General features: G+C 72.2%; 46 protein-coding genes and 4 pseudogenes. 34 read left to right on the plus strand and 16 right to left on the minus strand.

Annotation, left to right across the window (positions count from 1 at the left end):
- Both FF36_RS38670 and FF36_RS41010 read left to right on the plus strand, forming a co-directional pair.
- The coding region (locus FF36_RS38670; RefSeq protein WP_242422725.1) for a transposase at positions 1-192 on the plus strand (192 nt) is incomplete at both ends.
- Positions 193-320: 128 nt separating this feature from the next.
- Positions 321-518: a winged helix-turn-helix domain-containing protein gene (locus FF36_RS41010; RefSeq protein ID WP_082122120.1), complete on the plus strand. Its 198-nt coding sequence runs from the start codon at positions 321-323 to the stop codon at positions 516-518.
- A 171-nt stretch (positions 519-689) separates the two neighbouring features.
- On the opposite strand, the gene FF36_RS21650 is transcribed toward FF36_RS41010, so the two are convergent.
- Complete coding sequence (locus FF36_RS21650; protein ID WP_044886969.1) at positions 690-1,337, minus strand: response regulator; 648 nt, start codon at positions 1,335-1,337, stop codon at positions 690-692.
- A gap of 190 nt (positions 1,338-1,527) precedes the next feature.
- On the opposite strand from FF36_RS21650, the gene FF36_RS41015 reads away from it, so the two are divergent.
- From FF36_RS41015 to FF36_RS21680, 9 genes and pseudogenes are all read left to right on the plus strand, one after another.
- On the plus strand, positions 1,528-1,623 hold a 96-nt coding region (locus FF36_RS41015), incomplete at its 3' end, for a hypothetical protein (protein WP_422615106.1).
- Position 1,624: 1 nt separating this feature from the next.
- A pseudogene (locus FF36_RS41020) lies at positions 1,625-3,013 on the plus strand (class III lanthionine synthetase LanKC N-terminal domain-containing protein); the annotation flags it as partial.
- Between the two features lies 1 nt (position 3,014).
- Positions 3,015-4,098 (plus strand): annotated as a pseudogene (locus FF36_RS41025) (hypothetical protein); the annotation flags it as partial.
- Positions 4,099-4,105: 7 nt separating this feature from the next.
- Complete coding sequence (locus FF36_RS36095; RefSeq protein WP_199865459.1) at positions 4,106-4,195, plus strand: class III lanthipeptide; 90 nt, start codon at positions 4,106-4,108, stop codon at positions 4,193-4,195.
- A gap of 147 nt (positions 4,196-4,342) precedes the next feature.
- On the plus strand, positions 4,343-6,253 hold the full coding sequence (locus FF36_RS21660; RefSeq protein WP_044886970.1) for an FtsX-like permease family protein: 1,911 nt from the start codon (positions 4,343-4,345) through the stop codon (positions 6,251-6,253).
- Entirely contained in the window at positions 6,250-7,488 is a 1,239-nt protein-coding gene (locus FF36_RS21665) for an MFS transporter (protein ID WP_044886971.1), read from the plus strand. The genes FF36_RS21660 and FF36_RS21665 overlap by 4 nt, the downstream gene beginning before the upstream one ends.
- The gene (locus tag FF36_RS21670) at positions 7,481-9,532 is read left to right on the plus strand and encodes a prolyl oligopeptidase family serine peptidase (protein WP_110431494.1); all 2,052 of its coding nucleotides are present in this window, start codon (positions 7,481-7,483) and stop codon (positions 9,530-9,532) included. Before FF36_RS21665 ends, FF36_RS21670 begins: the two co-directional genes overlap by 8 nt.
- Positions 9,533-9,597: 65 nt before the next feature.
- Positions 9,598-10,335, plus strand: coding sequence for an ABC transporter ATP-binding protein (locus FF36_RS21675; RefSeq protein ID WP_242422711.1), 738 nt, complete (start codon positions 9,598-9,600; stop codon positions 10,333-10,335).
- A 213-nt stretch (positions 10,336-10,548) separates the two neighbouring features.
- Positions 10,549-11,175: a malonic semialdehyde reductase gene (locus FF36_RS21680; protein ID WP_044886974.1), complete on the plus strand. Its 627-nt coding sequence runs from the start codon at positions 10,549-10,551 to the stop codon at positions 11,173-11,175.
- Positions 11,176-11,230: 55 nt separating this feature from the next.
- Here FF36_RS21680 and FF36_RS21685 read toward each other — a convergent pair whose 3' ends face one another.
- Positions 11,231-12,088 carry a metal-dependent hydrolase gene (locus tag FF36_RS21685; protein ID WP_242422713.1) on the minus strand — a complete coding sequence of 286 codons (858 nt, stop codon included), beginning with the start codon at positions 12,086-12,088 and terminating at the stop codon, positions 11,231-11,233.
- Positions 12,089-12,483: 395 nt separating this feature from the next.
- On the opposite strand from FF36_RS21685, the gene FF36_RS21690 reads away from it, so the two are divergent.
- Positions 12,484-13,392 (plus strand): LLM class flavin-dependent oxidoreductase, encoded by a 909-nt coding sequence (locus FF36_RS21690; RefSeq protein WP_044886976.1) that lies wholly within the window; start codon positions 12,484-12,486, stop codon positions 13,390-13,392.
- Between the two features lie 152 nt (positions 13,393-13,544).
- On the opposite strand, the gene FF36_RS21695 is transcribed toward FF36_RS21690, so the two are convergent.
- The gene (locus FF36_RS21695) at positions 13,545-13,940 is read right to left on the minus strand and encodes a (R)-mandelonitrile lyase (protein WP_044886977.1); all 396 of its coding nucleotides are present in this window, start codon (positions 13,938-13,940) and stop codon (positions 13,545-13,547) included.
- Between the two features lie 217 nt (positions 13,941-14,157).
- Here FF36_RS21695 and FF36_RS21700 point away from each other — a divergent pair, with 217 nt between their 5' ends.
- Positions 14,158-14,898, plus strand: coding sequence for a hypothetical protein (locus FF36_RS21700; RefSeq protein ID WP_044886978.1), 741 nt, complete (start codon positions 14,158-14,160; stop codon positions 14,896-14,898).
- 38 nt (positions 14,899-14,936) lie between these two features.
- Here the strand turns inward: FF36_RS21700 and FF36_RS21705 are convergent, their stop codons facing one another.
- A complete protein-coding gene (locus FF36_RS21705) occupies positions 14,937-15,704 on the minus strand; it encodes a helix-turn-helix domain-containing protein (RefSeq protein ID WP_044886979.1) in 768 nt (255 codons plus the stop codon).
- Between the two features lie 105 nt (positions 15,705-15,809).
- Here FF36_RS21705 and FF36_RS21710 point away from each other — a divergent pair, with 105 nt between their 5' ends.
- Complete coding sequence (locus FF36_RS21710; protein WP_110431495.1) at positions 15,810-16,841, plus strand: LLM class flavin-dependent oxidoreductase; 1,032 nt, start codon at positions 15,810-15,812, stop codon at positions 16,839-16,841.
- Here FF36_RS21710 and FF36_RS21715 read toward each other — a convergent pair.
- Entirely contained in the window at positions 16,803-17,579 is a 777-nt protein-coding gene (locus FF36_RS21715) for an IclR family transcriptional regulator (RefSeq protein WP_242419397.1), read from the minus strand. The two genes, FF36_RS21710 and FF36_RS21715, sit on opposite strands and share 39 nt — an antisense overlap.
- A 306-nt stretch (positions 17,580-17,885) precedes the next feature.
- On the opposite strand from FF36_RS21715, the gene FF36_RS21720 reads away from it, so the two are divergent.
- The 4 genes from FF36_RS21720 (at position 17,886) to FF36_RS21735 (ending at position 23,706) form a co-directional block, all read left to right on the plus strand.
- Positions 17,886-19,271, plus strand: coding sequence for an FAD-binding oxidoreductase (locus FF36_RS21720; protein WP_044886981.1), 1,386 nt, complete (start codon positions 17,886-17,888; stop codon positions 19,269-19,271).
- Positions 19,272-19,394: 123 nt separating this feature from the next.
- Positions 19,395-21,572, plus strand: a complete 2,178-nt coding sequence (locus FF36_RS21725; RefSeq protein ID WP_044886982.1) for a malate synthase G — start codon at positions 19,395-19,397, stop codon at positions 21,570-21,572.
- A gap of 64 nt (positions 21,573-21,636) precedes the next feature.
- The gene (locus FF36_RS21730) at positions 21,637-22,785 is read left to right on the plus strand and encodes a thiolase family protein (protein WP_044886983.1); all 1,149 of its coding nucleotides are present in this window, start codon (positions 21,637-21,639) and stop codon (positions 22,783-22,785) included.
- Positions 22,786-22,917: 132 nt separating this feature from the next.
- Entirely contained in the window at positions 22,918-23,706 is a 789-nt protein-coding gene (locus FF36_RS21735) for an enoyl-CoA hydratase/isomerase family protein (RefSeq protein WP_044886984.1), read from the plus strand.
- A gap of 113 nt (positions 23,707-23,819) precedes the next feature.
- Here FF36_RS21735 and FF36_RS21740 read toward each other — a convergent pair whose 3' ends face one another.
- The gene (locus tag FF36_RS21740) at positions 23,820-24,392 is read right to left on the minus strand and encodes a TetR/AcrR family transcriptional regulator (RefSeq protein ID WP_044886985.1); all 573 of its coding nucleotides are present in this window, start codon (positions 24,390-24,392) and stop codon (positions 23,820-23,822) included.
- A gap of 119 nt (positions 24,393-24,511) precedes the next feature.
- On the opposite strand from FF36_RS21740, the gene FF36_RS21745 reads away from it, so the two are divergent.
- The 6 genes and pseudogenes from FF36_RS21745 (at position 24,512) to FF36_RS21765 (ending at position 30,045) form a co-directional block, all read left to right on the plus strand.
- Positions 24,512-25,768, plus strand: a complete 1,257-nt coding sequence (locus tag FF36_RS21745) for a cytochrome P450 (RefSeq protein WP_044886986.1) — start codon at positions 24,512-24,514, stop codon at positions 25,766-25,768.
- 184 nt (positions 25,769-25,952) lie between these two features.
- Positions 25,953-26,396 carry a nuclear transport factor 2 family protein gene (locus FF36_RS21750; protein ID WP_044887006.1) on the plus strand — a complete coding sequence of 148 codons (444 nt, stop codon included), beginning with the start codon at positions 25,953-25,955 and terminating at the stop codon, positions 26,394-26,396.
- Positions 26,393-27,466, plus strand: a complete 1,074-nt coding sequence (locus tag FF36_RS21755; protein WP_044886987.1) for a ResA-like WAxxUGC motif-containing protein — start codon at positions 26,393-26,395, stop codon at positions 27,464-27,466. The genes FF36_RS21750 and FF36_RS21755 overlap by 4 nt, the downstream gene beginning before the upstream one ends.
- Positions 27,463-28,152 (plus strand): phosphotransferase family protein (locus tag FF36_RS38675; RefSeq protein ID WP_242422716.1); only part of this gene is annotated, 690 nt, incomplete at its 3' end. The genes FF36_RS21755 and FF36_RS38675, both read left to right, overlap by 4 nt.
- A 1-nt stretch (position 28,153) precedes the next feature.
- Positions 28,154-28,806: pseudogene (locus FF36_RS40085) on the plus strand (phosphotransferase family protein); the annotation flags it as partial.
- Positions 28,807-28,905: 99 nt separating this feature from the next.
- Positions 28,906-30,045, plus strand: coding sequence for a ResA-like WAxxUGC motif-containing protein (locus FF36_RS21765; protein WP_044886988.1), 1,140 nt, complete (start codon positions 28,906-28,908; stop codon positions 30,043-30,045).
- A 39-nt stretch (positions 30,046-30,084) separates the two neighbouring features.
- Here FF36_RS21765 and FF36_RS31670 read toward each other — a convergent pair whose 3' ends face one another.
- The 5 genes from FF36_RS31670 to FF36_RS21790 all read right to left on the minus strand — a co-directional run bounded on the left by FF36_RS31670 (position 30,085) and on the right by FF36_RS21790 (position 38,131).
- Entirely contained in the window at positions 30,085-32,730 is a 2,646-nt protein-coding gene (locus tag FF36_RS31670) for an MFS transporter (protein WP_052681291.1), read from the minus strand.
- Positions 32,731-32,765: 35 nt separating this feature from the next.
- Positions 32,766-34,268 carry a N,N-dimethylformamidase beta subunit family domain-containing protein gene (locus FF36_RS21775; RefSeq protein ID WP_242422718.1) on the minus strand — a complete coding sequence of 501 codons (1,503 nt, stop codon included), beginning with the start codon at positions 34,266-34,268 and terminating at the stop codon, positions 32,766-32,768.
- Positions 34,269-34,499: 231 nt separating this feature from the next.
- Entirely contained in the window at positions 34,500-34,742 is a 243-nt protein-coding gene (locus tag FF36_RS21780; protein WP_044886990.1) for a hypothetical protein, read from the minus strand.
- Between the two features lie 448 nt (positions 34,743-35,190).
- On the minus strand, positions 35,191-35,754 hold the full coding sequence (locus FF36_RS21785) for a flavoprotein (protein WP_044887009.1): 564 nt from the start codon (positions 35,752-35,754) through the stop codon (positions 35,191-35,193).
- Positions 35,755-35,770: 16 nt separating this feature from the next.
- Positions 35,771-38,131: a serine/threonine-protein kinase gene (locus FF36_RS21790; RefSeq protein ID WP_044886991.1), complete on the minus strand. Its 2,361-nt coding sequence runs from the start codon at positions 38,129-38,131 to the stop codon at positions 35,771-35,773.
- A gap of 714 nt (positions 38,132-38,845) precedes the next feature.
- Here FF36_RS21790 and FF36_RS21795 point away from each other — a divergent pair.
- From FF36_RS21795 to FF36_RS21840, 10 genes are all read left to right on the plus strand, one after another.
- Entirely contained in the window at positions 38,846-40,882 is a 2,037-nt protein-coding gene (locus tag FF36_RS21795; protein WP_044886992.1) for a TIR domain-containing protein, read from the plus strand.
- A 4-nt stretch (positions 40,883-40,886) separates the two neighbouring features.
- Entirely contained in the window at positions 40,887-41,855 is a 969-nt protein-coding gene (locus FF36_RS21800; protein ID WP_044886993.1) for a hypothetical protein, read from the plus strand.
- Complete coding sequence (locus FF36_RS21805; protein WP_044886994.1) at positions 41,852-45,190, plus strand: helicase HerA domain-containing protein; 3,339 nt, start codon at positions 41,852-41,854, stop codon at positions 45,188-45,190. Before FF36_RS21800 ends, FF36_RS21805 begins: the two co-directional genes overlap by 4 nt.
- 199 nt (positions 45,191-45,389) lie before the next feature.
- Positions 45,390-46,319, plus strand: coding sequence for a ParA family protein (locus FF36_RS21810; protein WP_044886995.1), 930 nt, complete (start codon positions 45,390-45,392; stop codon positions 46,317-46,319).
- Complete coding sequence (locus FF36_RS21815; RefSeq protein WP_044886996.1) at positions 46,312-46,842, plus strand: hypothetical protein; 531 nt, start codon at positions 46,312-46,314, stop codon at positions 46,840-46,842. The genes FF36_RS21810 and FF36_RS21815 overlap by 8 nt, the downstream gene beginning before the upstream one ends.
- Before the next feature lie 20 nt (positions 46,843-46,862).
- Positions 46,863-48,200 (plus strand): PIN-like domain-containing protein, encoded by a 1,338-nt coding sequence (locus tag FF36_RS21820; protein WP_044886997.1) that lies wholly within the window; start codon positions 46,863-46,865, stop codon positions 48,198-48,200.
- 22 nt (positions 48,201-48,222) lie between these two features.
- Positions 48,223-48,657, plus strand: a complete 435-nt coding sequence (locus FF36_RS21825) for an NUDIX hydrolase (protein ID WP_044886998.1) — start codon at positions 48,223-48,225, stop codon at positions 48,655-48,657.
- A 99-nt stretch (positions 48,658-48,756) separates the two neighbouring features.
- Positions 48,757-49,983 (plus strand): esterase-like activity of phytase family protein, encoded by a 1,227-nt coding sequence (locus FF36_RS21830; RefSeq protein ID WP_044886999.1) that lies wholly within the window; start codon positions 48,757-48,759, stop codon positions 49,981-49,983.
- 491 nt (positions 49,984-50,474) lie between these two features.
- Positions 50,475-51,818, plus strand: a complete 1,344-nt coding sequence (locus tag FF36_RS21835) for an ATP-binding protein (RefSeq protein WP_044887000.1) — start codon at positions 50,475-50,477, stop codon at positions 51,816-51,818.
- A 222-nt stretch (positions 51,819-52,040) separates the two neighbouring features.
- Entirely contained in the window at positions 52,041-52,595 is a 555-nt protein-coding gene (locus tag FF36_RS21840; RefSeq protein WP_044887010.1) for a flavoprotein, read from the plus strand.
- A gap of 74 nt (positions 52,596-52,669) precedes the next feature.
- Here the strand turns inward: FF36_RS21840 and FF36_RS21845 are convergent, their stop codons facing one another.
- The 5 genes and pseudogenes from FF36_RS21845 to FF36_RS21860 all read right to left on the minus strand — a co-directional run bounded on the left by FF36_RS21845 (position 52,670) and on the right by FF36_RS21860 (position 57,637).
- Positions 52,670-53,815 carry an ABC transporter permease gene (locus FF36_RS21845; protein ID WP_128423357.1) on the minus strand — a complete coding sequence of 382 codons (1,146 nt, stop codon included), beginning with the start codon at positions 53,813-53,815 and terminating at the stop codon, positions 52,670-52,672.
- Positions 53,816-53,920: 105 nt separating this feature from the next.
- Positions 53,921-54,757 (minus strand): sensor histidine kinase (locus FF36_RS38680; protein ID WP_242422719.1); only part of this gene is annotated, 837 nt, incomplete at its 5' end.
- Between the two features lies 1 nt (position 54,758).
- A pseudogene (locus tag FF36_RS38685) lies at positions 54,759-55,162 on the minus strand (sensor domain-containing protein); the annotation flags it as partial.
- Positions 55,163-55,520: 358 nt separating this feature from the next.
- Complete coding sequence (locus FF36_RS21855) at positions 55,521-56,477, minus strand: HpcH/HpaI aldolase/citrate lyase family protein (protein WP_242419388.1); 957 nt, start codon at positions 56,475-56,477, stop codon at positions 55,521-55,523.
- Positions 56,478-56,812: 335 nt separating this feature from the next.
- Positions 56,813-57,637, minus strand: a complete 825-nt coding sequence (locus FF36_RS21860) for a glucose 1-dehydrogenase (protein ID WP_242419387.1) — start codon at positions 57,635-57,637, stop codon at positions 56,813-56,815.
- Positions 57,638-57,671 lie beyond the last annotated feature (34 nt).

A 57,671-nucleotide genomic window follows, 5' to 3' on the forward strand; every position in this document is an offset into this window, starting at 1 on the left:
CGATCTGGACGTGCTGCTGGCGTTCTACGACTACCCCGCCGAGCACTGGGTGCACCTGCGGACCACGAACCCGATCGAGTCCACGTTCGCGACCGTGCGCCACCGCACCCGCGTCACCAAGGGACCGGGATCACGAGCCGCCGGGCTGGCGATGGCGTTCAAGCTCATCGAGGCCGCCCAGGCCCGCTGGCGNGCGGTCAACGCACCCCACCTCGTCGCCCTCGTCCGCGCCGGCGCCGTCTTCGAAGCCGGCCAGCTCGTCGAACGACCCACCACCACACCCGTCAACCAAGCCGCTTAACGATCACCATCCACAGGTCTTGACAATTCCTCACGGAACCTCGACCAGTCAGCTTGCTGACCTGCTGGGTGTCTCGTCCGCCGCCGTGAGCCAACACACGGCAGTACTGCGTGCGGCGGGCCTCATTGCGACCCGCCGAAACCGCAATCTGGTGCTGCACACCATCACCCCTCTGGGCAGACTCCTGCTCCGCGGCGCAACCGAAGTCGATGCATAGGGTGTCATGGCAGTGACCCGCCGAGGATCGAGCTCCGCCCGCCGATCCACGGCGGGGCCGGGACCGTCCACCGCGTCGCCGGAATGGTTCCTTGTCGGCCGTCGCATGCCCTCCATGATGACGCGGGCTCGTCGGCAGGGCTATCCGCCGTTCGGCAGATCCACCCCCATGTCACCGCCGTCCGCTGAGACCCGCGTCCCAGGCCCAGGATGCGATCCCCACCCGGTTGCGAACCTTCAGCTTTCGCTGAAGGTTCGCAAGATGCGTCTTGACGGTTCCCAGCGAGATGAAGAGTTCCGCACCGATGTCGGAGTTGGTCATTCCCTGAGCCACCAGACCGGCTATCTCCTCCTCACGGGCGGTCAGCGGTTCAGCCGGGCCGCCTCCCCCCCTTCTGACCGGGGCGAGCCGCCGCAGCAGCCGGGTAGTGACCTGTGGGCTTATCAGCGAGTCCCCCGCCACCGCTGCCTTGACCGCCTCCACGAGCAGTGCCGGACCGGAACGTTTGAGCAGAAATCCGGACGCACCCTCACACAGTGCGGTGTCCACATATTCGTCGAGGTCGAACGTGGTCACCACGACGACTCGGACGGATGGAGCGACGTCAACCAGTCTACGGGTCAGTTCGAGACCGTCCAGTAGGGGCATGCGTATGTCGGCAAGCAACACATCGGGCCGGAGTTTCTGTGCCAGGTCCAAGGCGCTCAACCCATCGGCGGCCTCGGCTACGACCGCCATGTCCCCCTGCGCCTCCAGTATGTGGCGGAACCCCTCGCGGACACTGGCCTGGTCATCCGCTATCACGATTCGCGTCGTCATGCGAGCATGATGACACGACGCGCGATCCGCATGTCCGACCATCTCGCTGACCTGCGTTTTTCAGGTCCCGCTTAATGAGGTTGTCACATCGTGTGGCACCGGGCATGATGGCCGAGAAGGGCCGATGTCACGTCACTGAAATACTTGCTGCATTAAATACTCCGGGCTCGATGGCAGAAGGGCGGCGGGCATGGATCCTCGGTATGAGGCATATACGATCGCCGACCCGACCTGGTACGAACCGTTGGAGCTCAGCGACGACAGCGACTCCCGGTTCGCGGAGCACNAAACGCCGGACGGCTGGCGGCGGACGGACCAGGGCGTGTGGACATTACTGGCCCCGACAGAACCGTCGGAGATGCTAGAGCAGGGCTGGAAGATCCACATCAGCGGCACGCCGGATACGGCCGAAGAAACGATAAAAATCGCCGGAGAGATCCTCTGCAGGCTCCGCATACCCTGGAAATTTCTGCGTAGTCGTCTCATCGTCACCATGACGAACTCCAAGTATGCCAGCAGGTCTGGTAGCGGCAAGGTCATCACTGTCTACCCGCGCACCGGGGCCGAGCTGCACACGGCTCTGGTGGAGCTCGACGGCGCGCTGCGAGGACATCCTGGACCGTACGTGCTCTCGGACCTCCGCTGGAATGACGGCCCGCTCTCCATACGGTTCGGCGCCTTCACGTTGAGGTGGTGCGAACTACCGGATGGCACCCGGGTTCCGGCCATGCGCGATCCAGCCGGCCGGCTCGTGCCGGACACCAGACGGCCGGTCTTCACGGTGCCGAAGTGGGCGTATACCCCGGACTTCATCGCCAGCCGACTGGCCACCACACCCTCCGGCGGGGACGCGACGCTGGGCCGCTTCCAGGTCACCGCGGCACTGCACTTCTCCAACGCAGGCGGCGTCTACCTTGCTCACGATCCGATGGAGCGACAGGTCGTGCTGAAGGAGGCCCGGCCGCACGCCGGCCTGGACAGGAACGGTCAGGACGCCGTAGCCCGCCTGAGTGCCGAACGGGAGGTACTGGAGAGGCTCGACGACCTCTCCTTCACCCCCGATGTCATCGACTACTTCACCGAATGGGAACACCATTACCTGGCGATGGAACACATCCCGGGCGAGACACTCAACGCCTGGATGGGCCGGGAGTACCCGCTGACCCAGTACCGGCCGAGCGACCTGATGAGATCGGAGTTCGCCCGGCTCGCGGTGGACCGGTTGGAACAGGTCGAGAGGTGCGTCGAAGAGCTACACGGCGCGGGCATCGCCTTCGGCGACCTCCATCCCCGTAACATCATCGTCCGGCCGGACGGCACGGTGGCGCTGGTGGACTTCGAACTTGCCACGGCGATGGCGGCAGACCGGCGGGCCGCGCTCGGCGCCCCCGGCTTCATGGATCCGTCGATCACCTCGGCGCGTGACGCGGACCTGTTCGCCCTCGGCTGTTGCCAGCTCGCCGTGTTCGTGCCGTGGACCGTACTCACCATCCGAAATCCGGCTGCCGTGGGCCGGCTGGTTCAGTTGGCCGAATCCGCGTTCCCCATGGTTCCGCAAGAGCTGTTCGGCCGGATGAAGGACCGGTTGGCTCTGTCCGCCGCACTCCGCCCGCATCTACTCGCGTCCGGTGGCGGGAAAACCTCGGCTCCGCCTCAGCCACAGCGCGGGCAGCTTGNCCGCGGCATGCTGGCTGCCGCGACTCCTCATCGCCTCGACCGCCTCTATCCGGGAGATATCGCCCTGCACCGTCCTGGCGGGTCCCTCGGACTCGCCTTCGGCGCGCCCGGGGTGCTGTTGGCCCAAGATGTGGCCGGCGCGAAGCTGGACCCGGACCACGTCGACTGGGTGGTGCGAGCGGCGCGACGGGCTCCGGACGGGATACCCACCGGGCTGTACGACGGGCTGGCCGGCGCGGCCTGGCTACTACACCGTCTGCACCACCCGGAGGCGGCCAACCTGGTCGACCGTATCATCGCGGCGCCAATGCCACGCTCACCCGGGCTATTCGGCGGACTGACCGGAATCGCCCAGATGCTGCTGGACGTGGGGGCGCAGGACGAGGCTCTGCGGCTCGCCCATGAGACAGCCGCGAGGATTGGCGAGCCGGGCGTACTGGACCGCCCAGGCCTGATGCACGGATGGTCGGGACCCGCGATCCTGTTCGCCCGTTGCCATCAGGTGACCGGGCACGATGAATGGGCAGAGGCTGCTGAGAAGGCGATTCGCTGCGATCTTCGCCGGGCTCGCCTGGTCGGCGAGATGCTGCAGATGGAGAGTTCCCACCGCCTTCTGCCTTATCTGGCCGAGGGATCGGCCGGCGTAGCATTCGCCGCGATGGCCCTCCCTGCCGCGCAGGCCGCTACCCTCGACGTCGATCGCATCGTCTCCGGCGCAGCCCGAGCCTGCGCGGTCCAGATCGTCATCCAGGGTGGCCTGTTCAATGGCCGTGCCGGCCTGGTCTACTTTCTTGCCCACGCCGCAAACCGTCAGCCACAATGGCGGGCAGCCGCGCACGAGCAGTCGCAACTGCTCGCCCTGCACGTTGTTGCCCGTGACGATGGCCACGTTCTGCACGGGGATCAGCTCGTACGGCTGTCGGTCGATCTGGCGACGGGCTCCGCCGGAGCTCTGCTCGCGGTGGAAGCCACCACAAGCTCCGGGCAGCGTCTACTCCCAGGCGTACACCTCGATGTACGGGTGAACGCCGCCAGGAATGAAGCGCCCGGTATCCGGGATGACCCCACGCCTGACGGGAGGTGATTTGCCCATGATGTACGTGCTGGCGCTCCAGGAGCTCGACGAGGAGATCGTCGTCGACGCCCCGTTCAGCTCGATCAGCTACTTCGCCTGCCACTGATCCAGGATCGGGCGAGAAATGGTCGAGAAGTAAGTTCGGGGAGGCCACGGTCTGGGTGGCCTCCCCGAACGCATCCAGCGTACTGGACACCTGTCGAGAGGAAACTGTGATCGCGGCACTCGACCATGGGACCACCGGGGCCGGCCGATGAGCTCGCATCGACTATTCGCCGCCGAGATCCGTGCCTACCCCGGGCGGGTGGCCGGCGCCGCGGCGGCCTGCGCGGTGACCGCGGCGGGGGTGGGCGCGTGCCTCCTGCTCATCTTGGCCGTGAACAGCCCCGGCTACCCGGCGGACTCCCCTGCGGCCGCGTCGGCGAAGGACGCGGAGAACCTGCTGTCGCTGCTGCTGTCGCTGCTGCTGATGGGAGCGGTGCTGGTCATCGGCTCCACGGTGTCGCTATGGACCGGGCAGCGGCTGGAGCAGTTCGCGGTGCTCCGCGCCCTCGGTGTCACGGCCGAGCGATTGCGGTGGCTGGTGGGCGGCGACGTTGCACGTCTCGCCCTGCCCGCAGCCGCCCTCGGGGCCGCAGTGGGGACACTGCCGGCGGCGTACCTGGGTCGGCGGCTGCTCATCGGGCGTGAGTTGTTCCCCTCCTCGGCACATCTGCCGTCGGCGGCTCTGTGCCTGGCCGTGATGGGCGGGGTCTGCGTGGGAAGCGCCGCGGTCGCAGTACTTGCCGCTCTGGGCAGCGTCTTCGCCGCCGGCCGGGTGACGGCGATCGGCCTGCTGCGCGATGCCGGGCTGGCGATGGCACCGAGCCGCAATCCGGTCCGCCTGGTGGCGGGGCTGGTGATGGCGGCGATGCTGTGCCTGCCGATCCTGGTGCTGCTGACCTTCCTGAGCCTGCCGGGCGTGTACAAGGCGGCCCTGGCCTCAGGACTGGCCTTGATGATCATCCCCAGCCTGGCCGTGCTGGCCCCCTGGATCATGCCCACCCTGACCCGACCCGTGTGCGCAGCCCTGCGCATCCTCGACCGCCGGGTGGGGCCGATTGCGGCGGCGGGACTGCGGGCGGCGCCGCTGCGGACCGCAGCAATCGCCGTACCGGTGCTCCTGTCGGTCGGCACCGCGGTCTGCCTGCTTGGTTCCGGTGCGACCATGGGCGCCGCCATCCAGCGGCAGACAGAGCAGGGCCTGCTCGCCGACGGTGTCGTGGCTGCGCAACCCGGCGCGCGGCTGCCCATCACCCCGGGCGCGATCCGGGGAGCCACCGCGACCGCGCTGGTGGCCACGGAGCTGACTCCACCGGCGACAACCCTGGACGACCAGCCCGAGGCCGCCAGGACGTGGGGGGTGGAAGGCGGGTCCCTGGGGCAGTTCCTGGACCTGGGAGTGAAGCACGGCCAGCTCGCAGACCTGCGGGAGGGCACCTTCGCGGCGGGAGCCGCCCAGACCGAACAGCACCACTGGCGACTGGGCCAGCCGGTCGCCCTGCGGCTGTCCGACGGGCGCGTGCAGTCGCTGCGGCTGGTCGCCGTCTACCGCCGCGACCTCGCCTTCCCCGAGTTCCTGCTGCCCCGTTCCAGTGCCCTCGCCCACACCGCACACCCGCACGCCGAGCAGATCCTGCTGTCGGGAGACATCCGTGGCTGGCCCCGGCTCCCCGGGCAGGAACTGTCGTCCCGCGCGGAGTATCTCGACCGGCTGACCCCGCGCAGCCCGCAGGACAACCTCGCTGGCCACCTCGTTGTCGCCGTCGTTTCCGGCTACGCGCTGCTCGCGGCGGCCAACATCTGCGCGCTCGCCCAGCGGGACCGCCGGGCGCAGCGCGCGCACCTGCGGGCGCTCGGCCTCAGCCGCCTGCAACTGGCCCGCTGCGCGCTCTACGAGGTGCTCGGCGCAGCCCTGGTGGGCGTCGGGCTGTCGGCTGGCACCGCACTGGTATGCCTGTCCCCGTTCGCCCTGGCGCTGGGGTTGGGGCCGCTTCCCATCCTCGATGTTCCCTGGAGCCTGGGGGTGCTCGCCGCCGCGTTCGCTGCGGTCACCGTCCCCACCCTGCTGGCGACCCACCCGATGCGCGGAATCGACCGGCAGTTCGCCACCGGCGCGCCATGACCCGCGGCCTGGGTAGACGCTTCTGGTTGCTGTACACGGGGGAATCCACCTCCGCGATGGGCACGGCGGCCACCGCCGTGGCCCTGCCGGTGGTCGCGTTGCGGTCGACGGGCGACGTCCGGCAGGCGGGCATGGCCGGCGCCGCACTGTCGGTAGGAATCGTGCTCGCACGATTACCCGCAGGTGTGGTCGCCGATCGATACGATCGTCGGCTGCTGTCCCTCGCCGGCAACACGCTCGGCGTGCTGGTGCTCGCGAGTCTGGCCCTGCTCACAGCGGTGGACCGAGCGTCGCTGCCCGTGCTGCTGGCGGCGGCATTCCTGGTGGGAACGATCGGCAGCGCCCTGGCACCGGTGGAGAACGTCACCCTGCGAACCATCGTTCAGCCCGATCTCCTGCCCAGTGCGCTGGCCTTGATCCAGACCCGGGCGGCCACCGCGATGGTCGCGGGCCCGCTGGCCGGCATGGCCCTCCTCGGCGTGAATGCGCAGGAACTCTTCGCCGTCGATGCCTGCACCTACCTGGTCTCCGTCGTCTGCATGGCCCTGCTGCCCGCCATGCCAGCCGCACCCGCCGGGCCGGGGAGGGCCGGACGGCATCCGCTGCGGTCCGCCACGGAAGGTATCCGCTTCATCGTGTTAACCCCGTTTCTGCGCTATGCCGCAGTGAACGCAGCCGTGATCAATGTCGTCTTCAACGGCCTGATCATCGTCATCATCGCCTCGACAAGCGCAGGAACCGGCGCCGGCATCGGAGTGGGCATACAGACCGCCGCGCTGGGTGCGGGCGCCTTCGGGGGGTCCCTGATCGCGGCATCGGTGGCGCGACGCCTACCGCCCGCCTGGGGCATCGCGCTCGGCACCGCTGTGGTGGCGCTGGCGCTGTCGGGGTTCACACTGGTTCGCGCGACATGGGCGGCCGCGATCCCACTCGCGGTCGCCGCGGCGGCGGGACCGGTGATCACGGTGGTGATCTCCACGGTCCAGATCGGCATCACTCCGAACGAGATGCAGGGCCGGGTACACAGCGGCATCGGATTCCTCGCCCAGGCCGTCTCGCCGCTGGGATCAGTCCTCGCCGGCCTGGGTGTGCGCGCCTTCGGACTCACCGCGACCGTGAGCGGCGCCGCGCTCGCCGTCGTCCTCCTCGCGCTCGCCGGCGGCCTGGTCGCCGCTCGACAGGCTGACCCGACCACCGCCGATGCGCGCATCCCGGTGGTGACCGGACGTGGATAGCCCCGCCGACGGGCCGCATGAGCCGGCGGATCCATACCGGTGGTTGGAGGACGCCGTCGGCCCTCGGACGAGGGCCTGGCTCACTCGCCAGGCTCTGGCGTTACGGGACGTGAGGCGTCAGACCGATGATCCTGGCTGGGCTGCGCTGTTGGCCCGGATCGACCGCGCGGCGCACGGGCGGCTGCTCAGCCCGCCGGCCGAGGCCGGCGGGCTCCTGTTCCGCCACGAGCACCAAACCGACGCGGAGGTGCTCATCGTCCAGGCCCCAGACGGCGTCCGGCATACCCTGGTCGACTCCGCCACGTCGGGCCGGATCGCAGCCTGGCAGCCCTCCCCCACCGGTGATCTGGTCGCCGTACAGCGTCACCATGACGGTTACGAGAACGGCGGACTGCGGCTGATCCCATCCCACCCCGGCGCACCGGGCGAGAGTCTCGCCGACGCCGCGCCCTTCCCCGCAGTCGCCTTCGTCGGCGACTGGCTGCTGTACACCGCCGGCACCAGGACGCAGCACCGGTTGGCCGCCCGCCGACTCGACTCCGGCGCTGCCCACCAGGTGGCTGTTCCGGTTGATGGACCGGTCCGGCTGTCCCTCCATGCCGGCTGGGGCGAATATCTCGTGCTGCGTATCCGCCCGGCGGCTCCCGCCACCCCCGACGGCCTGACCTGGTGGGTGACCCGATGGACCGGCCAGACCGTCCCGGACTGGCAGCCGTTGGACGTCGGCCACCTCCCCGTCACGGCGCTCGCTCTGGGCTGGAGCAGGTGCTATCTCGCTGCGGGACGGGTGTTCGACATCGATCTGGCGCGACTTGCCCGTGGTCAGGACGCCCCGCTGCTCCCGGTGGGCTCGCCGGACACCGAGGCGGCGTCGACGGTGTCCGCCCTGCGAGTGATGGGGCCGGAGGCCTCGCCGCGTCTGGTGGTGCTGCGGCGGACCGGCGTCACGCGCCGTCTCGACGTGCATGCTCCCGAGGGCGCCCCCGCCCCCGGGAGCGGCTTCACCTGGCAGGCCAGGCTCAGGCTCGGGCCGGTGACCACACCCAGCGCGGGCAGCGGCGGTGACGCGCTGTGGATTCTCGCCGACGATCCGCGTCAGGGCACCTGGAGCCGCCGCCTCGCGTCCCATGTCGACCTCAGGGGCTTCTCGGCACCCGGCCAAGGAACATCACTACGCACCTTGACGATCGCCAGCCGGGACGGAACCGCGGTGCCTGTGACCGTATGTGATCCCAACCCCCACGCCCGGCATCGTCCCGCTCCCACAGTGGTCACCGTGTACGGCGGCTTCGGCATCGCCCTGGAACCCACCTGGGATCCCCTGATCGCCGCCTGGCTGCACGCGGGCGGAAGAGTGGCCTGGGTCCACACCCGTGGCGGCGGCGAGTTCGGGCCCGCCTGGGCAGCGGCCGGGCGGGGAACGGGCAAGAACGCCGTCGTCGACGACCTGTGCGCGGCGGCCGCCACCCTGACGGAGCGCGGTGAGGCCGAGCCGGGTCAGCTGGCGGTCCTCGCTGCCAGCAACGGCGGTCTGATCGCCGCCGCCGCACTGACCCGGACACCGAGCCTGTTTGCCGCCGTGGTCTGCGCGGCTCCGCTCGCTGACATGACGCGTTACACCGTCGGAGGTCTCGGCGACCTCTGGCGGGAAGAATACGGGAACCCCACCGACCCTGCGGACCTGCGTGGGCTCCTGGCCTATTCCCCCTATCACCAGGTCAAAGAGGGTACACCTTACCCCGCGATCCTGCTGGTCACCGGAGGCAATGACGAACGCGTGCCAGCCTGGCATGCCTGGAAACTGTGCGCCGCCCTGCAAGGGGCCACAACCGGATCCGCACCCATTCTCCTGGACCATCACGACAGCAGCGGTCACTATGGTCGCTCCGGTAACGCTGCTCGCCGCCTCGGCGCCGGTACACTCGGTTTCATGGGTGCTGCGACCGGGCTTCGGCCTCGCATTGTCGGCGCCGCCGGTCATGAACCACCCGGCGAGCTGCGGCGGGGTGAACCACCGGACACTCCGACGGAGATCGCCTTGTGACTCGGCCCCGCGTCTGGCCTGGCATGCCACCGCCAGCACCCCCGGCCACGACAGTCGCCGCCGCCATGGGGCTCACCAAGGTCTACGGGTACGGTGATGGCCGGGTGCTGGCACTGGACCGCGTGTCCGTCGCCTTCGGCCGCAGCGAGTTCGCTGCCATCATGGGCCCGTCGGGTTCCGGAAAATCCACCCTCATGCACTGCCTGGCCGGCCTCGACCGACCAACGTCCGGCTCCGTCCGGATCGGTCCGGTGGAGCTGTCGAGGATGACGGACCGGCAGCTCACCCGCCTTCGCCGAGACCGAATCGGGTTCATCTTCCAGAATTTTCACCTGATTCCCACTCTGACTGCGGCCGAGAACATCACGGTGCCGCTGACCATCGCGGGGCGCAGGCCGGACAACGGCTGGTTCGACGCCGTGATTCGCGCCGTCGGTCTGGCGGACCGGCTGAACCATCTGCCCTCCCAGCTTTCCGGTGGTCAGCAGCAGCGAGTCGCCTGTGCCCGAGCCCTGATGGGACGGCCGGACATCGTCTTCGCGGACGAACCGACCGGCAACCTTGATTCCCGCGCCGGCGCTGGAATCCTCTCGTTCCTTCAGTTATGCGCACGCCAGTTCGGTCAGACCATTGTGATGGTGACGCATGACCCGGTCGCCGCTGCGCAGGCCGACCGTGTGGTCTTCCTCTCGGACGGCAGGATCGTCGACGAACTGACGCGACCCTCACCGGACAGCGTGCTCGACCGGATCAGAGCGCTCGACGCCACCACCGGCATGGGCTACCCGCCGCGACCGGTGTGACCTCTCCGCGGGGACGACCCGCCAAAGCCCGGACAGGGCGTCCACTGAGCACGCGGTGGACGCGAAGGTCGGTCGACCGCCACCGCGCGTGAGATCGGGGATGCCCGGGGGGAGCGGATGTGGCGCAGCGGACACCGGGCGGGGAACACTGAAGCGCCTGGCTAGAGTTACGCCTGCAGTACGAGGCGCTACACATACTCAGGGAGCTCACGCATGACCTCTGCCGTCGAGAGCATCGAGGCGCCGGACGTTCCCGTCCTCGACGAGGCGGGGCGCGCCCTGCTGTTCACCGAGGCACGGACGGGGAACGCCTTCGCGGACACCCCGGTCAGCGACGAGCAGCTCGCCGCCATCTGGGAGCTCACCCGGTGGGCGCCGACCAGCGCCAACCTGCAGCCGCTGCGGGTGACCTTCGTGCGCACGCCCGAGGGCAAGGAGCGGCTGCTGCCGCTGATGAGCGAGGGCAACCGGGTCAAGACCGCCTCGGCGCCCGTCACCGCCATCCTCGCCGTCGACTCGCGCTTCCACGAGCACGCCCCCACGCTGCTGCCGATCCGGCCACAGATGCGCGACGCCCTCGAGGCGGACGAGGCCACCCGCAGCGCCATGGCCCAGGTCAACGGGCCGCTGCAGGCGGGCTACTTCATCCTCGCCATCCGCGCCCAGGGCCTGGTGGCCGGGCCGATGGCCGGCTTCGACGCCGCGGCGATCGACGCCGAGTTCTTCCCGGACGGCCGTTGGAAGTCCCTGCTCGTCATCAACATCGGCCACCCCGGGGAGAACCCCTGGTTCGACCGGCTCCCCCGGCTCGACCCCGCCGACGTCATCCGCTGGGCCTGACCGCCAGCCCGGTTCTGGACCCGGCCGCCGGACCCCGAGCGCGCGAGCCTCGGGGTCACGTGCTTGTGGACCGTCCTCGTCCTGCGGCGGCCGCGGGGTAGCGGGCCAGGATGGCCTGCTGGCCCGCCGGCGGGGGCGTCGTCGCCGGGTCGTAGAACGGCGAGAACGCCCGGGCGAGCCGGCGGAGGTTCGCCGTGCCGAGTTTCCTGGCCGTGGCCGCCTCCCGCTCCTCGGACTGTCGGCGCTGCTCGTCGGTCATCCCGCGCCGGTCCACGTCCAGCAGATATCTCCGCAGCGGTGAGGTGCGCCGGTTCAGGTGCCGGGAGGCGGTGACGATGCCTCGGGCCCGGTATAACCACGCGACCAGCCGGGGGCGGCCATAGAGGCGATGGTAGACGCGGTTCACGACCGTGCGGTGTTCGTACTCCTCGGCCAGATGCCATTTCCACAGGTCGGCCGCCGGTGACGGCGGGGCGCCGAGTTCGGTTTCCATCAGGCCGTCGACCCACAGCTCCGCGCCGGTCGAGCCGATGGTCTCGAAGCCCTCGCAGTAGGCGAGCAGCCAGCGCAGCGACCTGGTCCGCAGGAAGTGCTCGTAGTCCCGTTCGAAGACGGCCTCGTAGTCGGTCATGTCCGGGTAGCCGCCGTCGCGGACCATCGCGTTGAACGCCCGGTGCAGCCGGTAGTGCTGGCCCTCCTGCCGGTTGAACAGGTCGATGTCGTGCAGCAGCTCGGCGTCGACCAGCGGATCCAGCTCCTCCGCCGCGCGGCGCATCACCTTGATGAGGAACGGCTCGATGTAGGCCGGGATGATGCCCTGCGCGTTGACGAGATGGACGGCCTCCAGGTTCGCGCCCCAGCGCGGCGAGACGTCGGTGAAGTCGAATTCCGGCGAACGGACACGCATACCCATACCAGACCCTTCCGAGCACGGACGGTACGACCGAGGAGCGACCGTGATCCCGCCGCCCGCTCCGCCACCCATGATCCGACACTCGAAGGTCACGGGGACGGATCTCGGTGCGGTACCCCGGTAAGTGCCCGCGACCGTCGTTGCCCCGTGCCTCGTGCCCTGAACCCGAGCCCCGCAAGCGTGGCTCTGCCGCTACCAGCCCGGGCCCTACCAGCCCCGACCCCTACCAGCCCCGGCCCCTACCAGCCCCGATCCCTACCAGCCCCGGCCCGGTCTTCCCGCGCTCCGCGCCGGGACGGAGGGTGCGGGAGGGGACCTCGACGGTCCTCGCCGGGCCCGGCGGGACCTCACCTGACCGCCGTGCCGAGGCCCGAAGTGGAGAGGAATGATCGCCGGTGACCCACGAGAAGGTTCTGTTCGGATTCGGCCTCGAGACCGGCGTCGGCGAGGTGGACGCCCTGCTCGCGCACGCGACGCAGGCGGATCGCGACGGGCTTGACCTGGTCACGCTGTCGGATCATCCGTACTTCGCCGACCGGCTGGACGCCTACGCGGTCCTGGGTGTCGTCCTGGGCCGGACGGCGCGGGTCACCGGGGCGGTGAACGTGACCAACGTGCCGAGCCGACCCGCACCGATGCTGGCCCGCACGGTCACCGCGCTGTCCGCGCTGACTGGCGGGCGCGTCGCGCTCGGGATCGGGGCGGGCGGGCTGTGGGACGACATGGCCCGGCTCGGCATCCTTCGACGTTCTCCAGCGCAGGCCGTCCGGGCGATGGAGGAGGCGATCCTCGTCGTGAAGTCGCTCTGCGGCGGCGGGGACCCGGTGACCTTCGACGGGGAGTTCTACCAGGTCGCGGGCCTCGTTCCGGCGTCCGTCGCGGCCCCGCCGATCTGGACGGGTTCAGGCGGCCCGGCGTCGCTGGCGGTCACGGGCAGGCTCGCCGACGGCTGGATTCCCGGCTACGCCGCCGACTGGCGCAGTGTGCGGGTGGCCCAGTCGCGCCCCCTCATCGACGCGGCGGCCGCGGCGGCCGGCCGGAACCCGGCGGAGATCGCGACCATCTACAACCTCCCCGGCCGCTTCACCTCGACGCCGCTGACCGCCACCCGCGACGATGCCGGCCGTTGGATCGGCGGTTCGGTCGCCCAGTGGGTCGACGAACTCACCGCGGCCGTGCTGACGTTCGGCGCCGCCGGCTTCGTCTACTTCCCGGTCCAGGACGGCACGTCGACCGACCTCGCCCTCGGCACCTGGGCGGGCGAGGTCGTGCCGGCCGTCCGCGAGGCGGTCGCCCGGGCCTAGTTTCACCGGCTCGCCGCCCGAGGCGCGGCCCGTTGCGGTGCGCTCTGCGCGGTCTGACGCCTGCGGATCGTGCGCGTCGCACCGCAGTCCTCCCCGCGCGCCGTTCGCCCGCGGTGCGGTGCGGGTCGCGCGCCGCGGCGGCGTCGGACTCGCTACCTGCGGTAGTACTCGGCGTCGGTGACGTGGGTGCCCCACGTGACCTCCGGACCGTCGGCGGGGGCCTCCCAGATGGCGATGTGTGTCATGAAGTGGTCGGGCGCGGCGCCGTGCCAGTGCTCCTCGCCGGGCGGCGTGTAGATCACGTCGCCGGGACGCATCACCACGACCTCGCCGCCGCGGGCCTGCACGTAGCCGACACCCTCGGTGACGTAGAGGGTCTGGCCCACGGCGTGGGAGTGCCAGGCCGTACGGGCGCAGGGCGCGAAGCGCACCGTGTTGACGCGAACCCGGGAGGGTTCCTCTCCCCTGGCGACGACGTCGAACCACACGTCCCCGGTGAACACCTCCGCCGGCCCCTTGGTCGTGGGCTGCTTGGTCAGAACCTGCATGTGCCGCTCCTGGTGACGTGGCGGGTGGTGACGTGGCGGGTGGAGGTCAGGACCGTCTGGAGGACCGTACCGGCTCCAGGGCCTGCCGGGCTGGAGTCGTCCGGGCTGCCTCGATCCCGTCCTCTCTCGCCGGCCTACCCCGAAGTCAATCCCCGCGGCGACCGTGACTGCTAGTTTTGACGACGAGCACAGCAGCGTGGATCCAGGGGGGAAACAGATGGCGGAGGCGAATCCGGAGCAGTTCACCTGGCCGGAGACGATGCGGCGCGTGAACGACGCGATAGGCGTTTCGGTGCTGGGGGCCAACAGTTATGTGGAGAACGCTTTCTCGGCGGTGCTGGACAAGGCGCCGGTGGGCCAGCGGAAGACCCGGGACGAGTTGAAGGCGCCGGGTGCGAAGAGCCTCCGGCCACCGACGCCGGACACCTGCACCTACCTGCCGGAGTCGATCGGCCCCGGTCGCAACGCCCGAACCAGGTACCTCGCCGAGGGCCTGGCCAAGTTCGAGAAGGACCCGACCGCCGGATTCTTCTACGGTGTGTGCAACGACTACGCGTGGGCGGTGAACGGGGCGCTCGTCACCAAGGTGTTCAAGCGGCCAGCCCTGAAGGTGTACGCACCGCTGCTACCCGAGGGCACCCGGGTCGAGCTCTACGGCATCGTGGGAATACATTCGGACAAGCATATGTTCACCGTCGTGAACCGCGCGATCGACAGCACCCCCACCGATTATCGGACCTGGGGTCGCGGCTGCTTCGTGGTCGACCAGTGGTATGGTCGGCAGTCCGTGACGCCGGCCGTGAAGTCGTTCGACCCGCAGGACGATCTGCCCGGGGCGGGTTTCTACGACCTCGCGTTCATCGCCTGGTGGGACGAGGTCCTCGCCAAGGTGCTGCCGACGTCGGGCGGCGAAAACACCCTCGTTCCCCAGGCCGAGTTCGCTGCCGGCCGGAAGTAACGCCGCCGGTCAGAGGTAGTACAGCCGCGCCCAGGCCGCTACCGGGAGGCCGTGCGGCGCAGGAGGGCGGCGGTGGGCTGGTCAGCGGGGAGGAAGGCCTCGAGCTTCAGTTCGGCGATGGTGACGTCGACGGCCGTGGCAAACGTGGTGATCGTGCTGATGAGCCGTAGTTCCCCGGCGGCCGAGCGAAGGTGCAGGGGAACCGCGAAGCCGAGATGGTCCGGCCTGAGCGGCTCGGCCGGCACGTACCGGCCGAGTTCGGCGTGGAGATCGCTGAGGCGGTCGTCGGGATTGCGCAGGATCTCGGCGTGAATGCCGTTGAGGATGTGCCGGGACCATTCGGCGAGGTTCACGATGCGCGGCGCGAGGCCCGCGGGATGCAATGCGAGGCGGTAGACGTTGGTGCCGGGCCCGAGCAGGTCCGGCGCCACGCCGTCGGCGAGGAGGGCGAACGCCTCGTTGGCGGCGACCAGGTCGCCGTGGCGGTCGACGACGATCGCCGGGTAGGGCAGGTGCCCGGTCAGGATGTGCGTCAGCGCGGCGCGCACCGGCGCCAGCTGCGGGTCGTCCAACGATGTGCGCGGGTAGGCGGGGGCATAGCCCGCGGCGAGCAGCAGACCGTTGCGCTCCCGTAGCGGCAGGTCGAGGGATTCCGCCAGCCGGACGACCATGGCCCGGCCCGGTTCCGACCGGCCGTTCTCCAGAAAACTGACGTGCCGCTGGGTGGTCCCCGCCCGCTCGGCCAGTTCGAGCTGGCTGAGCCGGCGGCGGAGCCGACGTTCGCGCAGCGCCCGCGGGAAGTCCACGAACCCCGTTGTACCGCCCGGGATCGCCCGCCGGCCATTCCTCCCGGGGAATTGCCGCCCTTCACCGCCGCCGGCACGATGCGGCGCATGACCAATGACAGGCGGATGACCGATGACAGGCGGATGACCGATGACATCCGCCTCGGCGTGCTCGTCCCGATCGGAAAGGCCCAGTGGGGTGCGGGAACCGACCCACGTGAGCTCGTCGACTTCGCGGTCCGGGCCGAGGAACTCGGCTACGACTCGCTGTGGGTCAACGACTCGCTGCTCGGCCCGCGCATCGAGGCGCTGACCATGCTTGCCGCCGTGGCACCGGTCACCGACCGCATCACCCTCGGCACGGCGACGCTCCTGCCGGTACTTCGCCGGCCCGTGCAGGCGGCGCAGACCCTCGCCTCCCTCGACCTGCTCTCCGGCGGCCGGCTGACCGTGGCCGTGGGCGCGGGCTTCCCCGGCCGGTTCGGCCGACCCCTGCACGACCTGTCCGAGGTTGCCTGGGCCGACCGGTTCACCCGGCTCGACGAGACCGTCGCCCTGTGGCGCCGGCTGTGGACCGCCGACGGCCCGACCTCCTTCCACGGCGATCTCCTGCACTTCGACGAGATCCCGCCGGCCACAGCGCCCAGCCAGGCCGGTGGCCCGCCGATCTGGCTCGGCGGCGCCGCCCCCGCGGCACTCGCCCGCACCGGCCGCCGCTACGACGGGTGGCTGCCCTACCCGCCCGACCCGGCGGACTACCGCAGCGGTCTGGCCGAGGTACGGAGGGCAGCCGCCGACGCGGGCCGCGTCCCGGGCACGATCACGCCTGCCCTGTTCGTGTCAGTGCTGATCGCCGACACCGAGGAGAGCGGGCGCGACACCCTGGCGGACTACAGCCGGGCCAACTACGGGCTCGCGCTGCGCGACCTCGAAGCCATCCAGGCCGTGATCACCGGACCGCCGGCGCAGGTGGCCGCGCGCCTGGGGCATTACATCACCGCCGGCGCGCGGCACCTCGTCTGCCGAATCGGCACCGTCGACCTCAGGTCCGCCCGCGACCAGCTCGACCGGCTCGCCGAACTCCTCCCGCTCCTGCGCGAGGCTGCTGGTGGTTCAGGTTCAGGTGAGGGCCGCGGCGAGGGCGGCGCAGGCGCGTGACAGGGCCGGCGCCGCACGCCCGGCGAGGTCGTCGTTCATGCGCACCGCGGGACCTGACACGGACAGCGCCATCGGCGACATTCCAGGCACGGACACCGGCATCGCGACGCAGCGCACCCCGACCTCCATCTCGCCCTCGTCGAGGGCGTAGCCGCGGGCGCGGATGCCGGCCAGCTCGTCGAGCAGCGCGTCGACCTCGACGATGGTCGTGGCGGTGTGGGTGGACAGCGTCGAATGCCTGAGGATCGCGCGGGCCTCGTCGTCGCCGAGCGTCGACAGCAGCGCCTTGCCGACGCCGGTGCAGTGCAGGGGAACCCGCCGGCCCACCTCGGTGAAGGTGCGCATCGAGTACACCCCGGGAGCCTGGGCCACGTACTCGGCCCGCTCGCCGGCCAGGACCGCGAGGTTGGCCGATTCCCCGAGCCCGTCGGCGAGCTCGCGCAGGATCGGGGCGGCCCGCTCGCCGAGCAGCGCGTTCGCGCCGGCGCCCAGCGGGACCAGCCGGGATCCCAGGCAGTACCGGCGGTCGGGCAGGCGGCGCAGGTAGCCGCGGGTGGTGAGGGTCTGGACCAGCCGGTGGATGGTCGGCAGCGGCAGGCCGGTCGCCGCGGCCATCGCGCTGATCGAACAGCCGCCGCCCGCCGCCTCGACCACCTCGAGGATGTCCAGGGCACGCTGGACCGACTGCACTCCTGCCACACGCTGCTCGACCGGCATTCCCGCACGCCTTCCTCTCACCTCGGGTCACCTCGGGCCGGACGTCGGCCCCGGGCGTCGACCCCGGGCATCCGCGCCTCGGCCCGCACTCCGCCCACTCGCGACCCACCTGGCCGACTCGACCCACCTGGCCGACTCGGCCCACGTGGCCCGCACGCGGCCGGCGCTTCGCCCCCACTCTGCCTGCCTGTCGGCGCTCGTCTTGACCGAGACGGCCGTCCCGCCCTACCTTCGTATCACGATACAGATTTCTTTTTCCGTATGGTGGAACCCGGTAGGGTCGCCAGCGACGTCGTGCGGACCCTCCCCTCGGAAAGGCTGGCCCCTGTGACCGTGGAGGACGTCCCCATCGCCAAGCTCGCCGAGCTGGTCGACGCGCTGCCCGCCGGGGTGGTCGTCACCGAGCCGGACCTGCTCGACAAGTACCGTCGTGACCGCGCGGCGGACCCGCTGGCAGGGCAGCCGCTCGCGGCGGTGCGCGCGGAGTCGACCGAACATGTCCAGATCGCCGTCCGGTGGGCGGCGCGGCACCGCGTCGCGGTGGTGCCGCGGGGGGCGGGCACCGGGCTGTCCGGCGGCTCCACCGCCGTCACCGGGGGCATCGTGCTGTCGACGGAGCGGATGCGCGCGATCCGCGTCGACCCGCTCACCCGGATGGCCGTCGTGCAGCCGGGTCTGCTCAACGCCGAGGTCAAGGCGGCGGCCGCGGCCCATGGGCTGTGGTACCCGCCGGACCCGTCGTCGTTCGAGATCTGTTCCATCGGGGGCAACGTCGCGACGAACGCGGGCGGCCTGTGCTGCGTGAAGTACGGCGTCACGACCGACTACGTGCTCGGGCTGGAGGTCGTGCTCGCCGACGGGCGGGCGGTGCGCCTCGGCGGCCCGCGGCTCAAGGACGTCGCCGGGCTGTCGCTGACCAAGCTGTTCGTCGGCAGCGAGGGGACGCTCGGCATCGTCACCGAGGCCACCCTGCGGCTCATCCCGGCCCAGCCCCCGTCGAGCACGCTGGTCGCCACCTTCCCCACCACCGAGGCGGCCACCGCGGCCATCCTGGCGATCACGTCCGCCATCCGGCCCGCGATGCTGGAGTTCATGGACCAGACGTCGATCAACGCCGTCGAGGACGTCCTGCACATGGGGCTCGACCGCGACGCGGCCGCGCTGCTCGTGGCCCGCTCCGACAGCCAGCATCTCGCCGCCGAGCGCGAGATGAAGATCATGCTCGACGCCTGCGTGGCCAGCGGCGCCACCGAGACGCTGGCCACCGACGACCCGGACGAAGGCGAGGCGTTCGTCGCCGCCCGCCGCGCGGCCATCCCCGCGGTGGAACGGCGCGGCACCCTGCTGCTCGAGGATGTCGGCGTGCCGTTACCGCGGCTGCCGGAACTCGTCCGGGGCATCGAGACGATCGCGGCCGACCGCGCGCTGACGATCGCGCTGATCGCGCACGCCGGCGACGGCAACACCCATCCCCTCGTCGTCTTCGACCCGGCGGACGAGGACATGACCCGGCGGGCGGAACTCGCCTTCGGTGAGGTGATGGACCTCGCCATCAAGCTCGACGGCACGATCACCGGCGAGCACGGCGTCGGCCGGCTCAAGAAGGCCTGGCTGCCCGACCAGCTCGGCCCGGAGGTGATGGAGCTGTCCCTGCGCATCAAGCGGGCGCTCGACCCCCTGGGCATCCTCAACCCCGGGGCGATCTTCCCCTGACGGCGAGGGCCACCGGCGGGCGACCGCCCCGGACGTCCCGACCGCGCCGGACATCCCAACCGCGCCGCACATCCCGCCCGCGCCGCTCGGCACCGCAACGACACGACACGACAAGGACAGACGATGACCGAACGGATCCAGATCGGCGCCCTCCAGGTGGCGGCGAGCCTGCACGAGTTCGTGCAGAGCGCCGCCCTGCCCGACTCGGGAGTAGAGCCCGCGGCTTTCTGGCGGGGCGTCGAGGAGATCATCACCGCGCTCACGCCCGTCAACCGGGCCCTGCTCGCCGAGCGCGACGAGCTGCAGGAGAAGATCGACGACTGGCACCGCGCCCGCGCCGGCAAGGACCACGACGCGCAGGCCTACCACGACTTCCTCGTCGAGATCGGCTACCTGCGGCCCGAGCCCGAGCCGTTCCAGATCACGACCGAGAACGTCGACGACGAGATCGCGCTGACCGCCGGTCCGCAGCTCGTCGTGCCGGTCCTCAACGCCCGGTACGCGCTCAACGCCGCGAACGCGCGCTGGGGCTCGCTGTATGACGCGCTCTACGGCACCGACGCGATCGCCGAGGACGACGGCGCGCACCGCGACGGGCCCTACAACCCGGTCCGCGGTGCGAAGGTCATCGCCCACGCGCGGGCGCTGCTCGACGAGGTCGCGCCGCTGCGCGAGGGCGGCCACGCCGACGCGGCGCAGTACGCCGTCATCGACGGCGAGCTGGTCGTCACGCTGACCGCCGGCCCGAAGACCGGCCTCGTCGACCCCTCGGCGCTGCGCGGCTACACCGGCGAGGCGGCGTCCCCCAGCGGGATCCTGCTGGTCCACCACGGCCTGCACGTCGAGATCCTGATCGACCGCGCCGGTTCGATCGGCGCCGGCGACCCCGCCGGGGTGCAGGACGTCGTCCTCGAGGCCGCGATCACCACGATCGTCGACTTCGAGGACTCCATCACCGCGGTCGACGCCGAGGACAAGGTGGCGGCCTACGCGAACTGGCTGGCGTTGAACCAGGGCACCCTGACCGCGAAGGTGACCAAGGGCGGGTCGTCGTTCGACCGCGCACTGGCCGCGGACCGGACGTTCACCGCGCCGGACGGCGGGCAGGTCGTGCTCCCGGGCCGGGCCCTGCTGCTGGTCCGCAACGTCGGGCACCTGATGACCACCGACGCGATCCTCGACGCCGACGGCGCGGATGTGTTCGAGGGCATCCTCGACGCGATCATCACCTCCCTGGCGGCGCTGCCGAGCCTGCGCGCGGACGCGGCCCGGCGCAACAGCCGCACCGGCTCGATCTACATCGTCAAGCCGAAGATGCACGGTCCGGCCGAGGCCGCCCTCACCGTCGACCTGTTCACCCGGGTCGAGAAGCTGCTCGGCCTGCCCGCCGACACCCTCAAGATCGGAATCATGGACGAGGAGCGCCGCACCACGGTGAACCTCGCCGCGTCGATCGAGGCGGCCCGCCGGCGGGTGGTGTTCATCAACACCGGCTTCCTGGACCGGTCGGGCGACGAGATCCACACCTCCTTCGAGGCCGGGCCGATGGTGCGCAAGGCCGACATGAAGACGCAGACCTGGATCACCACCTACGAGAACAACAACGTCGACCAGGGGCTGGCAGCCGGCCTGTCGGGACGCGCCCAGATCGGCAAGGGCATGTGGGCGATGCCCGACCTGATGGCCGACATGCTGACCCAGAAGATCGGCCAGCTCCGGGCCGGCGCGACGACGGCCTGGGTGCCCTCCCCCACCGCGGCGACCCTGCACGCGCTGCACTACCACCAGGTCGACGTCTTCGCCCGCCAGCGGGAGCTGGCCGAGCGGCCCCGCGCGGACCTGGGCGACATCCTGCGGATCCCGCTCGGTGACCCGAGCGCGTGGAGCGCCGAGGACCGCCAGCAGGAGATCGACAACAACGCGCAGTCGATCCTGGGTTACGTCGTGCGCTGGATCGACCAGGGCATCGGCTGCTCGAAGGTGCCCGACATCCACGACGTCGCGCTGATGGAGGACCGCGCCACCCTGCGGATCTCCAGCCAGCTCATGGCGAACTGGCTGCGCCACGGCGTCGTCACCCCGGAGCAGGTGCACGCCAGCCTGCAGCGGATGGCCGCCGTCGTCGACAAGCAGAACGCCGACGACCCGGCCTACCGGCCGATGGCCCCGGACTTCGACGGTGTCGCCTTCCGCTGCGCCACCAGCCTCATCTTCGACGGCGCCCGGCAGCCCAACGGCTACACCGAGCCGATCCTGCACGCCCATCGCCGGGAGGCGAAGGCGCTGGCCGCGGGCCTGTGACGCCCTCGCGTGTGACGCTGGCCGGTAACGAGAAACGGACGACTATGGGCAAGGTGGTGGGGTCATGCGGGATGCAGTGATCGTCGAAGCGGTGCGGTCGCCGGTGGGCAAGCGGAACGGGGCGCTGGCCGGGGTCCATCCCGGCGACCTGTCGGCGCACGTGCTGACGGAGCTGGCCGCCCGCAGCGGGATCGACCCCGGTCTGGTCGACGACGTCGTGTGGGGGGTCGTCTCGCAGGTCGGCGAGCAGGCCCTCGACGTCGCCCGCACGGCAGTGATCACCGCCGGGTGGCCGGAGCACGTGCCCGGGACGACCGTCGACCGGCAGTGTGGCTCGTCGCAGCAGGCGGTCCACTTCGCCGCCGCCGGGCTCATCGCCGGGCATTACGACGTGGTCGTGGCGGGCGGCGTCGAGTCGATGACCCGGGTGCCGATGGGTTCCGCGGTCGGCGACGCCAAGCCGCATCCGGCCAGGTTCATCGAGTACTGCGGCGGGGTGCGTCCCAACCAGGGCGTCGGCGCCGAGATGATCGCCGAGAAGTGGGGCTTCTCACGGACCGACTGCGACGAGTTCTCCCTCGCCAGCCACGAGCGGGCGGCGACCGCCCAGGACGGCGGCCGGTTCGAGGCGCAGATCGCCCCCGTCGACCTGCCGGGCGGCGGCGTGTTCGCCGCCGACGAGGGCATCCGCCGCGGCGGCACGGTCGAGACCCTCGGCAAGCTGAAGACCGTGTTCCGCCCGGACGGTGGCGTCGTCACGGCCGGTAACGCCTCGCAGATCTCCGACGGTTCCGCCGCCCTGCTCCTGACGACCGCCGAGAAGGCGGCCGAGCTCGGGCTCACCCCGATCGCCCGAGTGCACACCGCGGTCGTCGTCGGCTCCGATCCCGTCATGATGCTGACCGGTCCCATCCCGGCCACCCACAAGGCGCTGGCGCGCAGCGGCCTGTCCCTCGGCGACATCGGCGCGTTCGAGGTCAACGAGGCGTTCGCACCGGTCCCGCTGGCGTGGCTGGCCGAGTTCGGCGCCGACCCCGCGACGGTCAACCCCAACGGCGGCGCGATCGCGCTCGGCCACCCCCTGGGCGGCTCGGGCGCGCGCATCATGACCACGCTCGTCCACCACATGCGGGACAACGGCATCCGGTACGGCCTGCAGACCATGTGCGAGGGCGGCGGTCAGGCCAACGCCACCATCCTCGAGCTGCTCTGACCCTCGAGCTGCTCTGACCCTCGAGCTGCTCTGATCCTCGAGCTGCTCGGGCCTTCGAGCTGCTCTGACCCTCGGGCGGCTCCGGCCAGCTCCGATCCTCCCTTTCCGTCCTCACGAAGTGGACCAACCCCAGTGGTAGACGACGCCCACGACCTGCTGCGCTACGAGTCGGTCGGCCCGATCCGGGTCATCACGCTGAACGACCCCGACAAGCTCAACCCGATGACCGACGCGCTGCACGAAGCGCTCACCGACGTGTGGGTGAAGGTCATGCGCGACCGCGAGGTCCGCGCCGTCGTGCTCACCGGCGCCGGGCGCGCCTTCTCCGCCGGTGGCGACGTGCCGGGCTTCCTGGCCTGCGTCGAGGACCTCGATCATCGCCGGTCCAACATGCGCACCGCCCGGCTGCTGGTCGACCACATCCTGGGCTGCCACGTGCCGGTGATCGCCGCGGTGAACGGCCCGGCGGTCGGCCTCGGCTGCAGCATCGCGGTGTCCTGCGACATCGTGCTGATGTCGGAGAAGGCATTCCTGGCCGACACCCACGTCAACGTCGGGCTCGTCGCCGGTGACGGCGGCGTGGTGACCTGGCCGTTCATGATGAGCCTGCTCAAGGCGAAGGAGTACCTGTTCACCGGCGAGCGGATCCCGGCCGCCACCGCCGTCGAGCTGGGCCTGGCCAACCGGGTCGTCCCGCACGAGAAGCTGCTCGACGAGGCGATGGCGCTGGCGGAGAAGCTGGCCCAGCAGCCGGCCCAGGCGCTGCAGGAGACCAAGCGCTCCCTCAACCTGCACCTGCAGCACGCCGCCCTGAAGGTGCTGCCCTACGCCCTGTCGACCGAGAGCGAGTCGTTCTCCTCGCCGGAGGTCGCCGAGCGGGCCCGCGCCTTCGCGGCCCGCTCCAGCAACGGCAAGGGCTGACCCACTCGAATCCCGGCGGGCGGGTTCCCTGAAACGGCTGCGGCCAGCACAGGAACCCGCCCGTCGGCAGGCGCCGAGATTCGCTCAGCGGTCCAAACGGCTACGCGTCCTGGCTAAGAGGCCGGGGGGCCGAGGGCGGCGTCGACGATGCGGTCGGCGAAGGCGCGGTCGACGGGGGCGCGTTGAATCGTCGCTCTGAAGATCAACGGGCCGAGGATCTGGGCGAGCAGTTCGTCGTTGTCGCGCTCCGCCACCGTCTCGCCGGCGGCGATCGCCCGGTCGATCGCGCCGCGCAGCAGCGACGAGATGCGCCGCAGCAGATCGTCGCGGAGTTCGGCCACGGCCGGGTTCTGGTCGGCGGTGGCGATGACGGTGGTGAGGAACTGCCGCGCGACTGGCTGGGCGAGATCGGCCCCGGACCGGATCAGCTCGCGGCTGAGCCACTCCCGCAGGGGGCCCTCGCCAGCACGCAGCAGCGGCTGTTCGGTGATCTTCAGCGCCTCGGTGATCAGGTCGACCTGGCGCGGCCAGTGCCGGTAGATCGTCGCCCGGCCCACCTCGGCCCGCTGCGCCACGCGCTGATGCGTCAGCGCCGCGGGCCCCTCCTCCTCGAACAGCGACCGCACGGCCTCGCGCACCGCGGCGCGGGTGCGGGCGATTCGGGCGTCCTCGACCGTCGTCTCCACGACTCGAAATTCTATGAGACACCTTGACTCACATAAGAGATATGAGGCACTCTGCCTCACATGCCCGGGATGAGTCGTGGGTCACACGGCGCGCCGGTGGACGATTCGAGGAGACGGCGATGACCGACGAGAACAGCAGCGGGAAGCTCACGATCCACAATCTTCCGATCGCACGGGATCGGGACGCGGCCTGGCGCCAGATGCGCGAGTACGGCCGCACGGTGCAGCTCGACGGCGGCGTCGCGGCCACCGACGTCGAGACCGTCGAGACCGTGTTACGGCAGCCCACGGTCTTCTCGTCGAAGAAGGCGTTCGACGTCCTCGGCAGCCCGCTGCCGCTCGTGCCCATCGCGTTCGACCCGCCCGACCAGACCCGCTACCGGCGCATTCTCCAGCCGTTCTTCAGCCCGCGGGCCATCCGACCGCTGGAGGACGAGCTGCGCCGGCAGATCGTCGACATCATCGAGCCGTTGGTGCAACGCGGGTGGTGCGAATACGTCTCCGAGGTGGCGGGAATCTTCCCGGTCCAGGTGTTCCTCACGCTGTTCGGGTTACCGCTGGAGATGCGCGACCAGTTCATCGAATGGAAGGACGCCATCCTCGGGCTCAGCGACCCCTCCGGAAACACCGCCCTCGACGAGGCCGCGACCGAGGCCGCCATGACCACGGCGCTGGGGCTGTTCGGCTACCTGGCCGACCTCGTCCCGGCGCGCCGCGGGGTCGCGGGCGACGACGTCCTGAGCCAGCTTCTCTGCCTGGAAGGCGACGAGGCCCTGACCGACGAGGAGGCCATCGGCCTGTGCTTCCTGTTCGTCCTGGCGGGTCTGGACACCGTCGTGGACGCGCTCGGGTTCGGCATGGACCGGCTGATCCGCAACCCGGCCCGGCGCCGCGAGATCGTCGACGATCCCGCGCTCATCCCGGCCGCGATCGAGGAGCTCCTGCGCCTCGACCCACCGGCGCCGTTCGTGCCGCGGGTGACCACCGAAGAGACCGTGCTGGACGGGCGGACGCTGCCCGCGGGCACCCGGGTCACCACCAACCTCGCCGCCGCCAACCGGGACGAGCTGCGCCACCCCGACCCCTACGAGGTGAACTTCCACCGCGGCGAGAGCCCGCACCTGAGCTTCGGCGCCGGGGTGCACCGCTGCCTGGGATCGCACCTGGCGCGCCTGGAGATGCGCCTGGTGCTCGAGGAGTGGCACCGGCTGATCCCCGACTACGATCTCGCCCCGGGTGCGTCGCCGCAGGTGAAGTGGCCGCGCGGCACGCTCGGGCTGGACGCCCTGCCGCTGGTCTTCCCGGCCACATCCGCCACATCCGCCACGTCCGCCACGTCCGCCACGTCCGCCGGGGCGGGGACGCAGGCGTCATGAGATAGGCAGTTGAGTTCATTTATCAACCTGATCCTTGCGGATCGTCGGGGGCGGCGGTTACGGTTCCTCCGGGCCTGCCCGGAGGAACCCGCTGCCCCCGGACACCTCGCCGGACACCTGGCGTGCGGCCCTGCAGGAGCCGACCCAGCGGGCCGACCCGACCTCCGAGGAGGGCTCCCCGCCCATGGGTACACGGCAGGAAGCACCCGTCCGCGAACTGTTGCGCCTGTTCGACGAGGGCGACTTCGTCGGCAACATGGACCGGCTGCTGGCCCAGTTCGCCGAGGACGCGACGTACCAGATGAGCGTCCCCGGCCGGGAGGCGCTGCGCGGCCGGGAGCTCATCGCCAAGGAACTGGCCCGGCAGGCCGGCGACTACACCGACTGCGTCTGCGAGATCCTCACCGTGGTCAGCGACGACCGCCACGTCGTCACCGAACGGATCGACCATGTGACGATGCTGCACGACGGCACGCGGGTGTCGAATCCCCTGCTCGCCATCTTCGAGGTCAACGACGACGGCCGCATCGTCGCGTGGCGCGAGTACTGGGACGCCCTGTCGCTGTCGCACCGGATGGGCGTCGACCCCGGGACCATGCTGGGCCTGATGGGGCTGGAGACGGCGTGATCCTCGACGATCTCACCGTGGACCCCGCCGGCTTCCAGGCCGGCACCGGCTGGGCCATCAAGCCGCAGGGTGCCTGTAAGGGCGACGTGTGCGTGCCGTTACCGAGCTCGGTGCGCCGTCCCGACGGCCGGCTCGACGTGACCGGGCTCGCCGAACGCCTCGGCATGGGCCTGGTCGCGGACGAGGCGCACGGCGTGTGGGCGCTGGGCCCGGAGTCCGCGGTCACCGGCCGGGCGCTCACCACCGCCGAGGCGCCGCCGCTCGAACTGCCCCGGCTGGACGGGACGCCGTTTCGGCTGGACAGCCTGCGCGGGCAGAAGGTCGTGCTCGTCGCGTGGGCCTCCTGGTGTGGCTGCCGGGAGGACCTGCGCCTGTGGACCGCGCTGCGCGAACAGCTGCACCCGCGGGGCCTCGAGGTCGTCACGGTCGCGCTGGACACCGGCGGTCCGGACGCCGCCCGGCCCTGGATCGAGAAGGCCGGCGGCAGCCATCCCGCACTCATCGACGCCCGCCACGAGCTGGGCGCGAAGTTCGGCGTCGTCAACGTGCCCAACGGGCTGTGGATCGACGAGGACGGCGTCATCGTCCGGCCGGCGGAGCCGGCGTGGATCGAGGATCCGCACGCCAGCTCCGAGACTGCCGCGCGGTCGCTCGACGAGCTGCCCGCCGACCACCGTGACGTCCGCGCCGAGATCGGGAAGATGGCCATCGACCCGGCGGTGTACCCGGCGATGATCCGGGACTGGGTGGCGAACGGCCGGGCCAGCCGGTACGCCCTCGAACCGCACGAGGTGCTCGACCGCGCCCGCCCGCGCGACGGCGCCGTCAGCCGGGCGGCCGCCCGCTTCGAACTCGGCGAGTACGTCCACCGCGCCGGCGACCACCCCGCCGCCGTCGCCCACTGGCGCGAGGCGCACCGCCTGCAGCCCGACAACTGGACGTACAAGCGCCAGGCCTGGAATCTCGAAGAACCGGAGTCCGTGCGGACGATCGACGCCTACGGCACCGGCTGGCTCGACGACGTCCGCGCCCTCGGCGCCGAGAACTACTACCCCGAGATCCAGCCGTGACCAGGACGGCGGAGGAAGACCGCCTCGTCGCCCGGGTCGAGGAGCTGATCGGGGGCACGGTCACCGCGATCGAGCGCCAGCCCCGCTGGCGCAAGGCCTGGTACCTCACCGTCGACCGGGACGGCATCGAGCTGGCGCTGTACGTCCGCGGGGACAAGCAGATCGACGCCGAGCCCTACCCGGGGCTGGACCGCGAGGCCGCGATCCTGCGGATCCTGGAGCGCAACGGCGTCCCGGTCCCCCACGTCCACGGCATGAGCAGCGATCCGATCGGCATCATCATGGACCGGGTGCCCGGGACCCGCGACGTCGCCGAGGCGGCGGACGACGCCCAGCGCCGGGGCATCGCCGAGCAGTACATGGAGATCCTCGCCCGGATGCACAGCATCGACGTGGCCGAGTTCGCCGCCGCCGGCATCGAGGTGCCGACCACGCCCGAGGGCGCGCAGCTCGCCTTCGTCGACGCCAACGAGCGGCTGTACCGGCGGACGAAGAAGGCTCCCGAACCGCTCGTCGAGTGGGCGCTGCGCTGGGCGCGACGCCGGCTGCCCACCGCCGGCAACCGGGCCCGGTTCATCCACGGCGACACCGGCCAGTTCCTGTTCGTCGACGGCCGGATCACCTGCGTCTACGACTTCGAGGCGGCGCACATCGGCGACCCGCTGTCCGACCTGGCCGGGCTGCGCNCCCGGGCCGGCACCGAGCCGCTCGGCGCGGACATCGAGCACATGATCCGCCACTACCAGCGGGTGGCCGGCACGACCGTCGACCCCTCGGCGTTGTCGTTCTACACGGCCACGTACATGCTCACCGCGGTGATGGCGCTCAGCGGGCCGCTGACCGAGCTGCGCCCCGCCGATCAGCAGGCCGAGTACCTGACCTGGGATCTGATGGTGCGCCGGGCGATGCTGTGGGCGATCGCCGAGGTCGAGGGCGTCAAGATCGAGCCCGCGCCGCCGGTGACCCTCCCGACGGGCTATCCCGCCCGGATCACCACGGTGCTCGAGGGCACCGTGCGGCGGATGGTGCCGGCGACGCCGGTCGACGAGGCCAACCAGAGCGCGGCGCTCGCCCTGGCCCGGTGGGCGGCCGCGATGGTCGCCGTGGGGGCGGCGAACGTCGAGCGCGACCTCGACCAGGCCGCCGTCCTGCTCGGCCACCGCCCCGCCGACCAGGCCGCGGCCGACGCCGAGCTGGAGCGGTTCGTGCTGGCCGCCGGGCCCGAGCACGACCTCGCCCTGCTGGAGTACTTCGCCGCCCAGACCGAGGCGCGGGTCGCCGAGGCCGTCCCGATGCGGCAGCGGCTCGAGCAGTACGCGCTCGCGAAGGTCGTCCTCTGAACCTGAACGCGACCCCGAGCCCGAGCGCGTCCCCAAGCCTGGACGCGAGCCCGAGCCTGGATGCGACCCCACGCCAGCCCTGATCCGAGGGAGCAACGCATGCTGGTGAGCACGGACACCATGGACCCGGCGGTCTTCACCGCGGGCACCGGATGGTCGATCAAACCGCAGGGCGCCTGCAAGGGCGAGCACTGCGTGCCCCTGCCGGCCGAGGCCCGGGACGCGGCCGGTGACGTCGTCGTCGAGGTGGTCGCCCGCCGGCTCGGGATGCCGCTCGTCGTCGACGCGGAGCACGGGCTGACGGCGGTCGGCCCCGAGGCCGCCGTCACCGGCCGGATGCTGTCCACCGCCGAGGCGCCGGAGCTGACGCTGCCGACGTTCGACGGCGCGACGTTCCAGCTCTCGCGGCTGCGCGGAACGAAGGTGCTGCTCGTCGCCTGGGCGTCCTGGTGTGGCTGCGCCCACGACCTGCCGCTGTGGGCCGCGCTGCGGGAGCGGCTGCGCGGGAACAACCTGGAGATCGTCACGGTGGCGATGGACGTCGCCGGTCCCGACGCCGGGCGGCAGTTCGTGGAGCGGGCCGCGCCGCGGCACCCGGCGGCGATCGACGCCGAGCACAGCCTCGGCCGGCTGTTCGGCGTCGTCAACGTGCCGAGCGGGGTGTGGATCGACGAGACGGGAATGATCGTGCGCCCGGCCGAGCCGGCGTTCCCCGGCCGGGTCGTCATCTTCGACGAGTTACGCAAGGCCGATCTGGAACGCGAGGCCGCCGCGAGCGCCGGCACCCTCGACCGGATGCGCGAGGTCCTGCGCAGCGACGACGGGTTGTCCGACTCGACCGTCTCGCTGGTCGAGATGACCCGGATCATCGCCGACCACGCCGAACCGGAGCTGTACCTGCGGATGCTGCTCGACTGGGCGGACAAGGGCGCGGGCAGCGAGTACGTCCTGGCGCCGCACGAGGTCGTCGAACGCTCCGCGCCCCGCCCGCCCGACGTCGCGACGGCCGCGGCCCACTTCGAACTCGGCCAGCATCTCGAACGCCACGGCGACCACCTCGCCGCGGTGGCGCACTGGCGGCGGGCGCACGAGCTGCAGCCGCTGAACTGGACCTACAAGCGCCAGGCCTGGCGCTTCGAATACGGCCCCGACGGCCAGCCGGACCGCTACACCAGCTCGATGGAACACGACCTGCGCGCCGTCGGCCCGGAGAACTACTACCCCAGGCTGCGGCCCTGACCGACGCCGGCAGGGCTGCCCGCCGGTAGGTGGCAGGCATCAGCCCGGCGCGGGCGGGGCGACCGGGACCACGGACTGGGCGGCGGGGACGAGCAGCCGCGGGCGCCCGGTGCCGTCGGCCGGGACCGTCCAGGTGTCGGCGAGGGGCACGCCGGAGCCGAGGTTCGCCACGGCGTAGCTGACGTGGTCGTCGTCGATCCAGGCGGCCTGGTCGTCCACGTTGCGGGTCTCGGCGAGCGGATGGTCCGCGCCGGTCACGAGGTCGAGGACGTGCAGGCGCCAGGTGGCGGGGGCGAAGCCGTGGCTCAACCGGGACTTGTAGGCGATGCGGTGCTCGTCCGGGGACAGCGACGGGCACTCCACGCCGTCGCGGAGAATCTCCGCCCGCCGGTCGTGCACGTGCCCGCGGATCAGGTAGTAGTGATCGCCGGTGTGCAGGGTGGCGTAGAAGGTGTCGGAATCCGCCGCGAACGTGACCCCCCAGAGGTTCTCGTCGATGGCGTACAGCCGGCGCCCGGCCCGGGTCACGGCGAAGTCCTCCAGGTCGGCGACGATCCGGCCGGCGGTGAGGTCGACGAGCAGCGTCCGGGTCGAGAACGAGTCGGTGTTGTAGGCGTCGCCGACGACGAAGGTGGTCACCGCGCCGATCCGCCCGTCCGGCGCCACCCGCGTCCGGCTGGCCAGCCCCGCGATCGGCAGCCGGAACAGCACGTGCAGCCGGTCGTCGAACACGGCGATCCCGGCGCGGGCGGACGCCCGGTCGTCGCGCAGGCAGAGGCCGCGCCCGGCCCGCTCGTCCACCCGGTCGCAGGTCAGGGCCGTCGACGCGCGCGGCCCGGCCGGATCACGCACGTCGGCGGCCTCGACCCGGCCGAAGCCCGCACCTTCGGCGGCGTCGAGCACCAGCAGGTGCGGGCGGGCCAGCAACGCCGGCAGCGACGCGGTCATCGGCACCGGGCGGGCGGCGCCGGGCGACGCCGAGCCTGCGGCCCGGGGCGTGGCCGACGCCTGTGTGGCGGCCGCCTCTCGCTGCCTGTCCCGGGCGCTCACCGCCACCACACCGGTCAGGCACACCGCGACGACCAGGGCAAAAGCCCCCACCCGCGGGCCCGACGGCCAGCGCAGTCCCCGCACCAGGCCCTGGCCGCGGACTGGCGCTCCCGGGGAGGCTGCGGAGAACTCTGACGCGGAGAACTCAGACGCGACAACGGCGGATGCGGGGATCGCGGACGCGGGGATCGCGGATGCGGGGGGCCGAGGAGCGAGAACGGCGTCGGCGGGGTGGGGCGCCGGGTGTCCGGATCGGAAGGGATGCAGCAGCACCGCCGCGAACACCCCGCTCACCAGCGTCAGCACGAGCGCGTCGGCGAGGGCGGCGCCCGGCCCGGACCGGGTCCAGACCGCGCCGAAGCCGAACGTCGCCGTCCCCCGCCCGGCGGCCAGCACGACACCGACGAGGGCGAGCCCCGTGGTGCGCGCCGACGCGGGCACGGTCTGACTGGTCAGGGCGGCGATCACGCCGTCCGAGGCGGCGAAGTAGATCCCGAGCAGCAGGGGCAGGGCCAGCACGCTCCACCCGGACGGGGCCGGGGCGAGCAGGACGGCGAAGCAGCCGCCGAGCGCCGCCTGGCCGCCAAGCAGCACCCGCCCGGCGCCGACGCGGTCGGCCAGCCGACCCATCGGCACCGCGAACAGCAGGTAGACCAGCGACTCGGCGACGAACAGGGAGGGGAAGAACCGGCTGTCCACCCCGGCCTGGTGGCGCAACGCCAGGAACAGCAGCGAGTCACTCACCGCGGGCAGGCTCAGCAGGGCCGCCACCGCGAGCAGCCGGCGCAGCGCACGGTTCGCCAACAACTCCGCGAGAGGAGTCCACAACCGCCCAGGCGCCCTGCCGGCCGGTGCGATCGCGGGCTCCGGCGCGGCGTCCGCGGGTCGGCGGTTCTCCACGAACAGGGCCAGGACCGCGAGGCCGACGACGGCGATGAGGAACGCCGCGGTGAACACCGTCGAGTAGGAACCGGGGGCGACGCCGAGCAGGGCCACGGCGAGCAGCGGCCCGAGTAGCGCACCGCCGGTGTCGAACGCCCGGTGCAGCCCGAACGCCTCGGTGAGCCGCCCGCGGGGTGCGGACAGCGAGATGAGCGCGTCGCGGGGACCGGTCCGGATTCCCTTGCCGAGCCGGTCGGCCCCGAGCCAGGCCAGTACGGGCAGCCAGCCGTGCGCCCCGAGCAGGCCCAGCCGGGAGGCCGCCGACAGCGCGTACCCGGCGCCGGCCGCCTCGCGGTAGCGCCGCCACCGGTCGGCGAGCAGCGCCCCGGCCAGCGCGGTGACCGCGGCGACGACCTGGAGAAGACCGTCGGCGGCGCCGAACTGCAGGGCGGTGAAGCCCAGGCGCACCGTCAGGTACAGCGGCAGCACCGAGGCCACCATCTCGGCGGACAGGTCGGTGACCAGGCTCGTCAGCCCGAGGAACAGGACGTTGCCGGACACGGCGGACGCCGCGGCCCCCGCGCCGGCATCGGCCCCCGCGCCGGCATCGACATCAGCGCCAGCGCCGGCGCCGGCATCGGCGCCCGCGCCGGCCTTGGCATCGACCTCGCCGCTCAGGTCGTCGCCGGCGTCGGCACGGCCCGTCCGGCTGGGTGCGGGCTCGGGCAGCGGGCGCCGTCCCGCCAGATACACCGCCGGCCCCCGCTACCGCGCCCGACTCTGGGCGGTCAGTTCTTCTCTCCCGGTGCGGTGCCGCCGTGGTCCTCGGCCGGGATGGCGTCGACGGCGGGATGGCGCAGCCCGGCGGGACCCGCGGCGAAGGCGGTCAGCAGGTTCGTGGTGATCTGGGTGATCGCCCGTTGGATGGCCGGGCCACCGGTGCCGGGCCCGCAGACGTCGGCCAGCGGGCAGACCCAGGCGCTGGTCCCACTGTCGAACACGCCCGCCCCGGACGGCGTCGTGTAGTAGCTGACGTCGGAGAAGTCGTGGACGCCGCGGCAGGTGATCGGCGAGTGGGCGATCACCTCGATCGGCCGCGGGGTGGGGTAGGCGAGGTTGACCCGGTCGTACTCGGAACCGATCAGACCGGGCAGGCGGGCGCCCGCGGTGAGCCCGGCGCCCTCGAGCAGCCACGACTGCGGACGGGCGATGATCATGTCACCGTGGACCGGGTTGCACTGGTACATCCCGCCGGTCAGCGAGCTCTCCGGGCTCGCGTTCGGCGGGGAGGGCCAGTTGGCGGTGATGTGGGCGTCGTCGCGGCCGTAGAGGGGATCCTCCTGCGCCACCTTGTAGGCCGTCTCGAGCCGGTCGGGTCCCAGCGGCGACGGGTCGAGGCGGATCCGCCGGTACACGGCGTTCGCGCCGAGAAAGGCGAGGTTCGTGCCGCGGTCGCGGGCGGCGCTCAGCGCGGCCCGCATCGCCGGGGAGTAGTACTCGTCGTGGCCCAGCGAGATCACCGCCCGGGCGCCGTCGAGCAGATGCGGGTCGGCGTGCAGGTCGAGGTCGGTGGCGTAGGACACCGGCAGGCCGAGGCGCTCGGCGAGGGCGACGAGAGGCTCCTCGTTGCCGGTGAAGTCCGCCGCGCCGTCGCCGTAGTCGTACGGCCGGTCGAACGAGACGACCCTGGCCCGGTCCGCGAAACCGCGCGGACCGTGGTACAGGCTGTAACCGCCCCAGGCGTTGTAGGCCTGCCAGGTGGTCACCGCGTTGAGGATCACCACCCGTCCCGCGGCGGACGGCCCCCGGACGGTCAGCGGCACGTACCGGTGGTTGCCGTCGGAGGCGTCCAGTCGGAACAGGTAGTCGCCGGGCGGCCAGGAGGCGGTGGCGAAGGTGGTGGTGGGCGCCCAGGACGCCGCGGAGATCGTGTTGGTGGCGGGGCTGTGCGTCTGGCCGGCCTGGCGGCGGCCGGGAAGCGGCCCGACCGTCGTCATCAGGCGGCAGGTCCGTCCGCCGTACCACCCGGTGCGAAAGGCCGAGATCGTCAGCGAGGGGGCCGTGGTGGACGCGAACAGTCGGACCGGCGTGCCCGCGGCGATGCTGGCGTGGTCGAGCCAGCCCTCCACCGCGTTCTGCGGGCCGAGCTGACTCAGGCCGCACTCGGCCCCCGGGCGGGCGTTCTCGGCCCGGACATCGAAGCCTCCGGACGGGCCGCCGCCGGGGCCGGTCGTCGGGAGGCGGGCCGCCTCGGACCGGCGCGGCGGGGGCGTGCCACCGACGCATCCCACGAGGACGAACCCGCATCCGATCACACAGACATAGGCCACAAGACGGATGAGTCGGCGCCGACGCACGGCTCATCGTCGCAGCATCCGCCCCGCCCGGCCTCCCGGGGTCGCCGAATTCGACCGGATCGACCGGGTATGGCGCGGGAGCCTGGCCTCATCCGGACCGAACCGGACCGAACCGAACCGGACCGGACCGGAACCGGAACCGGAACGAACCGGAACCGGAACCGGTCAGGTCACGGCGGAACCTGCGGCCGGGGTGCCGGACAGGTGGGCGAGGTACCGATGGCAGGCCCTCGCGCGGTCGGCGTCCTCCTTCATCACAGTGCGGAAGAACTCGGCGATCTCCCGCTCGTCGGCGTTCTCCGCATCGCGGATGAACTGGTCGTAGTCGTGCCCGGCCTTCAGGGCGTGGTACTGCACCGTGATCAGGTCGTGGACGATGTCACTGAACCCGGTCTCACCAGTCGCCATCAGAGATGCCTCCTTCTCGCAGTTCCGGGAGGTCGCAACGGATACCCCTGGCATTCCGCGGGGGCTCGCCGCCAAACACTGGCGGACCGTGCGCAACGCACCGCAGCCCGCCTCATGCACCCGCAGAAGCGACCCGGTCACAGCACTGCTGCAGCCGCTCGCATGCGCCTTTCCGCTCGGTGACGGCCTGCGATGTCCGACGGCGCTCGCCTCGCCGCCGGACGGTCCGCCGGAACCGCTCCGCGAGAGGCGTGCATGGGAGCGGAGCCACGTGGTTGCTTCGCATGGACAAATCGGACGCCGAACCATACAGAAGAACCACGGTGGCGGCTCTCCCACGCATCCGCCCCGAACCGCGGGCCGTCGCCCCTGTAGCGCCCAGTCGCAGCCACACCGCGACGTCACGGGTGAAAGCAGGACAGGAAACGAACCTCCGAGGCGACGACCACTAGCCCGCCCCGGCACGACCCGGCGGGAGGGCGGCGAGCACGGCGCGCAGGTCGTCCCAGGGAAAGGCCGTGTTCTCCCGGCCGGGCTGGTCGGCGCCACCGCGCGGGTCGCCGGGCCGGCCGAACACGAGGCGCACGCCCCAGGACCGCAGCGCCTCGACGCTCGCGGCGTAGGCGGGGTGACCGGCCAGGGCGCTGTTCGGATACGGCGCCATGATGATCGGCAGACCCGCGCCGAGAGCCTCGTTGAGCAGGCCCAGCGCCAGGGTGTCCGAGATGCCCGCGACGATCTTGTTGACGGTGTTGAACGTCGCCGGGGCGACGACGAAGGCGTCGGCCGGCGGCAGCACGTCGGGCTCCCCCGGCCGCTTGTACGCGGAGCGGACCGGATGGCCGGTGAGCTCGGCCAGCCGCCCGGCGTCGAGAAACGCCATCGCGGCCGGCGTGGCGATCACGCACACGTCCCACCCGGCGGACCGGGCATGCTCGACGAACGCCGGCAGCTCGGCCGCGGGATACCCACCGCACGCGACGAGGTAGAGCACCCGACCGTCGGCTGTCATGACCACCCTCCCGCGATCAGTACAGGATGCGCTGGCCCGGACCGGATCCACCGGCGGCGAGCGCCCGCGCGGACACCCGGTAGAGCGACGCCTGGGTGGCGTCGTTGCAGGTGTAGTACAGGTCGCCGCCGGGGTCGGCGAGGACGCCGAACAACCGCTCGGTGTCGCCGACGCACGCCTGCCGCAGGACGGGCCGGGCGAGGGCAGCAGTGTCGGAGCCGGGGGCGGCGGTGTCGGGGCCGGCGGTGCCGCTGCCGCTGCCGCCCGGTCGGTCGGTCACCTGCCACACCGTTCCGTGCCGGGCGTCGGTGAACAGCACTCCCCCGCCGCCCGGGGCCGGCGTGAGGCTGGTGATGTCGGCGTCGTCGAGGCCGCGGTCGACGACGGTCCTGATCGTTCCGTTCTCGACAACGTGGATGCGGGCGTGCCCGTCAGCGTAGGACAGGACGAACACCCGGCCGGCGGCGTCGACCGCGACGCTGTAGGCGTTGGCCAGCGGGACCTCGGTCGCCCGGTCGGTGCCGTCGTCGTACCGGCGTTCGTGGGCCGCCCGGTAGCCGCGGCCGGTGGCGATGCCGGTGCCGGCGACGAGCCGCGCCGCGGTGGTGCGGTAGTCACCGGTCCCGGCAGCGGGATCGATCTTCCAGACCTGGCCGGCGTAGCCGGTGGTGAAGTACAGGATCCCGCTCGGGCTCACCGCGACGCTGGTCGGCGTGCCGATCTGCGCGCCGACGTTCTTCGGCTCGTCCGCGCCACCCGCCGGGCAGATCGTCGCCGGCGCCACCGACTTGCCGCGGTCGGCCGCCCCCGCCAGCACCCGGTCCACCGCCTCCGTCGACGGCCGCCCCGCCACGGTCTCGACCCGCCACGGCTGACCCGCCGGCCGGTAGACCCGGCGGACGACGCAGTTCCACTCGTCGGCGACGAAGACGGACCCGCCGCCGGCGGCGATGCCGGCCGGGCGGCGCAGCGCGGCGACCGCGGCGGGTTCGTCCCGGGCCGGTCCCGGCTGGCCGCTGCGGTCGGCGGCGGCCCGCCCGATGACGGTGCCGGCCGTCCCCCGGACGAACAGCGTCAGCGCGTGCTGGCTGGAGTCGGCGAGCAGGATGCCGCCACCGCCGTCCGCCGCCAGGCTGACCAGGCCACGCAGCGGCAGCGGCGCGCTGACCGGGTACGCCGGCGGAGCACTCGGGCGGACGGGCGCGGCCGCGGGTCCGCCGCCGCCCGATCCGACGCGCAGGACGCCGGTGGCGAGCAGCACGGCGACGGCGAGGACGACCGCGATCAGCGCCGACGCGGACCAGCCGGGCTTCCCCACCCGCGCCCGCACCGGCCTGACCCGGTCCCGCAAGGACCGCAGGACCCCGGCGTACCGCGAGCCGGACCCGCCGCCACCTGCAGCCGCGAGCCGACCGTCGGCCGAGAGGCGGGCATCGGCCGAGAGGCGGGCATCGGCCGGCCGGTAACGCCGCGTCGGCGGGAGCGGGCCGCGGCTGCGGCGGCGCAGGTCCTCGTCGCCGCGGAAGCTGATCCCGGTGCCCGCCAGCCAGTCCGGTCCGAACGCGTACCTGGTGGCGGCGATCAGGTCCGCGGCGAAGGCCAGCGCGCTCGGCTGGCGGTCCGCCGGATCCTTCGCGAGGGCCCGCAGGGTGACGGCCGCCACCTCGGCGGGGATCCGCGGCAGCGGGTGCGGCACGGCGTGGCGGTGCCGCTCGGCCATGACGTGCGGCCGCGGGTCGGCGCCGAACGGCGGCGAGCCGGCGAGCAGCTCGTACAGCACCGCGCCGAGGGCATAGACGTCGGCGGCCACCCCGGCGGCGGCGAGGTCGAACTGCTCGGGCGCCAGGTATGGCGTCGAGCCGACCACGCTCGTCGGCGTGGCGGTGCCCGTCGCCTCCAGTAGCCGCGCGATGCCGAAGTCGGTGAGCTTGGGCGCCCCGTCCGCGGCGAACAGGATGTTCGACGGCTTGATGTCGCGGTGCAGCAGGCCCTCGCGGTGCACCCGGTCGAGGGCGACGGCGACCGCCGCGACGATGGCGCAGGCGGCCGGCGGCGCGAGCCCCGCCTGGGCGCGCCGGGCCAGCGTCCCGCCGGGCAGCAGCTCCATGACGATGAGCGCCATGTCCGCGTCGCGCACGTAGTCGAAGACCCGGACGATGTGCGGATGGTCGAGGCTCGCGACGATCCGCGCCTCGGCGTCGACGCCGTCGGCGGGCAGCTCCGGCGCGGGCGCGGGCACCGCCAGCACCTTGACCGCCACGTCCCGGTCGAGCCGGCGATGCCGGGCGGCGAACACGCGGCCGAACCCGCCCCGGCCGAGCTCGGCCCCGATCTCGTAGTCCGGCAGCACCGCCTGGACGTGCCCCTGCACGATCACGCGCTACCCCGCGTCCGCCGCGTTCCCCCGTCGCCTCCGGCCCGCCACCAGGCCGGGATCATCCGTGAGCCGACTATAACCGAGCCCCTCCGGCCCCTCCGGCCGCTCCGCCGCCGAGCGGTCGGGGTCGCGGGGCAAGGACGACGACGGGGACGGTGACGGGTGTCGACGAGCCGTCCACCCGGCAACGGCCGGCCGGCGTGCAGGGTTCAGGCGCCGGGCGAGAGGTCGGTGAGGGTGCCGCGACCGCCCATGGAGTGGGCGACGAGGACCAGTTTCGCGTCCGCGTTCCCAGGCTGGGGCCACCAGCGTTTCCCGAAACTCAGCATCACCTGCCGGTACCGACCTGGCCGTCAGCATGATCCACCGCCCGTGGCCGGCCGGGGATTACCGTCGGTGTCCTATCCGCGGTCCCCGAAGCGGGCGGGATGCGTTCGGCGGAACATCCACGCGGTACGGGATGACTCCCCCGCCGTTGTTCTCCCAGCAAACATCCCGAGCTTTTCACATCGGAATTTGACGGTTTCCAGGAACCCCGCATCGGTCGGGTCGCGGGAGAAGGCGCCGCGATAGCACGGGCCGTTCGACAGCCGGCGGCGGGTGGCGGCCGGCGGGCTACAGGCGGGCCCGCGGGTACCGGAACCACCGGCCGTCACGGGCCTTGCGGCCCGGTGGCACAATCGTCGCCGAGTCCGAAACGGGGGTGAGGACGGCGTGTCGGCCACGGGACGATGGGACTTCTTCCTTTCGTATGCGGCCGAAGATCGCCAGTGGGCCGAGTGGCTCGCCTGGCAGCTGGAGTCCGCGCATTACCGGGTGCTCATCCGGGCCTGGGACTTCGTGCCCGGATCGAACTGGAGCCTGCATCTCCAGCAGGGCGTCGTCGGCGCGGAACGCACCATCGTCGTGCTGTCGCCGGCGTATCTGCGCTCCCTGGACGACACCCCGGAATGGCAGGCGGCGTTCGCCGCCGACCCGTCCGGAGCCGGCCGGCGACTCCTACCCGTCCGGGTCGAGGAATGCGAGCTGCCCGGGTTGCTGAAGCAGCTCGCCCCCATCGACCTGTTCGACCATCCCGCCGATTCCGCTCGTGACACGCTGATCGCCCTGGTCCGGCACGCGATCGATGGACGCGCGAAGCCGAGCATCGAACCGGCCTTCCCAGCCCGGGCGCAAACCCGGCTGACCGAACCCGCCTTTCCGCCGGCCTCGGCTGGCGGTGGCTCCCAGGCCGGGAGTCCGGCCACACCGCCGACCGGCAGAGCGGCGTCCGCGTGGCGGCGAAGGGCGAACCAGGCTGCCGACACTCCTCGCCCCCCGGCCGCCGCACCCGGCGGTCCGCCCCGGACCACGCAGCCGCGGCCCGCGACGATGCTGGCGATCCGGCCGGGGGGCAGCGGCTTTGTCTCGGCGTCTTCCCTTCCGGACGCGGCCCCAGCCTCCCCGCTCCCAGGCCCTGCCGCCCGAGGCCCAGGCTCAGGCTCAGTTACCCGCAATCCAGAACAGGCCGCCCGCGACGCACCACGCGCGAACCCGCCGCAGGAGTCAGGTCGGCCGGCGGCGAGGCCCCGGGTCAGGCGCGGCGGAACCTGGGCGATGCTGCCCACGGATCGGGTCATCCGGCTGGCCGACACGGTCGAACCGGCGGTCCGCGCCGCGCTGGACCCGTTGCCCGCCGACGCGCCCGCCGTCCTCGGCTACCGTCCGGCCGCGCGGCCGTCGCTCGCCGCCTGCCAACGGGCGTTACTCGCCGATCTGGAGTCGGTCGCGGTGGCGCTGTTCCCCGGCTGGCTGCCGGGCGCCGAGGTGATCGAGTCGGCGGGCGGGGCCGGCGTGGCCGCGGCGCGGGCCCTCGCCGGCCGTGCCGCCGCCGCGCTCGATGTATTCGGGCCGTACCTGGCGGATCTGGCCGAGCGGTCGCTGCGCGGGGTGCCGACGGGGACACGGTTCACCGTCGAGGTGCGGGCCGCGGGCGTTGCGAAGGCCATTGCCGCCGGGTACGGCCGTGATCGGCTGGCACTGCTCGTCGATCCGGAGGCATCCGGGGGCCGGCCCCGCGACCGACGGACCGCCCTCGACGCACTGGCCTGGTTCGCCTACACGGCACGCGTCGGCGTGTGGTTGACCGGGCTCCCCGACGGCCCGGACGCCGACCGGGCCAGGACCGTGTCCTGCCCCGCAAGCGGGCGCCCGGCCCCGGCCGACCGGGCATCCGAGACGACGGCGTCCCCGCTGCCGGGCGAGGCCGCAGCGCCGACCCGGGCGGCCCGGACCCCGGCCGAGATCAACCAGACGGAGCCGGCGCCAGCGACGGCGACGGCCACGGCGACGGATGAGCCGGCTACGCCAGCGGGCGGTGATGGCCGACAGGAGCGGGTGGTGCTGCCCGCGGTCGTCGGCCGGCCGCATCCGGCGAGCCGGGCGGAGAAGCGGCTCGAAGGCGCGTTGCGCGCCCGGGAGTGGGCGCACGGGCGGGCCTGGAACCAGCCCCACCGCCCCGGCCCGCTGACCGGGCTGCACTACCTCGACCTCGTCTGGTCCGCCGAGCGGGTGGTCATCGAGGTCGACGGTCCGGAACACCGCGGGGTCGCGCACTACGAATCGGACCGCCGGCGGGACGCCGAACTCGTCCTCGACGGCTTTGCGGTCCTGCGGTTCACCAACGACCAGGTGCTCGACGACGTGGACGCCGTCGCGAGCCAGATCGAACGATGCGTTGAGGCACGCCGGAAGACTCCGAAAGAGGCATAGAACCATGACCCCCGCCACCTCCCCGACCACCGCCAGCTCCCCAGCCCCCGCCAGCTCGGCGGCCCCCAAGAGCTCTGCGGGCCGCCCGGCCACGGCGCGCCGCACGGGCTCGGCCAGCCGCGACCGCTCAGCCCTGTCCGCCCGGGAGGCGGCGATCCTGCTGGCCCTGCTCGCACAGGACCGGCCGATCTCCAACGAGGAACTGCGCGAGCGGTTCCGATTCACCTTGGTCGGCGCCGAGCGCCGCCGGCTCAACGAGCTCCGCCTCGTCGAGAGCGGCAAGGTGCCCGGCCACGGCAACTTCCTGTTCCACCAGGTCACCGACGCTGGCTGGGCGCGCGGTCGGCAGGAGCTGGCGCCGCGTGCGATCGAGGCGGGCAGCCTGCCCACCGGGGTCTTCTTCGCCGTCGCCGAGGGCCTGCACCGGTTCCTCGGGAGGGAGCGGATCACCATCGGGGAGTTGTTCCGCGCCGATCCGCCCGAGCCGGCCGATTCCCCGCCGGCGAGTGCCACGACACCAGCACCGCCCGACCCGGGCACGGAACCGGCCGCGGGCACTGCGCCGGCTCCATCGACAGCGACGATGGCAACCGCGGACGCTGAGCCCGCGGACAAGACCGGTCCCGCGGACTACGCCAGGCCCGCGGGCTACGCCAGACCTGCGGACAGCGGCCGGCTCGCGGAGGGCGCGGTCGACGAGGACGGCGGCGTGGCCATCGAGGCGGCCATTCGGGCGGCGTATGCCAGTCTCGCCGCCGGGCCGTACGACTGGGTGCGGCTGGCAAAGGTCCGCCCGCTTCTCGGCGGCACGGCCAAGGCACAGGTCGATCAGGCGTTGCGACGGATGGCGCGCCAGCCGGACGTGCGGGTCGTGCCCGACGAGGACCAGAAGTCGCTGAACGCCGCGGACCGCGCGGCGGCGGTCCGCATCGGCGAGCACGACAACCACCTGCTGCTGATCGGACCGTCATGATCACCGAACTGGACGCCCTGGCCGCCATCAGGCTGGACTGGGTGCACGCACTGGAGGACGTCTGGCGTAGTTCCCCGGTCCACGTCGACGGCCTGCACACGGAGCCGCGGCGACGCATCCTCGCCTCCCTCATGGAGGCCGACACGCACAAGCCGCTCGGCGTCGTCGTGCAGGGCCAAGCCGGCGCGGGCAAGACGCACCTGCTCGGCTGGGTCCGTCAGCAGGTCCAGGAACTCGGCGGGTACTTCTTCCTGGTCGGGCACGCGAGCAGCGAGGCGTTCCATGCCAGCGTCGTCGGGTCGATGCTGTCCGACCTGTTCCGGCCCGTCGACGGGGAGACCCAGCTTCGACGGTTCCTGCGGTCGCTGTGCGAGCTACTGCGCGTGCCCGCGGAGCTGACCGCCTCCGTCGTGGGCGAGACGGCGTTGGAGCCGGGATACCTGAAGGACCTCATCGTCGCGCTGGGCGACCACGACCGCGCGCTGGCCCGGGAGTGCCAGCACACCCTGCGGGCCCTGACGCTGTACAACTCCGACGACTACGACGAACTGACCGTTGGCGAGACCTACCTGCGATCGATGGACGAACAGGAGCCCGGCGAGCGGGCCCGCCGCGGCATCCGGCCCGCCACCCGCCGCCCGGCCGACATCGTGCACGAGCTGTCCCGGCTGCTGGCCCTGACCGGGCCGAGCGTGATCGCGGTGGACCAGGTCGACACGGTCGTGGCCGAGGCAGCGGTCCGTGACGACGATCCGGATGGGCGGCGCGGCGGGTCGGTGGCGTTCAACGTGCTCGCCGACGGGCTGCTCATGCTGCACGAGCGAACCGAGCGGACGCTATGCCTGCTGGCCTGCCTGCCGGCGAGCTGGATCCTGTTCCGGGAGAACGCGGTGACGTCCGTGCGCGACCGCTTCCACGAGATCATGCCGCTGAACCGGCTGGAGGATCCCGCGATCACCGTCCGGATCATCGAGCGGCGGTTCCGGGAGGACTTCGACCGGATCGGCTTCACCCCGCCCTACCCGACCTGGCCGGTGAAGCGCGCGGCATTCGACCGAGCCCCCCACTACACTCCGCGCGAGCTGCTGCAACGCATCGACCGGCACCTGGAGACCTGCCTGTCCGCCGGCGTCGTCCGCGAGCTGGACGACTTCGCCACGCCGCTCGCCCCAGACGCCGAAAAGGCCGGCGCTGAGAAGGCCGGCGCTGAGAAGGCCGGCGCCGAGAAGGCCGGCGCCGAGAAGTCGGCCGGCCTGCCGCCCGGCGAGGAGCAGGCGACCCCTGCCGAGGATCCCGACGAGAGCTCGGCCGAACCCGTCCCTGTCACGGTGACACCGCCGCCGGCCGGGCCGTACCTGGCGGAGCTTGACGCGGTGTTCGCTGAGCTGGTCGCGACCGTGCCGAGCGTGACGCCGGCCAATGAGGACATCGTCATGCCGGAGCTGCTGAACGCGGGACTCACCGCCTGGATCACCGAAAACGGCGGGACACGCCGCGGTTTCAGCCTCGAACCGAGCCCGAGCGCCCGCCCGCCGCTACACGCCCGGCTGTCCCACACCCTCAACGCCGAGACCGGCGAGCAGGCGCAGTGGTCGTTCCGGGCGATCACTTCCGGCCACGGCCGGGCGATCCTGCCCCGCATCACCAGCGCCTGCGTCATGTCCGGGATCGCCGCCGGCAACCCGCGCCGACGGTTGTTCCTGCTGCGCAACACCGCCTGGGGCCACGGGGCGAAGACGCACGAGGCGCTCGCCGCCTTCACCGCCGCGGGCGGCATCGTGCACCGCCTCGACCGCGACGATCTGGCCACCTTCGCGGCGCTGCGGACCATGTTCGACCGCCAGCATCCCCACCTGCGCGAATGGCTGACCGCGCGCCGCCCCGCCAGCGGAACGTCCCTGCTGCGCACGGCCCTTGAGGACGCCGCCGCCGACCTGCCCGGCGGCGGCGCCGACCTGCCCGGCGGTGGCGCCGCGGACCCCGGGGTCGGCGCCGCGAGTCGGACGGACGGCAGGACAGGTGCGGCGGCCGGCCGGTCGGCATCGACGGACGGCTCCCCCGATCGGGTCGCCGACATCCCCGCCCCCGCCGGGCGGACGAGCGCGCCGTCCGCCTTCGTCCTCGGCACCTCGCTGGTCTCGGCGGAGCCGGCCCGGCTCGACCTCGCCGTCCTGCGCCGGCACGTGGCGATCTTCGCCGGGTCCGGGTCGGGCAAGACCGTCCTGATCCGGCGGTTGGTCGAGGAGGCGGCGCTGCGGGGCGTGTCCTCGATCGTGCTTGACCCGAACAACGACCTGGCCCGGCTGGGCGAGGCGTGGCCGAGTCCGCCGGCCGGCTGGCGGGACGAGGACAAGAGCCTCGCCGACGAGTACCTCACCGGCACCGACGTGGTCATCTGGACACCGCGGCGCGACGGCGGCCGACCGGTGAGCTTCCAGCCGCTGCCCGACTTCGCCGGCCTGCGCGACGATCCGGACGAGTTCCAGACGGCGGTCGACGCGGCCGTGGCCACCCTGGCGGCGCGCGCGGGAGTGACCGGTACAACGTCCCGGGCCAGCATCGGCCGGGCGATCCTCACCGCCGCAGTGCGGCACTTCGCCGGGGGGAACCGATCGGGTCTCTCCGCGTTCGTCGAGCTGCTCGCGGACCTGCCCGACGGAGTAACCGACCTCGACCCGGCCGACAAGCTCGCGAAGGGCCTGGCCCAGACGCTGCGCGCGGCGATGGTGAACGACCCGCTGTTCGGCGGGCAGGGCGCACCGGTCGATCCAGGGGCGCTGCTTCGCCCGGCCCCGGGACGTCGCGCCCGCGTCTCCGTGATCAGCCTGATCGGGCTGCCCCGGGACGAGCAGCGGCAGAGCTTCGTCAACCAGCTCCAGCTCGCCCTGTTCGCCTGGGTGAAGCGCAACCCCGCGGGCGCGCGTCCCCTCGGCGGCCTGTTCGTCATGGACGAGGCGCAGACGTTCGCCCCGTCCGGGCCGACCACCGCCTGCACCGCCAGCACGCTGGCGCTCGCCGCCCAGGCCCGCAAGTACGGCCTCGGGCTGGTGTTCGCGACCCAGGCGCCGAAGAACCTGCACAACGGCATCCCCGGGAACGCGACCACGCAGTTGTTCGGCCGGCTGAACAGCCCGACCCAGATCGACGCGGCCCGGCTGATGGCGCGCGCCAGTGGCGGTGACGCGGCGGACATCGGCCGGCTCGGCGTCGGCGAGTTCTACGCCACCAGCGAGGCACTGACCTTCGAGAAGATCCGCACCCCGCTGTGTCTGACCCACCACCCCGCCTCCCCCCTGACCGACGAGGAGGTCATCGCCCGCGCCAAAGGCGACTGACCGGCAGGGCACGCGCCGTCGACGGTTCCGCAGCGACAGATCTCACGCATCCGCAAGCCTGAAACAGGCGCATAGGGCGCCAAACGGGCACCCGATGACACTGACGTCCGGGCTGATCCGAACGCCCGAACGCCGCCGGCTCCGCCGATTAGCGTTCGGCCCGTGGCCCGCTGCGGGGGCGGCACGGTCGGAGGCGGACATGCGGGTGGTCACCGTCGTCAACTACAAGGGCGGCGTCGGCAAGACCACCGTCACCGCCAATCTCGGCGCCCAGCTCGCCCGCGAGGGCCGCAAGGTCCTCCTCATCGACCTGGACCCGCAGTCCAGCCTCACGTTGTCCTTCTATCCGCCCGAGCACTGGGGCGATCGCCTGCGACCGAACCGGACGATCGCGCACTGGCTGAACTCGTGGCGATCCCGCGGGGATCCACCCGGCCTGACCGACGTCGTGGTGACCCCGGAGCAGGCAAACTTCTACCTCGACGGCGGACGGCTCGATCTCGTCGCCGCCGATCTCCAGCTCAGCGACGCCGAGGAGCGGCTCCTCTACGAACTGGGCAGCCCGACGCCCCCGCGCACGCCTTTCCTACGGGTCTACGGACGGCTCGTCGCCGCCGTGGCATCCGTGCGGGCCGCAGGCTACGACCTCGTGCTGCTCGACTGTGCGCCGAACTTCGGCGTTCTGACGCGCGCCGCGGTCGTCGCCAGCGACGGTCTCGTGGTGCCGGCCCGCCCGGACGAGCTGTCCAGGCTCGCAATCGGCCATCTCCGGGAGCGTCTCGGCTATTTCCAGGCCCGGTACAACGCCATGGGCGGCAGCGCGGCCGCCCGCCGCGGCATGCCCACCCGGCTGCTGCCGCGAATCCTCGGCGTGGTCTTCACGATGGCCCGCCGCCAACGGGGCAACGAGGTGTCCGCATCGCTGCGCACCTTCATTCACATGGTGCGAGAGGAGTACCCGACTTTCGAGTCCGTCATCTTCGACAATCCGGTCCCGTACGCAAGGGCGGCAGCAGAGAATGTGCCGCTGGTCCTCACCGATCCGCCGCCGGCCGGCGACCTGCTTGAGCAGTGGCAGGGGCTGGCCACGGAATTCACCAAACGACTGGAGGCCCTGGGCCATGCCTGACGATCGGTCAGCGGCGTTCGCGGCGTTCCTGCACCGGCTGGCCGTCCTCGTGGGGAGTCTCGATGACGACGGGCTGCAGGACCTCATCTCCGGCCGACGCGAGCTGATCCTCGGCGCGCCGACGACACCGGTGGAAGCCCGGACGGATGAGGCGAGCGCCGGGCCCGCGGACCTGGCCCACTCCGGCCGCACCGCCCCGGCCGCCTCGCCGCGTCAGGAGAGCCGACCGGGGCGCCCCAACCGCCTGACCACCGGGCGTCGGTCCGCCGCTCCCGTCCTGGCGGAGGAGGCGGCCGCGGTCCGAGGCACGCTGCTGACGATGGCGAGCCGCGCCGAGGCGCATGATCATCTGGATCGGTTCGGCACGGTGGCCCGCCTGACGTCCCTGGCCGACGCCCTGCGGATCCCGCATCTGGCCAAGGAGAACCGGGAGCGACTCATTCGCAAGATAATCGACGCGACCCTGGGCGCCAGGCTGAGCGACCGGGCCATGCAGGGAGACTCCCCGCCGTTGTCTTCCTAGCAATATTCTAGACTTTCAACATGGGGGAATCGATCACGGCTTCGAGAGGTTCGGCGCCCGGTGCACCGTCAAAGGGCGGACTGTTCGACGGGTTCGAGGCGTACCGCACGCCGTCGGTCGAGGACTACCGGCGAGTCCTGACCACCGGGATGGTCGTGCCGGACACCAATGTCCTGCTCAACCTGTACCGCTATCACCCGGATGCGCGCGACAACCTGTTGGACGTGCTCACCGGGCTCGGGGAGCGGGTCTGGGCACCGCATCAGGTCATCGCGGAGTTCTGGACCCAGCGCAACAATGTGCTGCGCGATCCGCGGGGCACGACGGCGACCCGAAACGACCTGGACAAGCTGCGCGGCCAGGCCGAGCAGGTGATCCGCACCTGGGCCAAGCGGCTGTCCCTCGATCCCGCGGAGGCAGCCGACCTGCGCAAGGCGCTCACCGCCGGATTCGATCACGTGTCAGAGCAGATCGCCGCCGCCCACGACCGCGAAATGGCCCGGTATTCCACCGATTCCAATCTCGACCCGGTCGTGAAGCGACTGGCGACCATCCTTGAGGGGCGGGTCGGCCCCGCGCTGGCGCCCCCCGAGCATCAGGCGGCGCTCGAGGAGGGACTGCGCCGGGTCGAGCAGCAGATCCCGCCTGGTTACAAGGACGGCGCGAAGAAGGGCACCGCTCCGGCCGGCGACTACGTGCTGTGGAAGCAGATCCAGGTGGAAGCCGCGACGCGACGCCGCCCCGTCCTCTTCGTCACCGGGGACGTCAAGGAGGACTGGTGGCGCCTCGACCAGGGACTCCCCATCGGCCCGCGGCCCGAGCTCGTCCGGGAGCTGCTCGACACCGCCGAGTGCGCGCTGTTCATGGTCCGGCCGGACGAGCTGCTCAGGTTGGCCGGGGAGGTGCTCAGCGTCGAGGTTCCCGCCGCCGCCCTGGCCGACGTCGGGCGCGTCCAACAACTCCAGCAGGAGCGCGACGATCGGGACGACGAGCCCGAGGACCAGGAGCCCGGCTGGACCGCGGTGGCGGTCGACGCGGTCCTCGGCCGGCTGCGCCAGGAGGCGGCGGTGCAGGCACGGGCGATCGAACGGGCCGCCGCGTCCGACGGTTTCATCAGTCGGGACGAGGTGTACCGGATCGCCGGCTACGAGGCGGACCGCAGCCTGCGCGGTTTCACCCGTCCCGTGCGCCGCATCGTCGCCTATTTCCAGGGCCGCGGGCGCATCCCGCTCGACGCCGAGCCGCTCCTGGATGCCGTCTACGACGACCAGTCCGGCCAGGCCATCGGCTTCCAGATCCCCGCCTCCGTCACCGCCCTGCTCGGCTCCCCCGCCGACCCCGCGGTCGACGAGACCTGAATCCGCCGGCCCCGGACATCCGATGACCTACACGAGTCCCGTGGACGTGTTACTGCTCCTGGTTCGTGACGACCAGGTGCTGCTGGCCCTGCGCGCGGGAACAGGGTTCGCCGACGGCTGGTGGAATTTGCCCAGCGGAAAACTCGAACAGAACGAGGACGCCGCCAGCGCCCTCGTGCGCGAGGCCCACGAGGAGACCGGCCTCGTCCTCGACCGGTCCAGGCTCTCCCTCACCGCCACGATCCACTCCCGCAATGACCGCGGCATCGCGCGCGTCGGCCTGGTCTTCCGGCCCGCGAGCTGGACGGGTGAGCCGGTCAACGCCGAGCCGGACAGGTGCGCCGGAATCGCCTGGTTCCCCCTCGACGCGATCCCCGCGCGGACCTATGGAACGTCCCGTACCGGCATCGAGCTGTTCCGACGCGGCGAGAACTTCGCCGCCGAAGGCTGGTCGTGAGTACCCCCGCCTGGCCGACAAGGACAGACGGCGTCTGTTCGGACGCCGTTCACCTCACAGGTCTTCCGCCGGTCACCCCCACCCGGAAAGTGTGACGGTATGACACCGATCCGTCGCACCGTCCTGGCGGCCGCCGCGGCAGCGGCACTCGCGTGTTCCGCCGCCACGGCCGCAGCCGCGGCGACGACGACAGCCTCACCGACGACGGCAGCCGCACCGACGGCCACCGCACCGACGGCCACCGGCAATCCCGCGGCGGCCGGTGCCGCCACAGCGCCGAGCGTGCCGTGGGAGAGGGCCTGCCCGCCCACCGCGGTCGCGGTCGGGTTCAGCGACGCGCTGGACAAGGCGTCGATCGACGGCGTGACGGTCGGGGGGCTGTCGGGGCTCGCCGCGGATCGGCGCAGCGGCGGGTACGTGGCGGTCCAGGACCACAGCGGGACGGAGCCGGCTCGGCTGTTCTTCTTCCGCGACCCGCGCCACCCCGGGCTGACGGGCACGCTGACCCTGCGCCGCCCGGACGGCACCCCGTACGACGCGGCGAGCTTCGACGGGGAGGGCGTCGCCGTCCTGCCGGACGGGCGGTTCCTGGTCAGCTCGGAGACGGAGCCGTCGGTGCGGGTGTTCGGGCGGGACGGCCGGCAGGCCGGGGAGCTCACGGTGCCGGCCCGGTTCGCGGTCGCACCCGCCGGCGAGGCGACGGCGAACGCCACCCTGGAGGGCCTGTCGATCTCGCCGTCGGGGCGGTTCGTCTACGCCGCGATGGAGGGCACGCTCGCCGGGGACGCCCCGGCCGGGGCCGGACAACCCGGGGCCGGACAACCCGGGAGCGGCCAGGCCCGATTCCGCCGGATCCTCGTCTACGCCGCCGACGCCGGCACGCCCGGCGGGTTCCGGCTGACCCGCCAGATCGGCTATCAGGTCGACCCGGGCAACCGGATCGCCGAGGCGACGGCGTACGGCGACGGGCGGCTGGTCGTGCTGGAGGCATCGTTCACGGCGAACGTCGGCAACACGGCGACCCTTTACGCCGTCACCGGCGCCGACCGGGCACCGGATGTCGGCGGCATCGCCGATCTCGCCACCGCGCCGGCCGCCGACATCGTGGCCAAACGGCCGGTCGCGGACCTCGTCCGCTGCCCGACTCTCGGCGCGCCCAGCCGGGAACCGCAGCTCAACCCGCTGCTCGACAACTACGAGGGCCTCGCCGTCGCCGCGGCGCCGCCGGCCGGCCGCGGCCCGGCGACGCTCACGCTGATCAGTGACGACAACCTCGCCGCCGCCCAGATCACCCGCGTGCTCACCCTCGCCGCGCCCCTGCCCTGACACCGACCGCTCCCGCGGGATGCGTGGGACAGCGCCTCCATGTCTCTTCCACAGGGTTCGGCATCCGTTGTGTCCCTGTGGAGGAGACAGGTTGCGCCGCTCCCATACACAGCACCGGCCGATTCACCCGTTCGGGGGGCCCGGGAAGGACCGGTCTCCCCCGGACGGGCGTGGCGGGGTCCACGATGTGGGCGCCCGAAGGAGCGTCGCCGGGCCGCCCGTCGAAGGTGCCTGGCGAGCAGCGTCACCATCGCTCGGTGCCGCGCGACCACCAGCGGCCACGCAGCCGGGCGGGCACCGTCGGGCGCCCTCGGGCAACGAGACGGCGACCCTTCTCAGGGGAGCACCCCCGGGCACACGGACTGCCTTCGTCAACGGGTGCCGGTCCCTAGGTCCCCCCGCAAAGCTCCATCAGTCCCGACGGGTTCGCAGCGACCGCCCAGGCAGAGTCGTCTCGACGATCCGTCGGTGACCGACCTGAAGGAGCCAGCGTGCCCATCTGGCACATCCGTCCCTACGAGACCGTCGACTACGCGGCCACCGTGCGGCTACTCGAAGAGGTGCACAGCACCCCGGGCGGGCCGCCGATCAACCTGACCGACACCGTGCTGGCGCTGCGGCACGAGCCGCCCGACACCGAGTCCCCGGTGGTGGTCGCCGTCGCCGGCGAGCACATCGTGGGGGCCGCGATCGGGCGCAAGGAGGGCGGCGCGGGTCGGGTTCTCACGGTCGCGCTTGCGCCGGCCTGGCGCCATCACGGCATCGGCTCAGGCCTGTTGCAGAGCGTGGAAAACCTGCTGCTGCACGCCGGCTGCCGACGGATCACCACGCTGATCACTCCCGGCCAGTCCGGGGAGGAGGCGTTCCTCAACCGCGGCTTCAGCGCCACCGGGCAGGTGCTCTACGACAAGCAGATCCCGCTGCGCCCGGCGGACGTGTCGACCGTCGAGCGCTGGGGCGGGGCCCTGCTGAGCACGTCCGAGTGGTCGAACCTCGCGGGCATGGAGGACGAGCGCAAGCTCATCGAGCAGCGGCTGCTGCTGCCGGTGCGGGAACGCGAGCTGGCCGAGGCGTACGGGGTGGTCATCCCGACGGCGATGTTGCTGTTCGGGCCGCCGGGAACCGGCAAGACGTCGTTCGCCCGCGCGGTCGCCGCCCGGCTGGAGTGGCCGTTCGTGGAGCTGCTGCCGTCGCGGCTGGCTTCGGGGGCGGCCGGGCTCGCCGCCGAGCTGCGGTCGGCGATCAACGACCTGATGGGCGTCGAGCGCGTCGTCGTGTTCATCGACGAGGTCGACGAGATCGCCCAGTCCCGCGAGACCCGGCCGGAGAACCAGTCGGTCGTCAACGAGCTGCTCAAGGCGATCCCGCTGTTCCGCGGGGTGCAGGGTCGGCTGCTGATCTGCGCGACGAACGCGGTGTCGGCGCTGGACCCGGCGTTCGTTCGGCCCGGCCGGTTCGACCTGGTACTTCCGGTCGGGCCGCCGGACGCCAGCGGGCGTCGCGTGCTGCTGGCAGGGCTGCTGGAGCGGGTCGCCAACAAGGCGGAGATCGACCTGGACGCGGTGGTGGCCGCGACCGACCTGTTCACCCCGGCGGACCTCTCCGCGGTCGTGCAGCGCTCGGCCGCGGCGGCCTTCCACCGGGCCGCCGACGACACCTGGCTGCACGGCAAGCCCGGCTCGGACGAGGCCGGCCCGGACGGCGGTCAGAATCCCGCCACCACGCCGCTGGGCACCCAGGACCTGCTCGACGCCGCCCGGCAGGCCCGACCGACGATCAGCCTGACCGAACTCGACCGCTTCCGCCGGGACGCGGAGGCCTTCACCCGCATCTGACCCGCAACCGCGGCAGACCCGCAACCGCGGCGGACCCGCAACCGCGCCTGCCCCTGCCCCTGTCCCTGTCCCCCTGCCGGTGCCCGGGTGCGGCGGGACCTTCGGACCGTCCGCACCCGACGTTCGGCAGCTCCGCCCGGAAAGTGGCCGAATCGCCGGGAGAATGACGGCTGGAACAAATGCTTCCGGTATCTCCGCGGCCTCGAGATGGGTTTCTTCGCCATGACTGTCGGACATCGCGCGCTCTACATCGTCGTCTGTGGCGGCGGGTATCCCGCCGACGACCTCCCGGTCTTCGTCAAGCAGGCGCAGTCCACCGGTTGGGACATCCGGGTCGTCGCCACCCCGTCGTCGCTGAAGTTCATCGACACCGGGCTGCTCGCCAGCCTCACCGGCCACGGGGTGCGCAGCGAGTACGCACTGGTCGAGGACGACAACGAGGAGCGCCCGGTACCCGACGCCATCGTGGTGGCGCCAGCCACCTTCAACACGGTGAACAAGTTCGCCGGTGGGATCTCGGACACCCTCGCGCTGAGCCTGCTCAACGAGACCATCTGCTCGGGAATCCCCATCATCATCGGGCTGCCGCCGAACCCGACCCACGCGAAGCATCCCGCGTTCCTCGCGAACATCGCGACCCTGCGCTCCTGGGGCGTGCAGGTGATCTTCGAATACGAGGACGTCGTGCTGGAGAACATCCCCGACATCGAGGCGTGGAAGGCCCTGTTCCCCTGGCAGAAGCTCCTCGACGCGCTCGAGGCCGCGAAGACCCCCTGACGAACGTTCGGCGGCCACCGACCTGATCCGGGTGACCGTGCGCAAGATCTGCCGCACGGTCACCCGGGTATCGGCTAAGCGGCGGCGGGCGCAGGTTGGCCCGCCCGCGTCCCCAACCCGGTGCGGAAGGCCGCACCTGCCAGGAGCAGCAGTCCGACGGCCGCCCAGACGACGAGGCAGATGACGCCGGAGGCGATGCCGCGGCCGTCGAAGTACTGGACGCCGCGCAGCACCGACAGGCCGCCGCCGTGGGGGAAGTACGGGGTCAGCGCGGCGTAGAAATCGTTGAGCAACGGCCGGCCCACCGGCCCGCCCGCGCTGGGATTACCGAGAACCGTCAGCGTCAGCGTGAGCACGATGGAGGCCAGCGTTCCGAACCGCGCCGCGACGCCCGTGCAGGCCAGACAGATCGCCGTCGTGTATCCCCAGAGCACGGCGAACAGCGGCACGGGATGGCCGGCGAGCGCGCCGTACACCCCGTCCACGAACACCGTGGCCGCCAGGCTGAGCAGGCCGGTGAAGAACATCAGGAATCCGACCCGCAGCCCCATGTGCCGGAGATTACGCACGGTTCCCAGAACCCGCCCCAGCACCGTGGCGCCCAGCGCGCTCCCGATCGCCAGGAAGACGATGGCATAGAACTCGATCGTTCCGCTGGGATTACTCGACGCGGTCGGGGCCAGGTCCGTGACGGTCAGCTTTGTCTTGCTCGCGGCGGCGAACCGCTCGCCCACCTGGACCAGTGCCGTCTGGACGGAGCGCGCGGCCCCGCTCGCGACCAGCAAGGTGGCCGAGTCCGCCCCCGTGAAGACCAACGCTCCGTACACGGAACGATGCTCGACCGCCCGCCGCGCCGCGGCCAGGTCGGCAACCTGATGTACGGCCAGTGCGGGCGACGCGTCGAGCTGATCGGCGACCGCCTGCGGTGCCGCCACCGCAAAGCTGATGTCGTGCGGTGAGACCTTCCCGAAGGCACTCGCGTAGCTGCACATCAGAATCATGACGACGGCGATCAGGGCGACGGAGGCGATGAGGCCGTTACGCAGCGGCTCAAGCGAACCCGGACCCTCTTCCTGCAAAGGGCCGCCGGCAATGGTCTCGGCGGCATCATGAGGCTGCGCCGACGCCGGCGTCCCCTCGAGGGCCGCTCGCTGTCCGTCAACCATGCAATCCCATCCCATCCATTTATCGAAAATCACAATCGGTGCGGCCGTGGGCACGAAGCAGCCACGACTCTATTTCGCCATCAGGGCGCTTCCCAGACCCGGAGAAGTCGGACCGCGGTGTCGCGGCGCCCGGTTACCGGATCTGCCGGGCGCGGCCACTCAGGCGTGTAGCGGCAGGTCCACGGTCACGGCGGTCGGGCCGCCGGGCGGGCTGGTGGCGGCGAGCCAGCCGTCCACGGTGCGGACCCGATCCACCAGGCCCGCGAGCCCCCCGCCGCCCTCGGGGTCGATGCGCGCCCCGCCGGCACCGTCGTCGCCGACGACCACGCGCACCCGCCTGGCCCGCCCGATGATGCTGACGTGTGCCTCGCCGGCGTGGCTGTGCTTGGCAGCGTTGGCCAGCAGCTCGGCGACGCAGAAGTAGGCGATCGTCTCGATCGCCGCCGACGGGCGGTCCGGCAGGTCGACCCTCACCCGCACCGGCAGGGCACTGCCAGCGGTGAGGCTCGCAAGCGCGGCCTCAAGGCCCCGGTCGAGGATCGGCGGGTGGATCCCGCGGGCGAGGTTGCGCAGCTCGACGAGGGCTTCCTTGACGTCGCGGTGAGCCGCGTCGACCAGCGTGCGGGTGGCGTCCAGATCGACGGCGTCGCCGTCGGCGGCGAGGTGCTCTCGGGCGATGCCGAGGTTCATCGCCATCGCCACCAGCCGGGCCTGCGCCCCGTCGTGCAGGTCGCGTTCGATGCGGCGCAGCGCCGCGGCCGAGTCGTCCACGGCGGCGGCGCGGGTGCGTTCCAGGTCGCGCACCCGCTGCGCGGTGAGGGATCGCCGGGTCGGGCCGAGCAGTCCGCGGATCAGCAGCACGTCCAGGTGCACCAGCCCGCGCACCGTCCAGCGGGCGACGGGCAGCAGGAGCAGCCCCGTCACGGTCACCGCGACGATGAGGGGGGCGGTGTCGAGGAAGTAGTCGGTGCCGAACGAGGCGCCGCGGTGGCCCTGNCCGTCGCTGTCGTGCTGCAACGGCAGGAACGGCCGCCAGACCGCGTAGGTGACCCCGCCCAGCGCGTAGCCCCACAGCGTGATCGAGACCACCCCGCTGGCCACCGCGAGCGGATACTTCAGCAGCAGGTAGGCAAGGGCCCGCCAGCCGACCGTGTCGCCCAGCCCCGCCCGGATCCAGCCGGACGCGCCGGGACGGCTCGGCCGGAACGGGCGGGGCGCGGCGACGCCCGCGTCGAGCAGCGCGACGGCCAGCCGCCGGTTCGCCTCGCCGAGCCGGCGGGCGCCGACGATCAGGGCCGCCAGCAGCGGCAGGCCGACGACGGTGGCGGCGAGGCTGGCGCCGACGGAGATCGCGACGACCGCGTAGACGAAGCTGAGAATGCCCAGCGGCAGGCCGACCAGGGTGTAGGCGAACTCCCGGTGCNCCCGCCAGCGCGGCGGGGGNCCGCCGGGNGGGGNATCGCCCCGTTGCTCACCGCCCCGCGGGCCGTCCACCGGCCGGCGCAGCGGTCCGGGCTCCCGCGAGGGGACGGGGGACGATGGGGTCGTCATGATCATCGGCGCCTTCGGAAGCAGTGTGTCACGGCCCGGCCGCCCGGGAACACAGTCTCCGCGGGACGCCCGGTCCCCAGGGGGACACCTCTCAGCGTGCCGCCGCGCCCTCGACGCTCCCAGCCGGTGCGCCCACCACTCGCCTTCGGGTTATCCCGACCCCACCCCGCCCCGTCCCCCCGCCTCGCCCCGGTTCGGATCTACCTGTCTAGCCGGCGGTGGCGAGCTCGGCGATGGCGGCGTCGACGGCGAGCAGCCGGCGGGCGTTGTCGACGTGCAGGTTCTCGATCATCCGCCCGTTGACGGTGACGACCCCCCGGCCCGCGGCCGCCGCCTCCGCCCAGGCCCGCACGATCTCCGCGGCCTCGGCAAGCTGCTCGGCGGACGGCGAGAACGCCTGGTTGCAGGGCTCGACCTGGCCGGGATGGATCAGGGTCTTGCCGTCGAACCCCAGCTCACGGCCCTGCCGGCACTCGGCGGCGAAACCCTCGGCGTCGCGGACGTCGTTGTAGACGCCGTCGAGGATCGCCTTACCGCTGGCCCGCGCCGCCAGCAGGCACAGCCCCAGACCGGTCAGCAGCGGCGCCCGGCCGGGCACATGCTCCGCGCGCAGCTCGTTGGCCAGGTCGTTGGTGCCCATGACGAGCACGGCCAGGCGCGGCGAGGACTGGGCGATCTCCAGGGCGCGCAGCATCGCGATCGGCGTCTCGACCATCGCCCAGATCCGGGTGCGCGCCGAGGCCCCGGCGGCATCCAGGTCCCGCTCGACGGCGTGCACGTCGGCCGGCGAGCCGATCTTCGGCACGACGACGGCGTCCGGTCCCGCCTGGGCGGCGGCGCGCAGGTCGTCGGCGTGCCAGGGCGTGTCGCGCCCGTTGACCCGGATCGCCACCTCGCGGCGGCCATAGGCGCCGGCGGCCACAGCGGCACAGACCCGCACCCGGGCGTCCTGCTTGGCGGCCGGGGCGACGGCGTCCTCCAGGTCGAGGATGAGCGCGTCGGCCGGCAGGCCCTTCGCCTTCTCCAGCGCCCGCTCGTTCGCCCCCGGCATGTACAGCACCGACCGGCGCGGTCGGTAGTCCGCCGCCGTCCCCCCGACCGCCGTCCCCCCGACCGTGGCCTTTTCGGCCGCTGCCCTCTTGGCCGCCGTCTCCTCGGCTGTCACCGCGTCCCTCCCCTCCCCGCGCGCCCGTGCGGGCCCGGCCCGGGCGTCATCCTCACGGGGCCGGATCGACGTCAGCCGCCACCCACCACCCGCCCCCGCGGGCCTGGCCTGAACCAAGACCTGTCGGCTTGCCAGCGCCAGGCGGACCTGGCCCCGCTCCGGCCAAACCGGCTGTTTCCGGTCGAGGACATGGCGGCCTCACCCTACTGGCCCGGTGGCCGGGACGCCGGAGCACGCCCCCGGCCAGGCCACTGTTCACCGGGCCGCGCCACCGGGTCGGATCTCCTCGCGGTTCAGACTCTCCTCGCGGTTCAGCGGTTCAGCGGTTCAGCGGTTCAGACCAGGCCACCCGCGGCGACGATGGCCTGCCCCGTCACCCACCGGGCGTCGTCCCCCGCCAGGAAGGCCACGATGTCGGCGATGTCGCGGGCCTCGCCGATCCGGCCGAGCGGCGTGGCGGCGACGAACGCGTCGAGATTCGCCCGGACGTCGGCGGACAGACCGTCGGTGTCGACGAGCCCGGGCAGCACCGTGTTCACGGTGATCCGACGCGGGCCGAGTTCACGGGACAGCGAACGCGCCATCTGCTCGACGGCCGCCTTCGTCCCCGCGTAGACGCCGACGTTCGGAAAGGTGGCCCGGGTGTAGCCGGTGGAGATGTTGACGATGCGCCCGCCGTCACGCAGGCGGCGGGCGGCCAGGCGCAGGGCGAGGAACGTGCCACGGACGTTGACGGCGAACAGCCGGTCGAAGGTGTCCTCGTCGACATCGGCCGTCGGCGCCACCGCCCCGATGCCCGCGTTGTTGACCAGGATGTCCACTCCCCCGAACGCCTCCTCGGCCGCGGCGAACAGCGTTTCGGGCCCGCCGCGATCGCCCAGGTCGGCGCGGACGGCCACGGCCCGGCCACCGGTGTCGACGATGCCCGCGACGACCTCGCGGGCCGCGCTGGCGCTGGTGTGCCAGTTGACGATGACGGCGGCGCCGTCCGCCGCGAGTCGGCGCGCCACGGCGCGGCCGATTCCGCGGGAGGCGGCGGTGACCACGGCGACCTTGCCGGCCAGAGGCGAGGCATACGGATCACGGACCGCCGCCGGCGGAGCCGGTGCGGTGGGCGGCCTGGAGGCAGAGTCGGCGGATTCGATCGGTGCGCTGCTCATGAGCGCGACGCTAAAGTCTGACATCGGTGTGAGA

Origin of the sequence: Frankia torreyi, from assembly GCF_000948395.1 — a bacterium.
GTDB classification, from domain to species: Bacteria; Actinomycetota; Actinomycetes; order Frankiales; family Frankiaceae; genus Frankia; species Frankia torreyi.

Excerpts from the sequence above, each read along its gene's own strand:
- FF36_RS21820 (WP_044886997.1), top strand. The coding sequence starts at position 46,863 with ATGGGGGAATCGATCACGGCTTCGAGAGGTTCGGCGCCCGGTGCACCG.
- FF36_RS21860 (WP_242419387.1), bottom strand. The coding sequence starts at position 57,637 with ATGAGCAGCGCACCGATCGAATCCGCCGACTCTGCCTCCAGGCCGCCC.
- FF36_RS21675 (WP_242422711.1), top strand. The coding sequence starts at position 9,598 with ATGGGGCTCACCAAGGTCTACGGGTACGGTGATGGCCGGGTGCTGGCA.
- FF36_RS21805 (WP_044886994.1), top strand. The coding sequence starts at position 41,852 with ATGATCACCGAACTGGACGCCCTGGCCGCCATCAGGCTGGACTGGGTG.
- FF36_RS21685 (WP_242422713.1), bottom strand. The coding sequence starts at position 12,088 with ATGGGTATGCGTGTCCGTTCGCCGGAATTCGACTTCACCGACGTCTCG.
- FF36_RS21830 (WP_044886999.1), top strand. The coding sequence starts at position 48,757 with ATGACACCGATCCGTCGCACCGTCCTGGCGGCCGCCGCGGCAGCGGCA.
- FF36_RS36095 (WP_199865459.1), top strand. The coding sequence starts at position 4,106 with ATGATGTACGTGCTGGCGCTCCAGGAGCTCGACGAGGAGATCGTCGTC.
- FF36_RS21730 (WP_044886983.1), top strand. The coding sequence starts at position 21,637 with ATGCGGGATGCAGTGATCGTCGAAGCGGTGCGGTCGCCGGTGGGCAAG.
- FF36_RS21700 (WP_044886978.1), top strand. The coding sequence starts at position 14,158 with ATGGCGGAGGCGAATCCGGAGCAGTTCACCTGGCCGGAGACGATGCGG.
- FF36_RS21680 (WP_044886974.1), top strand. The coding sequence starts at position 10,549 with ATGACCTCTGCCGTCGAGAGCATCGAGGCGCCGGACGTTCCCGTCCTC.
- FF36_RS21765 (WP_044886988.1), top strand. The coding sequence starts at position 28,906 with ATGCTGGTGAGCACGGACACCATGGACCCGGCGGTCTTCACCGCGGGC.
- FF36_RS21650 (WP_044886969.1), bottom strand. The coding sequence starts at position 1,337 with ATGACGACGCGAATCGTGATAGCGGATGACCAGGCCAGTGTCCGCGAG.
- FF36_RS21825 (WP_044886998.1), top strand. The coding sequence starts at position 48,223 with ATGACCTACACGAGTCCCGTGGACGTGTTACTGCTCCTGGTTCGTGAC.
- FF36_RS21725 (WP_044886982.1), top strand. The coding sequence starts at position 19,395 with ATGACCGAACGGATCCAGATCGGCGCCCTCCAGGTGGCGGCGAGCCTG.
- FF36_RS21800 (WP_044886993.1), top strand. The coding sequence starts at position 40,887 with ATGACCCCCGCCACCTCCCCGACCACCGCCAGCTCCCCAGCCCCCGCC.
- FF36_RS21710 (WP_110431495.1), top strand. The coding sequence starts at position 15,810 with ATGACCGATGACAGGCGGATGACCGATGACATCCGCCTCGGCGTGCTC.
- FF36_RS21695 (WP_044886977.1), bottom strand. The coding sequence starts at position 13,940 with ATGCAGGTTCTGACCAAGCAGCCCACGACCAAGGGGCCGGCGGAGGTG.
- FF36_RS21665 (WP_044886971.1), top strand. The coding sequence starts at position 6,250 with ATGACCCGCGGCCTGGGTAGACGCTTCTGGTTGCTGTACACGGGGGAA.
- FF36_RS21810 (WP_044886995.1), top strand. The coding sequence starts at position 45,390 with ATGCGGGTGGTCACCGTCGTCAACTACAAGGGCGGCGTCGGCAAGACC.
- FF36_RS21660 (WP_044886970.1), top strand. The coding sequence starts at position 4,343 with ATGAGCTCGCATCGACTATTCGCCGCCGAGATCCGTGCCTACCCCGGG.
- FF36_RS21815 (WP_044886996.1), top strand. The coding sequence starts at position 46,312 with ATGCCTGACGATCGGTCAGCGGCGTTCGCGGCGTTCCTGCACCGGCTG.
- FF36_RS21745 (WP_044886986.1), top strand. The coding sequence starts at position 24,512 with ATGACCGACGAGAACAGCAGCGGGAAGCTCACGATCCACAATCTTCCG.
- FF36_RS21785 (WP_044887009.1), bottom strand. The coding sequence starts at position 35,754 with ATGACAGCCGACGGTCGGGTGCTCTACCTCGTCGCGTGCGGTGGGTAT.
- FF36_RS21750 (WP_044887006.1), top strand. The coding sequence starts at position 25,953 with ATGGGTACACGGCAGGAAGCACCCGTCCGCGAACTGTTGCGCCTGTTC.
- FF36_RS21840 (WP_044887010.1), top strand. The coding sequence starts at position 52,041 with ATGACTGTCGGACATCGCGCGCTCTACATCGTCGTCTGTGGCGGCGGG.
- FF36_RS21780 (WP_044886990.1), bottom strand. The coding sequence starts at position 34,742 with ATGGCGACTGGTGAGACCGGGTTCAGTGACATCGTCCACGACCTGATC.